Here is a 57,671-nt window from a genome sequence, read left to right on the forward strand (position 1 = left end):
CATTTCTGCAAAATACAAGTTGATTTGACTCATCTCTCTGTAGCCGTTTTTCATTACCTCTTTTAGCTGTATCTTTTTTCGTTCTCTTAGATAGAGCTTCATGGCCTCCCTAATAAATTCGCTTCTATTCTTGCTTTCCATAGATACAATATTATCTACCTCTTCTAGTAGACTATTAGGTAAACTAATCATGATTCTTTTTGTTTCGGCCATTATAGCACCCCCGGATTATCTGATGAAATAATTATAGCACATATTTCATAATTATTTAATAATAGTTTTTAAACATAATATGGTATATTTTGCTTTTCATATTATTATTATATTATATTCTATTATTTCACAGTATATACTCGAATATATACTAGATTAAAAAAGGTAGTCCTTTACACTGACAATCTCATTATTCTTTATATATACTCTAGGAACTCTTTTGCTTACCATACATACTACTTCATAGTTTATAGTTCCAATAATGCTTCCTATTTCATCTGCACTTGGTTCGCCCATACTTCCATCTCCAAATAATACAACTTCATCTCCTATTTTCACATCTTTAATATTTGAAACATTTGCCATACATTGGTCCATACATATATTACCTACTATAGGAACCCTTTCACCTTTTATACTCACTTCAACCTTATGGTTTAGTAGCCTAGTAAAACCATCAGCATATCCAATTGGTATAGTGGCTATTCTCGTAGTCATATTTGTTACAAATTTATGGCCATAGCTTATCCCTTCACCAGGTTTTACAGTTTTGACGTTTGAAATAGATGCCTTTAAGGTCATTACTGGTTTTAAGTTGACATTTTCTTTTTTTACTTGATCAGAAGGATATAGTCCATATAGCATTATCCCAGCCCTTACCATATCCAAATGATACTCTGGCAAATCTATTATAGCTGCACTATTTGCAATATGCTTGATAGGTATTTCTATGCCTCTTTTCTCAAGCTCCTTTACTACATAGTTAAATCTCTCAAACTGTGCCTTTGTAGGTTCTTTATCAGCTTCGTCAGCCCTTGCAAAGTGGGAGAATATTCCTTCAATATAAAGATTGGGTAATCTAAATATATTAACTATCTCTTCTATTGATTCCGATTCAGGTAAAAAGCCTAGTCTTCCCATACCAGTATCTATCTTAAGATGTATCTTAGCAATCTTACCAAAATTCTTCGCTGCTTCTGATATTGACCTTGCATCTTCAACATTATATATGGTTTGGGTAATATGGTTTTCTAAAATTAATTTGTCCTGACAACTGGGAGTATAGCCTAATATGAGTATATCCTCTTTTATACCTGATTTTCTTAAGGCAATAGCTTCAGATAATGTGGCAACCGCAAACCTATCTGTACCGTTTTCTAGAAGAGTCTGAGCAATTGTGGCAGCTCCATGTCCATATCCATCTGCCTTAATTACTGAAGTAATAATAACTTTATCACCTACAAGTCTTCTTACTTCTCTAAGATTATGGACCAAATTATCTAAATTTATTTCAGCCCATACCGGTCTAAAATTCTTTAAAGAAATCAATTCTACTCCCCCTTAAAAACCTAAGCTATGGAAATATTCTAAATTCATAATATTCCAATTAAGGGCTCAAGTCAATAAACAAAGATTCTATTTATGTGACATTTATAACCAGCTACATAAAATTACATAAAGATTAACTATAAGAGGAGAACACTAGTGTTTTTTCCGCAGCCTGCTAAATATTATAATTTACGAATATAGTGTAATCCTGTTTCTATATTAAAATCTTCATCATTTACTTTTACATTAGCTTTAAATTCTGAATAAATGACTTCAACAGATACTTCACCATCTTTATCTAATATATTCAATTTATAAGGGTGATAATTTTTTCTATCAATCCACAACCTTTCTTTATTTCTGTATTTATTATTACCTGGGATATCAGTTTCTAAAATTATATATCCTTTACCATCTATTTCATCAAAACTCAAGATGTTTTCTTCATTTGTTAAAATATTTTTCAAGAAATGCCCAACAAAAAGATTCTTATCTACTTCATACTCAAGATCCTTGATTACAAAGGATTCATCTATCTGTTTATTATATAACCAGGCTTGCTTGCCATCGTATAAAACAATATTTCCTTGATTTTCAGCAGGTTCTAAAAACTCTATAACATATTTGTCTGGCTTTTTATAAACATGCTTTGATTTGTAAATTTCAGTGTCTTTGTTTCCCTTCACCGTAACATCTGCAATACATCTATAGGTCTCTATTTCATTAAAATACTTCTGTACTTCATAGAAAACATCTTCTTCCTTTTCTAGAGGTTTTGAACAACCATAAGTAAAAATAATTATCAAAATCAGAAAAAATGATAAAGAGTACTTCATAAACTGCTGAAACCTCCCAAAAATTATTTAATTAGATTTTACATACTTTATAGTATAGGGTATATTTTCTACAATATCTCCTGCTGTAAGTCCATATTCACCCTTTTCCATAGCACCTATATCTCCTGCTAATCCATGTAAAAACACTGATGCAATTGTTGCCTTTAAAGGCTCTATTTTCTGACCGATTAGGCTAGCTATCATCCCACTTAATACATCTCCACTGCCAGCAGTAGCCATACCTGGGTTTCCTGTAGTATTTATATAAATATCACCTTCTGGACTTGCAATCACTGTATTAGAGCCTTTAAGTACAGTTATTGCATTGTATGTTTTTGCAGTATTTCTGCAATACTGGATTCTGTTTGATTGGATTTCATCCACAGTAACATCAAGCAGTCTTGACAGCTCCGCAGGGTGGGGAGTAAGCACTGTGGGATATTGCCTTGATAATAGACCTTTTTTATTTTTTGAAACGCAATTTATCCCATCTGCGTCTAGTACTATAGGTTTTGCTGTAGAAAGTAAAATATCATTAATTAGCCCTACCCTATCATTGTCTACGCCCATTCCTGGACCTAAAACTAAGCAATCCATCTTATTAATCCATTCTTTAATATTCTCTGTTGAACTTGAATCAAAACATCCGCTTCCAGTATCTTTTATAGGTATGGCTATGGATTCAGTTACTGAGAGTTCTATAATATGGATTATTGATTCAGGTGCCATAGAATAAACTAATCCACTTCCACTCCTAAGACAGGCTCTTAGTGCTAGAATCACAGCACCTGTCATTCCTTTGCTTCCTCCTATTACTCCTACTCTTCCATATGTTCCTTTATGAGTATTCTTCTCTCTTTTTGGAATAATATTATTTACCATTTCCTTATCTATAATAGTATAGTCTCCATTTATACATGGTATATTATAATTTTCCCTGTAAAAGTTTTTTTCATCTTCTTCAGCTACGGCAAAAGCTACAGCATTGTCTTTGCTATGACTAATTGAAATATGTATATGTCCTATGTTTCTTTTATTTGCTAGCTCTTTTGCTTTTCCTAACAATCTTACATTAGGCTTTCCTGATAATTCAGAAAAAATCTCAATATCAGTCCATTTAAAGCCACTGATTCCACTTCCAAGTGCTTTGCTTACAGCCTCCTTTGCTGCAAAAATTCCCGATATGGTATTCATATTGTTGTTCTTGGATTCTATATACTTGATTTCATTTTGTGTGAAAATCCTCTCAATAAATTTGCTATTATTACTTATAGCTTTACGTATTCTGTCTATTTCTATTATATCTATTCCAGTACCACTAATCATTATTACACCTCATTTTGAAATCTAATAAATACTAAGTCACAGCTATACAGAACTATCTAGCTCAATGAATAAATTGTATTCTCAATTAGTTTTACTTAAAAATGTCTAAAATACTATTATCAAGTGATATTCCAAATAGTGCTGCTAGAACCCTTACGAATTCTGTTAAAAAGAATATCACTGAGACCATAAAAATGATTACAAAGATAAGCTTTAATATCCCTGCTGTCTTCTCTTTGAATTGAAAGTTTTCATTGAATAATCCAATAATTTTTTGCAACAAGTTAGAGATTATATTAAAGAATATTTCCAAAACTCCTATAATTAGCAATATAAGCATGATTACTTTTGTAGACAATTAATCTCATTCCTTTCTAAACATATACTAAAATTATATCACAATAATTAACAAAATATAGGTAGTAAGCAGTTTCAAAACACAAATTTATTTGCTTGTTATCGCTCACATAAATTTGGTTCTTATTGCGTTTGATCTACCATCAATTTTCTGATAAAAACACTCAAAAAGTCGGGTTAGATCATAAAAAAAGGAATGCCCTAAAGCATTCCTAGTCTAGCATATCTTTATCAAGTTTTTCCATCTCTTTGCTTCCCAACATTCCATGTAAAAAACTATAAGTTGTATTTATCTTTTCTTCATAGTCATTCTTTCTATCTATTAATTCTCTTAGTTTGTTTCTTAACTCTTCTATTTCTGCGCTAAGTGGTTCGAGGCTTCCTTCCCATTCTGCTAATTTCTTATATGCAAGCTTAATAGTCGCTTTTATCAGATTAAGATTTGCTTCCCTTATTTCCTTAGGAAGCATTTCAAGTTCAAATGTTAAATTATCTATTTCATCATTTAGCGTATATATATCCTGCTGGTACTCTCCTAACAACTCTGTACCTTCTTTTAATTGATTATTGTTTAATTCATCAGAAAGCATTATTATTTTATTCATTACTCTCTTTTTATCTCTATTCTTTTCTTTAAGCTGTGCTTCTGCTAGTCTTTGCTTTTCAAGTAGAGCTTCTAGTTCTTTTCTGGCATTATTAATAAGCTTGTCTCCAGCATCTCCAAAAAGCTTTAACCAAGTAGCATCCTTTATTAAAATAGGAATTCTGTTTTTAGCAATTATATCCTTTTCAATATCTATCTGAAAGTTCTTTGAAAACATAAAATCCTCTCCCCAATATATATCTTACGCAAAATACAATATATTTTGTATAGGTTTTTATTACTAACTTAGTTAATAGTTCTATAATTTATTATATCATTTAAAATGCAAAAAAAATAGGCATCTAGTTACTAGACACCTATTCAAAAATTCTATTCTCTATGAAGAAGCTTTTCAATTACCTTTTGAGCTTCATATCCTTCTTTAAAAGTAACTAAATTAGCCTTCTCCCCATTCATTGCCTTGAAAAATTCATCAAGCAGCTCTACTAAATGATCATTGTCCACTAATTCTAGCTTTTCCTTTTTACTATCTTTGTTTGATATCCATAGTTCTCTCCAGTTAACAAGAGAAATAGTTCCCTCTGTTCCGTAAATAGTAAATGATAAGTCTTCCTTCATTCCGACACTGCTTAAGCCATTAAATAATACAGGAATATTGTTTTTTAGATTAGCTCTAGCTATAATTCCTATTTCGGACATAGTAGGATCTTCAGGGTACTCTATAAAGGAAGTTATATCAGACATTTCTCCAAATAATCTGTTTATCATTTGAACAAAATGTGTAAAGACCTCTCTAACAAAGCCGCCTTGCTCTCTAGATGCTATCCAATTATTTTGCTGCCATAACCTTGGCCAATATGTAAAATACCCATGGAGTTCAACTCTTAATAAATCTCCAATAGCCCCTTCTTCAAGTAGAGAATTCATTTTTTTGAATGCTGAAGTGTAGACAGTCGGAAAATTCATTGCATTAATTACCTTATTTTTTTCTACTCCCTCATACATTTCTCTAGCTTCTTCTGATGAGTTTGCTAAGGGCTTTTCACATAGAAAATGTTTATTGGATTTAATTATGTCCATAGCTATTGGATGGTGATACTTAGGCGGTACTGCTAAGTATATAATGTCAATATCCTTGTCCTCTAATAGTTCATTATAAGATTTTACAGTAATTAAATTATATTTACTAGACATTTCTTCAAGTCGCTCAGTGTTAACATCATAAATTCCTTTAATAACTCCTTGAGGATGTCTTTTTATTGCATTTATTAATCTTTCACCTACTACTCCTGCACCAATTATTCCAATATTCATTGTTTTGTTCATTTGCTCACGCTCCCTTTATTTCAATAGATGGCTCAACGCTATTTCAAATGTATCACTATGAAATTAGGGTGTCAAGAAAATCAATGGGTCATATCTAAGTTTTTTTATGAAAAAAATTAGATATACTCTTCCCAATAAGTCCAATTATAGAACTGATTCCAATTGAGATCAAAAAAATTAAAAAATATCTTTTGAACTCACCTGTGTATATTTTAGTGTGCACTTCACTTCTAAAATATTCAGCTACATGGATATTATGCCTTTTCTATTTATTTCTAAACTCATTATCGATCTGCTGCTTTAATATTTTGAAATCTAATTCTGGTAATTTTTTTTCAACTGATATTTCAAAATTACTTAAACCTGGATACGCATGATTTACTATTTTCCAACTTCCCTCATGTTTGTTTAGCTCAAAAGTATTTTCTCCATAGCTAACAAAAGGAGGATAGGCTTGATGTTCATCTATTTCTATTTTAACTATCACTTTAGCACTTTCACCATTAATATCAACCGTTTTATAGCTGAAAGTTAATGGAAAAGCCTTCTTTTCTACATAAGCATATCCTTTCTCATCAATGTATTTTCTTCGAATAGTTAGTGCTTTTAGTGCTACTACTTTGTTCTGATTTTGTATTTTTGTCATATCTAAATATGGTGTTATATCTTTATATTCCATTTCTAAATATGATTTATATTGAGTGTTATAAAATGATTCAATTGTATTTTTTATTAGAACAACATCTGATTTCATTTGATAATTGCACGAAGGTAAGAGTAGTAAAGCAACTAAAAGTGTTAGAAGTTTTTTCATAAACTTTTCCCCCACATCTTCTTACTACAGTATTTCCCTAAAATAACTTGGGTTAAAATACCTTTTAGAACCAATATAACCCGAAAAATAACGATATCCATTCGAACTATGCTGAGCAAACTTTAATGCACCCTTATCTACCAATATAACTGTATGATCATAATCTCCATCAGTATCAAAATCTATTTGCATAATCCCACCTCCATTTAAGGAGTTTACACTACTAACTATAAAAGATTTAGTTTTTTTATCCTCTTCTTTTTTTAGCAATTTATCTGCCTTTATTAAAACTTCCTCTGCTTCGCTATATTCTCCGTTTAATATAAGTGTTGATGCATATTTTAGCAGGCTTTAAGCATATCTTTTTGTTTCACTTAACTGCCTGTCTATTTCACAGACTGCTTCTGCATACTTTTTTGCATTTTCTTTATCTTTTAAAATGAAGATATTCTAAATCTACATCTAGTTTTTGAGATAGGTATTTTAATAAATCAATACTTGGACTTGCTTTGCCATTTTCAATATAACTTAACTGTGCCTTTGAAACATATTCTCCACCTAGCTCACTAAGAAACATGCTTCTCTCTTTTCTTAGTTTCTGTATTTTTCCCCTATTGTTAATACTTCCATGTCTTTTCTTCGTTCATTATTTGTTTTTTATATTTAACATTCTATTTAACTATATTGTAATGCTACTGCCGTTACTTGTCAATATTGTTTAAATAATACTATTATACCATTCTAGCCCAAATTCACACTTCTGCCATATCACTTAACTCTGATTATTAAAGGTTTTTACAAATAGCCTTTTTGGAATTAACTAGAGGAATAGTTCTGGTTAGAAATTCATTAATTAAGACTTTAGGTACAGAAAAGGCTACTCACTATAAAAATAAATCTACAGTAAGTAGCCTTTTTCTTTTTTATTTCTTCTGCCCGTAAGTCTTAAATTTCTCTAACATTAAAGTCATTTCTTCTTCGGGAAGTATAACAGGTTCTCCTATACATTTTGTTCTATAGTATAATTCTGCACAATACTCTATTTCTTCTGTTATATTAAATGCATTTAGTAAATCATTGGCGCCTGCTAAAAGTCCATGGTTTGCAAGTAATACAGCCTTTCTGTTCTTCATAGCTTCAAAAGCATTTTCAGCTAAATCTTTGGTTCCATAAGTAGCATATTTGGCACATCTGACATCTAATCCTGCCAAGGCTACCATATAGTGAACTGGTGGCAATGCCCAATTTAGACACGCAAGTGTAGTAGCGTACATAGTGTGAGTATGTATGATAGCATCTATATCAGTTCTTCTTTCATAAAAAACTCTGTGCATCTCAACTTCACTTGAAGGCTCTTTATCTCCGTCTACCCGTTCTCCCTTTATATTCAACACAACTACATCCTCAGGCTTTATCTGGAAATAGTCTATACCTGATGGGCTTATGGCAAATAGTCCTTCTTTTCTATTAAATATACTTAGATTGCCCCCAGTACCCTTTGTAAGTCCACTTGTAACAAGCTTTTTACCGTATTCAACTATTTGCTCTCTTTCTGTCTTCATTAACATGTAAACATCAGTCCTCTCCTTTGTAAAATCATATTCTAAAAACTCAATGCACTGTCCAAATCTTCAATTATATCTTGAACACCTTCTAGTCCTACAGATATTCTTATCATGCTTTCAGTTAGTCCAAACTTAGCTAATTCTTCCTTTGGATATCCTCTATGTGTCATTGCCGCAGGAAGTTCTATTAGAGTCTCACAGTCCCCAAGACTAACTGCAAGTTGTGCTAGTTTTACTGAGTTAACAACCTTTTTAGCATCTTCTAAGTTGCCTTTTACCTCAAAGCTTATCATAGCACCGAATCCACTCATTTGCTCTTTAGCTATTTCATGCCCCTTGAAATCCTCAAGACCAGGGTAGTAGACTTCTTTTACATTTGGATGACTTTTTAAAAATTTAGCTACTGCCATTGCATTTTTTTCGTGTTCTTTCATTCTTACTCCAAGTGTTTTAAGACCTCTAAGCAGAAGCCAAGCATTAAAAGGACTCATAACACCGCCAAATTCACACATATAATCAAATTTGAGGGATTGGATATAATCTTCATCCTTAGAAACTGCAACTCCCCCAACTACATCTCCATGACCACAAATGTATTTAGTAGCACTATGAACTACTACATCTGCTCCCAGTGTTAATGGTCTTTGGAAGTATGGTGTTGCAAAAGTGTTATCAATAACTACTTTTACTCCCTTTTCCTTTGCTATACTTGCAATTTTCTTGATATCTAAAATCATAAGGTTTGGATTAGAAGGAGTTTCGAAATAAATAACCTTTGTATTCTCATCAATTAACTCAGATAATTTATCAGTATCACTTAAATCAGCAATTTTATAGCTTACATTGTACTGCGGGAGAACATGGGTGACCACATTGTAACTAGAACCATAAAGTGTCTTATTTACTATAACATTGTCGCCTGGCTTAAGAAGTGAAAATAATACTGAACTTATAGCTGCCATACCAGAAGCAAAAGCAACTGCACCTTTTCCTTCTTCTAATGCTGTCATTCTATTCTCAAAAAGTCTTAGAGTAGGATTATTTCCTCTAGTATATACATAGTCATCACTTTCAAAGGACATAACCTTTTCAACATGTTCAATATTATCAAATACAAAGGTAGACGTCTGATAAATAGGTGGATTTAATGCGTTATTTGCATTTTTCCCTCCTCCTGCATGTATTGCCATAGTTTCAAAACTGTGTTTTTTATTTTTGTCCATTAACTGCACTCCTCTCTTTTTCTTATATTTTATGAAAACATGAACTTATGAATCTAAGCTCTATATCTTCTAGCGCCCTGATATTTTTTTCACTGCCAATAATAGTCACCAACAGTTTGATACTAAATACTAAACTTAAGACATTGGTATTATTTTATCTTATGTTTACTATTCAGTATCTCTTGTTTAATAAGCCGGGGGAAAATCCCCCGACTATGTTATTATTGCATAAAGCTACCAATGAATGTTGCTACTACGCCTATTCCTGCTACAAGAACCACACTCATTCCCTCTGCTACACTACTAGCAAAACTGAAAGCTTCTTGTCCAGCTCCTAGAGCTACTACAAATCCGCCTATCATCCCAAATCCTATTCCTAATACCATAATTATTGAACCGATTCTAGCTCTTCCACCAGTTTGTGGTAAATCTTCTTCTGGCATAATATCTGTCCATAGAAGATCCCATTTTTTAATTCTAGGATATAATACTAATAATAAAGGTATCCCAAGAATAATTGATGGCACTAAGTTATTCATAGATATTATTGCACCTAGTGCTGCAAATGGAACCATACCAAGTAGTTCAAGTCCCCAACCTATTACTAGTGCACATGATAATGCTCCTCCTAATGCTGCTACTATAAATGCTACAACTTTTCTACCTGATTTAAGATTTGGTTCTGCATCCTCTTTGTCAACTATCCCAAGATTCTGCCATATCTTATATGGCACATATGCAAACATAAAGTTACCAAAGAATCCAAAAATACTTCCTACTCCTAGTGAGCCAAAGAAATCTCCTATTAGATTTCCAATAGCTGAGCCCCATGCTCCTGCAGGTCCAAATAATAGACCAAATACTATAGGAAGCGCACTTGCAGGTCTAACCTCTGTAATCCCGGGAATTAAAACAATTGCTTTAAAAGGTATTAACAATGCTGCATAAAGTCCAGCACATAACGCTACTAAAACTACCATTTTAGTTGACTTCCACATTTTAAATACTTCTTTCACAACAAAATCCCCCTTTTTTTATTAAAGTTCAATAATTGCATTTTTGCAGTTACAGTGTTCCTGGTCAAGGTCTTTACTAAATACTTTCAAAAAAGCTTTACTAATTCTTTCTTTGTTTGCAGACAATGTACCTTGAATATCGTGTAAAGTTATATCACCCTTAACACCTGTACACCAGTTAGTAATTATACCAACAGCCGCGTAGCACATACCTAGCTCCTTTGCAAGTACTACTTCGGGTACATTGGTCATGCCAACTACATCACCTCCCATAGCTTTAAACATTTTTATTTCGTATTCTGTTTCAAATCTAGGTCCTTCAGTGCAAATATAAACTGCATCCCCTTTGACATCGATTGATTCGTCCTTTGCTACTTTACAAAATTTGTCCCTAAGATTTTTACAATAGGGGTCTCCCATGTCAGTATGTTTTACTGGCTCGTCCCCGCCTTCAAAAAAAGTAACAGGTCTTTGCTTAGTAAAATCAATAAAATTATTAACAATTACTACATCTCCTGGTGCATATTTCTCATTACATGAGCCAACTGCAACAGTTGCATAAATATATTTAACTCCCAATTGCTCTAATGCTTTCATATTTGCTCTATAATTTATTAAATGTGGTGGAGTTGAATGACTTTTCCCATGTCTAGCTAAAAAAACGATTTCTTCACCATTAATACTAACTATATCTACTTCTACTTTCCCATACTTTGTCTCTACAATTTTGCTATGGCTGCTTTCTCCAATATCATATACTCCTGTACCTCCAATAATTGCTTTCCTCACAGTATTAACCTCCTATAACTTAAATGCTATTTTCGCATATATGGAAAATATCACTGCTAACAGTGTAATCACCATCAATACATAGTCTCTTCCATCGAAGCTAATCTCCATCAAATTAGTTCTATCCTTATCATATCCAAAACCTTTTGATTCAAGTGCCATTGAAAACACATTTGTACCCCTAATTACAGATATAAAAGTAGGTATGATTAGTGGTACATATTTCTTTACTTTTTGAAATATTGAACCAGAATCTAAATCAAGACCTCTTGATTTTTGTGCCTGAGTAATGGTATAGCTTGTACCCACTATCATAGGAACAAGTCTTATGGCAGTGGAGAAGGCAAATGCTCCCCTGTAAGGTACTTTTAGCTTTACAAGTCCTAAAGCTATTTCTTCAATTTTTGTAGAACTTAAGAATATCATTCCAGCCACTATCATTACATTAAACTTAATTCCTACAGTTATGCCATATAATAAGCCTTCTAATGTTATAGGTCCTAATATTCTTGTCTCTCCTCCCTTAGTTAATGACCAAATGATAATTGACATTAGGGCAATCATAAATAATATTACTCTTATACGTTTAAGATTCGACAGTACTTTTCCTGACTGACCATATAGAATTATGATCACTCCTAAAGCAACTAGTATGGGAAGTGAATTAAACAACAACGCAATTGTAAAAGTTCCAAACATTATTAATAGCTTAGTTCTAGGGTCTAGTCTATGGAGAAAAGTATCTTTATCAATATATAAGAACATATCCATGTTATTTCGCCCCCTTAGTACAACTAATCATTTCATCTACTGATAACATTGTTTTACCCAGCTTGTTACTTAAACTTACTATATGAGGTGTCTTTAGATATGACTTTAAAAGTTCCTCTTCATTCTTAAATACATCTCTAGTGTTACCATACATCTTTATCTCACCATCATTTATAACTGCTACTTTATGTGCATATTCAGAAACTACCCACATTGTATGAGTAATCATGACTATAGTATGTCCACTTTCATTAAGCTTCTTAATCAGTTCCATCATCTGTCTCTGTTCTTTATAATCAAGTCCTGTAGTAGGCTCATCCAATATAATTACCTTAGGCCTTGCAGATAAGATAGAAGCCACTGCTATTCTCTGCCTTCCACCCTTTGTGAGTGAAAACGGGTCTTCCTCCTCGTATCCCTCCATATCAACTGCTCTCAATGCTTCCTTTACTCTTTCATCTATTTCCTCTTTTGAGCAGCCTCTAATTTTAGGGCTGAAGGCTACTTCCTCGTATACTGTGTCAGCAAATATCTGATGATCAGGATTCTGAAAGGCATATCCTACTTCCTTCCCAATTTCAAATATCGTTGTATTCTTTGTATCTTTACCATTAACTATTACACTTCCACTTGTTGGTTGTAATAAACCGTTAAAATGCTTTACTAGTGTAGTCTTCCCACTACCATTATGTCCTAGCACAGCTAAAAACTCGCCTTCTCTTACTTTCAGATTTGCCCCTTTCAAAGCAGTCTTTCCATTTGGATAAGTATGTTCTAAATCTCTTACTTCTATAATTACATCTCCATACTTACTTTCTCTCTCCTTCTCTTTTTTAAGTAGTTCTTCATACTTTTCTTCATCTATCTTTAGATTTAGACTATTAAATCTTTCTAATCCTTCTTCTGGAGTTAGTGGCAACTCATCTTTATCAAGCAAGGAAAGCTTTGAAAAAAACTTAGGAATTTGAAGAGACATTATTCCAATACCATCAGTTAACTCGATTTCTCTAAGGACATCTTTAGGAGATCCATCTCTTAAAATATGTCCATCCTCCATTATTATGATTCTATCAGCATTCAGAGCCTCTTCTGTCTCATGTTCTATTATAATCAGTGTAAGATCTTTATTCTCGTGTAATTCCTTTGCTATAGTAAATATCCCTAATTTCCCTACAGGATCAAGATCTGTAGTAGGCTCGTCCATACATATGACATTAGGCTGTGAAGCAAGTACAGAGCCTATAGCTAGTCTTTGCTTCTGCCCACCTGATAATGTTGAAGGTTGCCTGTCTTCAAAACCTTGTAAATTAACTGTCTTTAACACTTTATCGATTCTTCGCTTTATTTCTTCTCTTTCAACTCTAAAATTTTCAGGGCCAAATGCTATTTCAAGCAGTGTATTTGTGGAAAAAAGCTGGGATTCAAAATCCTGGAAAACCAATCCTATTTCTTTCGCCATTCTACTAACATTATTCTCCTTGGCATTGACTCCATTTACTGTGACTTCACCACTGTAATGTCCTCTAATAAAATGGGGTATTAATCCATTTAGACAATTTGCTAAAGTGGACTTGCCAGCACCACTAGGGCCCATTATTACTACAAATTGTCCCTTTTCAATATCTAAATTTATGTTTTCAATGGCATTTTTATCTTTTTGGTCCTTGTACTTAAATGTTAGGTTCTTAATGGATATAGCTTTTTGATTCACATTATTATCCAATTGTCTTACCCCCTACTTAAGTTTTAATATGTTTTCTTTATATGGTGCTCTAACTATCCCCTTTTCTGTTATAATACCAGTAATATTCTCACCTGGAGTCACATCAAATGCTGGATTATACACTTCAATTCCCTCTGGTGCTATTCTGATATTTTCAATATGAGTAACCTCTTCACCACTTCTTTCTTCAATTTCTATTCCTTCCCCAGTTTCTGTGTCAAAATCTATAGTAGTAGTAGGAGCAACTACATAAAATGGTACATTATAAGCTTTTGCAACTACTGATAACATAAATGTACCTATTTTATTTGCAGTATCTCCATTTAAAGCTATTCTATCTGCACCTACTAGTATTACATCAATCTTACTGTCCCTTATCAAAGTAGCTGCTACGTTGTCAGCAATAAGCTTGGCTGGTATTCCCTCCTGCTTTAGCTCCCATGCAGTAAGTCTTCCACCCTGAAGCCTAGGTCTTGTTTCGTCTGCGTATACAAATATATCCTTACCAGTATAAAATGCTTCTCTTATAACCCCTAAAGCTGTTCCGAAACCTGCTGTAGCTAAGGCTCCAGTATTGCAGTGTGTAAGAATAGTAGCTTTTTCAGGTATAATTTTATTCCCATGTTTGCCCATTTTTTTGTTGGTTTCTATATCCTCATTGAGAATCTTATCTGCTTCTGTTTCTATCTTTTTGCATATTTCATTTACTGATAACTCTTTGTTTTCTTCTATGAGATTCCTCATCCTTCGTATAGCCCACATTAGATTCACTGCTGTAGGTCTTGATTTATTTAGCACACCAAGGGCTTCCTCCATATTCTTTAGAAAATCACCTTTGCTATTATCTATGAACTCTTTTGCAGCGAGAACTACTCCATATGCTGCTGCAGCTCCAATGGCAGGAGCTCCCCTTACAACCATATCCCTAATAGCAAATTCCACATCTTTATATGTCTTACACTGAAATATTTCATATGTAATTGGTAGTTTCCTTTGGTCTATAAGGTATAAGGTGCCATCCCTATATTCAATTGCATTAATTTCTTTCATTAAATTATCCTCCTTTGTTATACCTGTCTAATATTTTTTTAAGTCAAACACAACCTTTAATGTATTTTTAGAATCAAATGCGTCTTCAAAGTCCTTAAGTGAATATATCCCACTTATTAATTCATTGACGGATATTAGCTTTCTTTCTAAAAGCCGCAACGCTGCATCCAAGGGTCCACATCTTGTACCTAATACAGTTATCTCATTAACAACCCAGCTTGTTGGGTTTAGAACGGCATCAGAATTATAGGTGCTCTTAAGTATTATTATTCCTCTAGCTTTTACTATTTCCACAGCATATTTTAATCCCTTATCATTTCCAGTACAGTCAACTACTAGGTCAAAATAATTTTGAAATTTAGCATCCTTTAGTAAAATTGTGTTAGCTTTATCTCTTAGAAGCGCCAGCTTCTCCAAATGCTTTCCTATTACCGTTAAATCACATGCTGTTAGACTTAGTGTTTGGGCTATAAGCTGCGCTAGCTTTCCATCACCTATTACCGCAACCTTGTGAGTAGGTTTAACATGGTACATTTCAGTTATCTGTAGCGCTGCAGCTAAAGGTTCAGTAAATACAGCTTCTATATCTGATACATTGTCAGGAACAAGGTGTAAATTTTTGTTTGGAAGGGTAATGTAATCTGCAAATGCTCCATTTTTGTCAGTCATTCCAAGTATCTTTCTGCTCCTACAATGATTTTCAAATCCTCCTTTACAAAAATCACAACTACCACAGCCTATATTTATCTCACCAACTACTCTTTTTCCAATTAGCCTTTTATTAGAAGAATCCTCTACTATCCCTACAAACTCATGTCCTAATATACCTGTAAAGCTTTTATATCCCTTTATTATCTCTTTGTCCGTATTACATATTGAAGCATAAATCACTTTTATTAAAGATTCATCGCCCTGAATCTTAGGTATTTCTATGTCTTCCCTATATCTCAGCTTTCCATCAAAATATAATCCCCTCACATACTCACCCTTTTCTCAAACAAGCTAAGTTTAGAATCGATTATTGGAATAGGCTCTTTGCGCATCTTTCTGCATTGAACATTACTTTTTCTAAATCTATTGTCTTTAATTCATAGTTTTCCATCAGTACTTTACCATTTACTATTACAGTTTCCACATCTGACGCCTGAGCTGAATAAGCTAACGATGCTACTAAGTTATATCTTGGATAGAAATGCGGTTTATTCAAATCTAGCATTATAATATCTGCTTTTTTACCAACTTCCAGTGTTCCTACTTCTTTTTCTATGCCTAATGCTCTTGCTCCATTTAAGGTAGCCATCTTAAGGGCAGTAGTAGCAGGTATTGAAGTTGTATCACCTGTATAGCCTTTATTTATTAGAGCAGCTAGGTTGATTTCCTCAAACATATTGAGATTGTTATTGCTTGCAGAGCCGTCAGTTCCAAGTGCTACATTTATTCCACTTCTTAACATGTCTTCAACTCTTGCAAATCCGTTTCCTAGTTTTAGATTGCTACCTGGGTTATTAGCTACGCTTACCTTTTTCTCTGCTAGTATAGCTATATCCTCATCTGATAAATGAACACAGTGTGCAGCTAATGTAGGCAGGTCAAAAAGTCCTAAATCATAAACATGTTTTATAGGAGATTTTCCACGTAGATTATAGCTATCTTCAATTTCCTTTTTGCTTTCTGATAAATGTATATGGATTCTCATTCCTTTTTCTGATGCCATGTCTATTATTTTCGTTAAAAACTCTGGACTACAAGAGTATGGAGCATGTGGTCCTGCCATTACAGTTATTCTCCCATCGGCTTTACCATGCCAATTATCAAAGAATTCTCCAGTGTTTTTTAACTTAGCTTGCTGGTCCCCACTATCAGACATACCTATACATAAACTTGCTCTTATGCCAGTTTCTTCTGTTGCTTTAGCTACTTCATCCATAAAGAAATACATATCAGCAAAGGATGTCACTCCAAATCTGATCATCTCCGCTATGCTTAACATAGAGCCCCAATATACGTGTTCTGGTATTAGCTTTTCTTCTTGAGGCATTATCCTTTCAAATAACCATGTCCAGAATGGTAAATCATCAGCATAATTTCTAAAGAGAGACATAGCAATATGTGCATGGGAATTTACTAACCCTGGCATTGCTAGTTTATTTGTTCCATCAATAATCTTTTCTGCTTTAAAATTCTCTGGTACTATACCTATATGTTTTATTGTCCCATTCTCAATAGCTATACTAGTCTTTTCTAAAATCTCAATATCTCCACTTACAGTAAAGACTGAAGCGTTCTTTATTAAAATATTCATGTAATATCCTCCTTGTTAGATTTATATTTTATATTTTATCTTAACCTATTAACCTTAAACTTAAATACATCAGTATTAAAATAATCCATAGAATAAATTTGAGGATTACCCTCTTTATCGTAATGAATTTGATGTAATAGTAAAAATAGCTGGTTCTTTTTTATCTTCATATGTTTTATCATTTCAGCAGTTGGCAAAGTAGGAATAATATCTGCTATAGCATATTCTGGTTCTATTCCATATTTTTTCTTAAAATAGTCAAACATAGATTCATCTTCAATTCTTTTTGGTACTTCCTCCATGTCGGCCATCTTTTTTATTGTATCTACACAATATACTGCAACCTTTTGATTTGCTGTCCTAACTCTAGTAAAAGTTATTACTTTTTCCCCTTCCTTTAATCCCATTTTATCCATCATATCCTTTGTAGGAAGTTCTTCCTTGATATCGATCCAGATAGTACCTGGTTCATATCCAAAGCTCTCAATTATTTCAGTTATACTCTCTAGTTTTTCAAGTCCACTTTCAATATGTGTAGGCACCTTGTTTATGAACGTACCTTTCCCTTGAATCTTATATAATATTTTATCCTGCTCCAATAACGCTAGCGCCTCTCTTACAGTATATCTACTTACTCCAAGCATTTCCATTAGCTGTACTTCTGAAGGTAGCAGACTATCGGGCTGGAGATTTCTCTCTTTTATGTACTCTATTATTTTCTCTTTCACTTTTTGGCTTAGAGAAACAGATTTTTCTTTGTTTTTCATATATAACAACTCCTTTTACTTGTCAGACGTCTGACGTCTGACACCTTAAATAAATAATAACACCATCTGAATTTTCTGTCAATATGCTTTCTTAGAAAAAAAGCAGCTCATTAGTCAATTAATGAACTGCTTATTTTGAAAATTATATTAATGGAGGTTTGAAGAAATGGTATCTCTTAACAAGTCTCTAATTCCATTGGCTGTGAAGTCCTTGACATCTATCCAGCCATTTCTATTTTTATTATAATCGTTGTAATTCTTGTTATATATATATCCTTCTCCACCTTCATTAAACCCTTTTGCTATGAGCTTATGTGTATTTTCATCAGATAAATAGTATGAAAATACATTATTATCATCTTTTACTTCTACAACATTGTTAAAGGAATTTAGTATAGCCCTTTTTTCTTTTAAGGTTACAAACATCTTTCTCAAAGTGCAAGCCTCCTTTCCCTATGGTCCCTTATAATATTTTGCCTAAGTTGAGGCTGCTTTATGCTTTTCTTATCCCTTGAGTATCTTTGCATTCTGCTCTTCTATAAATTGATTTGTGTACAGTCTATAGTAATATCCTTTTTTCTCTAATAGTTTATGGTGATTTCCTTCTTCTATTATCTTACCGTCTTTTATTACAAGGATTCTATCTGCTGTACGTATTGTAGAAAGTCTGTGTGCTATGATGAAACTAGTTCTTCCTTTTAATACCTTGTGTATAGCATCTTGGATTTTTTGTTCTGCTTCTGTATCAATTGAGGAAGTAGCCTCATCTAGTACAAATATTCTAGGATCAGCAAGTACTGCTCTAGCAAATGAAATAAGCTGTTTTTCACCTGTAGATAGCTTACCTCCTCCTTCTCCTACCTCTGTATCATAGCCCTTTTCTAGCTTTTTGATGAACTCGTGAGCATTTACTAGCTTTGCTGCTCTTATTATATCTAGCTCGCTAGCATCTAACTTTCCATATCTAATATTATCCTTAATGGTTCCGCTAAATAAGTGAGGTCCCTGAAGTACATATCCCAAATTAGAGTGTAACCAAAGTAATGGCATCTTTTTGTAATCAATACCATCTATTAGTATTTGACCACTTGTAGGCTCATAAAACCTGCAAGCAAGATTTACTATGGTACTTTTTCCTGAACCTGTTTCTCCAACTAAGGCGATTGTCTCTCCTGCTTTAATATGAAGATTAAAATTCTCAAGAACCTTTTCGCCTGTATTATAGGCAAATGTAACATCCTTAAAAGTTATATCTCCCTTAATCTCTGGCCAAGCTTCTTTATTTGAATTAAATGAGTCCCCATACTCTTTTATTACATCTTCACTATCTTCTATTTCAAGCTTAGTATCTATCATAGACATAACCCTTTCTGCAGAAGCCTGAGCTGATTGTAACTCTGCAAAGACACGAGCCACCTCTCTAACAGGTTCAAAGAAGTGAACTGTATATGATATGAATGCTACTAAGGTACCATAGCTAATAGCATCTGAAAACACACTCTCTCCTCCATACCAAATTGCTAAACCAGTTCCTATAGATGAGAGTACCAATACTACTGGCTGGAATAATGAAGAAAATACTGTTGCTCTTATGGAATTAGCCTTCATGCTTGTTGTTAATTCAACAAACTCATTTAGATTTTCTTCTTCTCTAACTAGTGTTTTTGTAGTTCTAGCACCCATTATTCCTTCGTTAAAAGCACCAGTAATACGTGAATTTATCTTTCTAGTTTGCCTATGTGCTTTCAATATTTTTTGTTGAAAATACATACTTACTACTGCTAATATAGGCATCACTAATAGCACTAGTAATGCTAGCTTCCAATTTAGAAATAACATTACAATAGTCGTTGTAATCATTAAAACAAATCCCCAAACCATATCAACAATGCCCCATGCAATAGTATCTCCTAGTCTCTGAATATCTGACGTCATACGGGCCATTATCCACCCTACAGGAGTAGTATCGAAATATGAGAATGATAACTCTTGTAAGTGTTTAAAACCCTTTCTTCTAATAATATAAACAAGCCCTGTCTCCACTTTTCCTGCTATAGCTATGAAGAAACCTATTGTAAATACTTGGATTACAATTAAAAGAAAATACACTATCCCAAAAACTACAATTCCATCAATATAGATACTATTAAAGATTGTAATTCCCTTTAAATTTTTTTCTACTACATAGTTATCAACTATAAATCTTGTCATCAGTGGAAAAATTGCATCTATAACTGCTAGACTTACCATTAAAAAACATAGTATTATTAATTGCTTTTTTAGTGGCTTTGCATAAGAAAAAATCTTTTTCCACAATTTTAAGTCAAATTTACTATTATAATCTTGTTCTTGAAAAGAACTCATTTATTACACCACCTTTTTCGTCGAAAACCTATAGGTCTAAACTGTTTTAGTCTCTATTAATAGCTCTTCCTCTAAGGCATTTTGAATTTCCCAAATACGCCTATATAGCCCCTGCTGTCCTATTAGTTCTTCATGAGTACCAGACTGTACTAGTTCTCCACCATCTAATACAAGTATAATATCTGCCTCTGATAATGTTGAAATCCTGTGAGATATTATAAATGTTGTAGTCTTTTCCTTCCTCGTCTTTAGAGCCTTTCTTATATTTGCATCAGTTTCAGTATCTACTGCACTAAGAGAATCATCAAACACTAAAACTGGATAGTCATTTATTATAGTTCTAGCTATGGCAACTCTTTGTTTTTGTCCTCCTGAAAGAGTAACTCCACGCTCCCCTACTAATGTGTCGTAGCCTTTTTCAAAGTCTAATATTACATCATGGATAGAAGCTATTTTTGCTGCTTCATAAACCTCAGAATCAGATGCCTCTTTCCTTGCAATTTTTATATTATCCTTAATATTCTTTGAATATAGAAAAGGCTCTTGTAGGATTATACCTACATTTTTTCTAATCCACTTCTTATCTATCTCCTTAAGCTCTATGCCATCAATCTTAATAGAACCACTCTGATAATCATAGAGTCTACCTAAAAGATGAATTAAAGTAGATTTACCAGAGCCTGTAGGACCTAGTATAGCTACTGTTTGCCCTTGTTTAACTTTAAATGATACATTCTTTAAAATAGGTCTTTCCTTTTCATATTCAAAACAAACATCCTTAAACTCTATATTTCCCTTTACTTCAGGCTTTAGCTGATTTTTATCTGTTACCTCTAAAGGTTCATCTAATATTTCCCCTACTCTCTTCAAGGAAACTATCATCTTCCCGAAATCTGCTAGAATTCTACCCATTTGCCTTATTGGCCACAGTAGCATTCCCTCATAGGTTGTAAATACTACTAATGTACCTAGAGATATTTCTCCCATAGCTGCCCAATATGCTCCAAATACCAATACTGCTCCAATCTGTAATAGACATGCTAAATCTGATAAAGCCCAGTACCATGCAAGTAGTTTAATCAGTCTGTAAGTCAAACCTCTAAATTCAACATTCTTTTCATCAAACTTATCTATTTCATATTGCTGACGAGCAAAAGCTCTAACTACTCTTATTCCAGTAAGATTTTCTTGAAGTACATTTGAGAGTCTACCTTCAGCCTCATCTGACTTTTGAAATGCATCTCTCATTTTTATAAAGAAAACTATAGCAGCTACAAAAATTACTGGAACTACTAACATTGCGATTAAAGTAAGCTTAACGCTTAAAGAAAGTAATATACTTAATACAAATGTAATCATGAATACTGCATATCCTATTTCAACAAATTGAACTGCAAGAAATCTTCTTATAGTTTCAATATCTGAAGTACATCTTTGTATTAAATCTCCCGTTTCAGCCTTTACATGGTATTCATAAGATAAATGCTGTAAGTGGTCATATACTTTCTCTCTAAGATTTTTAGCTATAGACTCAGATGCCACTGCTGACCATTTACCTCTTAAGTAAGTAAATAATCCTCTTCCTATAGTTAGAATTATAAGTGCTAAGCTGCATATCCAAAGATTTTGAGCTAATGTGTTTTTACCACCTAATGAATCGATTATACTTAGTACCCAATTAGGTACATCCATTGGTTTATCTCCTATTACTGAGTCAATAGTAAAACTAATAACTAAAGGCCCTGCCAATGTAAATGCTGTAGCCAGTGCTACACTCAGTATTGCACCAACATATAACAATCTGTTCCCCTTCATTGATTTCATTAATAATTTAATACTGTCCATTAATTATTCACCGTCCTTTGATGTTTTTGTAATTCCATTTGTCAACCTGATTCGATAATAAAACTCTGTTCCATTCTTCTTTTTAATAGCTTTTTCATAATAATTCCTCCCTATGATCTGTAATTTGCAGTTTTGAAACACAAATTTCTTCACTCCCATTCAGTCGTGTAAATTTGGTTCTCATTGCCTTTGCCCTATGCTACAATTACTCAAATCTTTGATTTGGGATAATTGTAGTACTCAAAAACTTGATTTCTGAGCTTCCTATATTTTCTGATAAAAACATTCAGAAAATTAGATTAGAGCATAAAAATAGCCACAGGATTATTATTTCCCATGGCTTCTAAAGAATACAAAGGTATTATGCTTCAAAAAGGCATAATAACCCTATATAAATACAAAAAGCCATAGGATAATATACACAACCCTATGGCTACTTTTACATAGTACAATGTTAAAAAATACTAAAAAAGCACCTCAAAAAATACCGGTCGTGTATATAAATTATTTAGTTTTATTCTGTTTTTAATGATTAGAATATTTACTTTGATATTCATGACACGACCTCCTTTTTGAAATATTTTCTAACATAAAATAGTATATTATAAGAATATGGAAAATACAACTACTTTTTTGCTTTGTAATATAAATGTAATATTTTCAAAAAACAATATTAGAAAATTAAAAAATTACTAGTATTATCGAGATATTATGAGAATTTTTATAATATTTTTATATATTCCTTGTTTTTCATCTCAAATCATACTTGAATATCAATATAAATATAATATAATAAAAGTGTAAGGTCAAAGAAAGTCAAAGTCAAATAAAATTAAGGAGGTTTTAAATATGTTTGGTTTAAGTCCATATAACAGAAGAAATAGAGGGATGATGAGTAGACCAAGTGACTTCTTTAATTTCGATAGCTTCAACAACTTCATAGAAAGCTTCTTTAACACCGATTTCTTCCCTCAAGTTCAAAGTGTTGGTCAAATGAAGGTTGACATAAAAGAACAAGACAACAAATACGTCCTAGAAGCCGAACTACCAGGAGTAAACAAAGATGAAATAACAGTTGAACTAAGAGATGATATGCTTACTATCTCTGTTCAAAGAGATGAGAGAATTGAAGAAACTAAAGAAAACTACATCAGAAAAGAACGCAGATATGGCTCTCAATCTAGAAGTTTCTATTTAGAAAATGTAAAAGCTGAAGATATCAAAGCTAAATTTGAAAATGGAATTTTATCAATCTCTCTACCAAAAAAAGAAGTAAAAGCTAAGAATAGCAGAAAAATTGATATCAACTAGATTACCCTCTTATATCTATGTAACAAAAAGCCCAAAAAGTCCAGCTGATTTAGCTGGACTTTTGCAGTTCTATGGAATTTTTTATTTTACAACTATATTAAATATTCTACCTGGTACATATATTTCTTTTACTATAGTCTTGCCTTCTATTAGTCCATGTAACTTTTCATCTTCTACTAGTTTAGCTTTAGCTATTTCTTGAGTTGCATCTGCTGGAATTGATATAGTGCCTTTTACCTTACCATTAATTTGAACTGCTATTTCTATTACATCTTCTACAGTTTTAGCTTCATCCCAAGTAGGCCAAGATTGCTCGTTTAGCATTCCACCAAATCCATTTATATCCCATATTTCTTCTGTTATATGTGGAGCTACTGGATTTAATAGTACAAGGAACGTTTTAAACTCGGCTCTATTTACTTTTCCTGCATCGTTAAATTCGTTTAGTAAACTCATAAGTGCTGCTACAGCAGTATTAAATTTCAATGTTTCGTAATCTTCACTTACCTTCTTAATTGTCTTATGCATACTTGTTTCTAGCTCTTTTGAATACTCATCACCATCAACTAGAATATCTTGAAGTCTCCATACCCTATCTAGGAACCTTCTACAGCCCTTCACTCCATTTTGAGACCAAGGAACGCTTTTTTCGAAGTCACCTATGAACATTTCATATAATCTTAGAGTATCTGCACCAAATTCATCAACTATTTCATCAGGATTTACTACATTGCCCCTTGATTTTGACATCTTCTCATTGTTCTCTCCAAGTACCATTCCATGTGATGTTCTTTTTTGATATGGCTCTGGAGTAGGTACTATTCCGTAATCATATAAGAATTTATGCCAAAATCTTGAATACAATAAGTGAAGTGTAGTATGTTCCATTCCACCATTGTACCAGTCTATAGGAAGCCAATAATCAAGGTTTTCCTTACTTGCTAACTCCTTATCATTATGTGGATCTGTATATCTTAAGAAATACCATGATGAGCCAGCCCATTGAGGCATAGTATCAGTTTCTCTTTCTGCATGGCCTCCACATTTTGGACAAGTTGTTTCTACCCATTCTCTAATATTAGCAAGTGGTGATTCTCCATTATCTGTAGGTTCATAGGTCTCTACCTCTGGAAGTAGTACTGGAAGCTGATCTTCAGGTACTGGAACCCAGCCACATTTCTCACAGTAAACTAAAGGTATAGGCTCTCCCCAATATCTTTGTCTTGAGAATACCCAGTCTCTTAGTTTATAGTTTACTTTTCTTTCTCCAAGTCTCTTTTCTTCTAGCCAGTCACTAATCTTTTCCTTTGCTTCTTTTACTGGAAGTCCATTTATGAAGTCAGAGTTTACTATGGTCCCATCCTCTGTATCAGTAAAGGCAGCTTCTTCAACATTACCTCCAGATACAACCTCTATTATAGGAAGACCAAACTTCTTAGCAAATTCCCAGTCTCTGCTGTCATGTCCAGGAACAGCCATTATAGCTCCTGTACCGTAGGACATCAACACATAATCAGATATCCATACTGGAATTTCCTTTCCAGTCACTGGATTAATAGCCTTTATTCCCTCAATTTCTACTCCTGTCTTCTCTTTTACCAGCTCAGTTCTTTCAAAATCTGATTTCTTACTAGCATATTCTCTGTATTCTTCTATTTTATCAAAATTACTGATTTTGTCTTTAAGCTCATCTATAAGTGGATGCTCAGGCGATAGCACCATGTAGGTTACACCAAATAGTGTGTCTGGTCTTGTAGTAAACACTCTTATTTTTCTATCTCCTGTTATTGCAAAGTCTACCTCCATACCTTCAGAGCGACCTATCCAGTTTTTCTGCTGTATTTTAACTCTGTCTATATAATCAACTAGGTCAAGATCCTTGATTAATCTCTCTGCATACTCGGTTATCTTTAACATCCATTGGTTTTTAGTTTTTCTTACTACTTCTCCACCACAGCGCTCACATACACCATTTACTACTTCTTCATTAGCTAATCCAACTTTACAGCTAGTACACCAGTTAATAGATGCTTCTTTCTTATAAGCTAAACCCTTTTCAAATAACTTTAAGAATATCCATTGAGTCCATTTGAAGTATTCTGGGTCAGTTGTATTGATTTCTCTTGACCAGTCAAAGGATAGACCTAATGACTTAAGCTGCTGTTTAAATCTTGCAACGTTTCTTTCTGTTACAATGGCAGGATGTATCTTGTTTTGTATTGCATAGTTTTCAGTTGGAAGTCCAAAAGCATCCCATCCCATTGGATATAAAACATTATATCCTTCCATTCTTCTTTTTCTAGATACTACATCAAGGGCTGTATATGGTCTAGGATGACCAACGTGCAATCCTTGACCTGATGGATAAGGAAATTCTATTAATGCATAGTATTTTGGCTTTGATTTATCATCGGAAGCATAAAATGTTCCTTTCTCATCCCAAATATCTTGCCATTTCTTTTCAATTGACTTTGGATTATACTCTCTCATACTCTCACTCCTAAACTTTCAATGTTATATATTTTCAAGTTTTTAAATAGAATACTAAACGAACATTTGCAGGACATGACTATAATTCTTAGCGAATGTAAGTGAAAAATCCGTTAAGCACTTTTATTAAGGTAAGGCCAGCAAACGCTGGCATAAGGAGTTACGACGAAATCAAAGATTTCTGTAACTCCATTAACCGAAGCGAGTTTGCAAGCTGTAGGATTTTTTGCTGGAATGAGCTATAGAATTATTCATGGCCGATTATGACCTAACCCGATTCATGAAATGAATCGATGGTAGGTCAAATGCAACTCTTACCAAATTTATGTGAGCGTAGCGAGCAAATAAATTTGTGTAAAGAGACTGCTACCCGTGAGTGTGTATTCTATTAAAAACTATAAAAAATAAAAAAACCTTTCAACTCATATAGAGACGAAAGGTTCGCGGTACCACTCTAATTGATAGTAAAATGCTTACTATCCACTCAATAATTTTAACGGATTTATCCGACTAGAGCTAATATACTTCACTCTAATAGCTCGGAGACGAGTTCGGTTACTATTGCTATCGTTTTTCACCAGCCAACGACTCTCTAAAAGCAACTTCATAGCCTACTACTTCTCTTCAACGCAAATATTCTAATTATATGGTATTGTACCAAATTTTTATCTATAAAGCAAATACTATTTATATTAATTTTATATTGTGCGTTCAACATATTATATTAGGTGTATTATTTGCAGGTTATAGTGAAAAAATACTTATATAAATACTTTATTAATTAAGCCATATTTATTACTTATTGAACCTTATAACAAGGTTTATTTTGAATAATCGCAATACTATTTTCTATAACGAGCTTTCAGTCAAAGTATGTAATAAATAGAACTATAAAATATCAAAGCTTTTTAAGTGATTTTATATCATAGTTATATTATCAACCAATACATAAGAAAGTAGGAGAATTTACATGGAAAAAAGATATCTAGCACCTTCAGAGGTTGCACAAGCAATTATCCATTCTGCAGAAACAAAGGCAAGCCTATCTGTAACTAGAATGCTGATTCTTGGAATAATGGCTGGAATGTTAATTGGGTTTGGAGCTTTTGCCAATATTTTAATAACACAAACCATAAGTAATATAGATGTTGGATTATCAAAGTTCTTAGGTGCATTAGTTTTTCCCGCAGGCTTAATGCTAGTAATCTTTTCAGGAAGTGAGCTTTTTACTGGGAACAATCTAATGACAATGGCACTACTAGATGAGAAAATAACATTCATTAAAATGATAAAAAACTGGTTTTTTGTTTACTTAGGTAACTTTATAGGTTCGGTAATATTAGCGTATATAGTATATAATTCAGGACTAGTTAGTGAAAATGTCCTATCTACTACACAAAATATTGGTTTAGCTAAAATTTCTTTATCCTTTCAAACTGCTTTTCTTAGAGGATTTCTTTGCAATATATTGGTTGTGCTTGCAGTATGGTCAGCTTCCTCTGCAATTGATATAGGTTCAAGGGTACTGTCTATATGGTTTCCAGTAATGTTATTTGTTCTAAGTGGATTCGAGCATAGTGTCGCTAACATGTTTTATCTTCCTCTTGCTATATTCTCTGGATTACCTACTAGTTGGAAGGATATCTGGATATCAAATCTTATTCCAGTCACTTTAGGAAATGTAGCAAGCGGAGGAGTATTTATTCCATTAGTATATTATATTACATATATTTTACCTGCAAAGAAAAATTAATTAAAGAATGCGGAAATTCTGCTATATATAACAGACTTCCGCATTCTTTATTCTTCAAATGTACCTTTAATCTTTACTTCTCCATTCTCATACATTACTTTACCCTTTGCTATTACAGTATTTATGTTTAAATCATCTTTTTTTAATAACACTATGTCTGCATCCTTGCCAACTTCAATATTGCCTTTGCTCTTAAGTGCATAGATATTTGCAGGGTTGGAAGTAATGACTTTTAATACAACTTCCATTGGGACTTCATCATTTAAGATTGCTTCCCTCACAGCAGTATATAGAGAAGTTACCCTCCCAATTCCCAGATCTACAAACCTATTTTGCTTGTCAAATATAGGTAGACTTCCCTGTCCATCAGATGTAAATGTTATATTATCAATGCTAACTCCTTCTTCAAGCATGATTTTTAGAGCTTTTCCAGGTGTAAGCTTTTTTTCCTCAGGGGAATTTGTTGTACTTGTAGTGAAATCTACAATTCCCCCATTTTTAGCATAATCTATGGCTTCCTTAAATAACTCTGGATTACGTAGAACATGAGTTAAAACGAATTGACTCGGTGGTATTTCTGTTTTCTCTGTTATTTTCTTTATAAAACTGAGATTTCTATGTCCATCTCCCATATGTATAGTTACAGTCCCTGCTTTACCAGATAATATACCTCCTACCCTTGCTTCAGCAGCCACTTTAGCTATCTCCTCTATTGTAGGTTGAGAAGATCTATGGTCAGATAAAGCTATCTCTCCAACACCGATTATCTTTTCTATGAGTATAATATCATCCTGAATACTACCTGTAATAGTTCTAACTGGGACCTGATAAGAGCCTGTCAAAGCGTAGCAACTTATACCTTCTTCTTCTAAGGCATAAGCCTTTGCCAGTAAGTTTGACATAGTCCTAGTAGTTCCATCAGTTCCTAGAACGCCTATAACTGTGGTGACTCCTCCTCTTGTTATATCAGAAAGTTGTATTTCTGGGGTTCTAGTTTTGAACCCTCCTTCTCCTCCACCACCAGTTATATGAACATGCCCATCTATAAAGCCCGGAGTCACTATACATCCTGTTGCATCTATGACTTCAATATCTACAAAATTATCTGGCAAATTGATATTATCATCTACATATCCAACCTTGGTTCCAGTTAAGAGAATATCTTTTTTACCTATGTATTTTGGTGAATACACTTCTCCGTTTTTAATAAGTTTAAGCATTTGAACTCCCTCCTATATATTTATCTGATGAAAAACAAATTATGAAGCAGTTACTCCGTCCCTTTGATTCATGCGTCCCTTTGATTCATGAAGCAGTTACTCCGTCCCTTTGATTCACCCCGTCCCTTTGATTCACCCGTCCCTTTGATTCACCTTAGATTTTAATCATAAAGGACACTAGAATAGGTACAGAAGTAGATACTATTACCCCACTTATAAAGGCTATTATAGCAGTTTGTGGATTTGTAGATTTTGCTATCAAAGGCAATGATGTATCCATTGAAGTAGCTCCTGCTGGTGCAATACTTTCGATATCTCCTATATATTTTGATATAAGTGGAATTGTAAGTAGTGCAATAATCTCCCTAGTTACATTAGAAATAAACGCTAATGCACTAAGTTTTGACGAATATGTGGCTAGCATCATTGAAGATAGTGAGTACCATCCTAGTCCAGCCCCTACTGCTCCTGCCTCATTTACTGGTATACCTAATATAAGCCCTGCCACAATACTTCCTAGTATGCTTCCAATTATAATCATAATAGGAACTAGAAGCACTCTAAATCCAATTTTCTTTATTTTTTCAAGAACATCTTTATTTTTTCCTATATCAATACCTACAAAAAACAAAAGCAAGCACAATCCTATATCTAGTATATAATCAGTATATTTTAGTATTTCACTGGGCAGTACAAAGTATCCTACTCCAATACCCGCCGCTACTGCTAATATAATCTTAATGCTCATTTTTCTGTTCTCCTTGTTGTATATTTTTTATAACGAAGCCTTTAATTAGCTTTACTAGTATAACACTAAAAGTAATTGTAAAAATTGATATCACTAAAGCCTGAAAACCTAATTCTAAAAATGACGAAATCACTTTCTCATCTAGTCCCATTTTTAGTCCCATAATAAAAAGCAAAAATAAAAGACATATTGTTTGGATAACTCCAAGCTTGGAATCAAGGTTTTTCCCACCATACCCCTTGTAGCCAAAATATCCTCCAAAGATTAGTATTCCTAAATATAATAATAGTCTAATGCTCATATGCTTTCTCCTTTCTATTTAGTCCTAGAATTAGATTATCATTACTATCTATATATGGTCAATAAGTCGCCTATCAAAAATAACTTCTAAAAACATATTATACTGCTCTAATATTTCTTTTTTGATAACTATACTTTTCAATCTTACGTTTTTGGGGTATATTATCTCTATATGATAAAGCAAACAAAAGGACGGTGGAAAAATGTTATATATAAAAAATGAATCTAATAATCCATACTTTAATCTTGCATTAGAAGAATATGCTCTCAAAAATATTGACTTAGGAGAAGATATTCTAATTTTATGGATTAATGAGCCTACTGTAGTTATTGGAAGAAACCAAAACACCATAGAAGAAATCAACAGCAAATTTATTAAAGAAAATAACATCAATGTAGTCAGAAGAATGTCTGGCGGTGGTGCTGTATACCATGACCTTGAAAATGTAAACTATACCTTTATCACCACTACTGAAGGTGATAGTGCTAACAACTTTAGAAAATTCACTAAGCCTGTTATTGATTATTTAGCTGAGCTAGGAATAAAAGCAGAGTTTACTGGAAGGAATGACATCACCATAGATGGTAAAAAGGTTTCTGGTACTGCCCAATACTACTTTAAGAACAGAATGCTTCACCATGGAGCCATTTTATTCAATACTGATTTGGATGTACTTAAGGATGCACTAAATGTGAAGCTTGATAAGATAGAGTCAAAAGGAATAAAATCTGTCAGAAGCAGGGTTACAAATGTCTATGACCATCTACCAGTAAAAATGAATGCAAAGGAATTTAAAGAGGGTCTTTCCCAATTTATACTTAATTCAAGTGAAGAAAATAAAGAGTATGTACTTACAGATGAAGATATAGCAGCTATAAATAAAATGAAGGATGAAAAATACAGTACTTGGGAATGGAATTATGGGGAGTCACCTAACTTCGACCTGCAAAAATCTAAGAGATACGCAGGTGGTAGTATAGATATAAGGCTTAATGTTCAAAATGGAGTTATTAAAGAATGTAAGATATTTGGTGACTTCTTTGGTAAAAAAGAAGTCTCTGGTCTAGAAAAACTCCTCATTAATACTAATTTTAATGAAAGCTCAGTAAGAAATGTATTAGCTTCTGCTAGTTTTGAAGAGTATTTTTACGGAATAACAATTGATGATTTTATTGATTGTATGTTCTTCGAATAAAACTTGAAAAGAAATCAAGGAGTACTGTGCACTAACCCTCGTGAATAGAAAGCAAAAATTCACGTTATGACATCAATCATATAATTATGGTTGATGTCATTTTTATAATACCTAAAATTCCATAAAATATATGAAATACAATCTAAAATATTGAGTATAATAATTATAAAATCCTAAAAGGAGGAGATTGATATACCTGTAAAAACTGTAGATTTAAGTAACTTTAATCATAATGACAAGCATAAAGCTGTATTTGATGCTTTTGATACTTTAAATTTAGGTGAGCAAATGCTCTTAATTGACAACAGTGATCCAAGTACATTATTCAATCATCTTGATGATGAAAGAGGAACTAAGCTTGATTGGAGATACTTAGAAGAAGGCCCTGAACAATGGAAAGTAGCTGTTGAAAAAAGATACTTAAGCTTTATTTAGTCATTTAAAGCTGATATATAGAAAGGAGACAAGAGTATTACATTTAAGTGAACATCTTGTCTCCTTATTTAGATATATTCTTTATAATGCCTTTACTTCTGTTAAAACCTTATAGAAAATAATTAATGCTATGAGATAAATCATTCCAACAAAACCATAAGCCTTAAGCCCTATAAATATAGCTGCTAGTATCATTATTGGGTGTATATCTAGTGTCGTAGATACAAGCTTTGGTTCTACTGTTTGACGAACTATAGTAACTACCCCTAATAAGACTAATAAACCAATAGTTATAAAAGTTTTACCTGTAAGAAAATAAAATATGGCTAATGGAATATAAACTATGCTTACTCCTACAATCGGTAACACATCCATGAATGAAGCTAACAAGCTTAGGAGAAAGGCATAATCAACTCCTAGTACAGTAAAGCCTATTAAGGTCTCAATAAATGTGATTAGAATTACAGTGCAAAAGGCTTTAGCATATCCCGTAACCATTCCAACAGCATGCTTCACAATATACTCCATTCTTTCCTTTCCATCATTTGAAAAGATAGAGTAGAAATTTCTATTGAACAGGCTCATATCTTTTGAAAATAGAAAAGTAGCTAAAAGAGTAATAAAACCGAGCATTAGAACCGATGGTAGCTTTAGTACAAAAGATAATACTGAGTTCAGTAGCTTTATTGTTAGATTTAATGCACTAGTGGCCATGGAGCTTAAATACTGATAAACTTTTTCCACTATAGATGCATCAAGCTGTACGAAAATAATTTCAGCTTCATATAAAAAGTGCTTAATATAATCTAGAATAACATCCATGCTAGGAATTTTTCCGACAAGTAAGATGGCCTCATTTGTAATTTTATAAATTAAAGCTGTTACAACAACTATCAAAAGCGCAAAAATTAATATAGTTGTAATTAATGAAGAAATTACATTAGGAAGCTTAAGCTTTTTCTGAATGAATAAATTTATTGGTCTGATTAAGAGAGCTAATATAAAAGCCAGCACAAATGGTATTGTATAAGGTAATGTAAGGAAAAACAATATGTATATCGCTGTAAATATAGCAAAGAATATAGCAGATTTCTTAAGCCTAGTCAAAAATGCCTGATCAAACATTCTCTTTCCCCCATCTTACTGGATAATTTTTGAACCTATTAAGATAATTATACAGTTGGCTACATGAAAATACTAGAAAAATCTTATTTAACTGCCTTTTCTGTTTCTTTATCAAAAAAGTGTATCCTTGTCATATCAAAAAACAAATCAACCTCGTCAGTATAGTCGCCTCTTCTCTTAGAATCAGTTTTAGCAATTATTAAATTATTATGAGCCTGTAAATATAAAAATGTATCTGCTCCTACCATTTCAATCAAATCGACACTTGCCCTAAACTTGCTAAATCTATAATCACCTTCAAAATGTTCTCCTACATAGACATCTTCAGGTCTTATGCCTAAAGTAACTGTTTTACCAGTGTATCCACTATCCCTGAGAAGTTTTGATTTTTCCTCTGAGAGTTTAAGTCTAATGCCTCCAAACTCAGCATAAGAGCCATTTTCTTCTATCCTTACATCTATAAAATTCATCTGGGGACTACCTATAAAGCCTGCTACAAAAAGGTTTGAAGGAGCTTCATAAATCTCCTGGGGTCTAGCCACCTGCTGTATTATACCATCCTTCATAACAACTATTCTATCACCCATAGTCATAGCTTCTGTCTGATCATGAGTTACATATATAAATGTAGTTTGTAGTCTTTTATGAAGCTTTACTATTTCACTCCTGGTCTGCACCCTTAGTTTAGCATCAAGATTAGATAAAGGCTCGTCCATAAGGAACACCTTTGGCTCTCTAACTATAGCTCTCCCTAAAGCCACTCTTTGTCTTTGTCCACCTGATAATGCCTTTGGTTTTCTATCTAACAACTCTTGTATCCCAAGTATATCTGCAGCCTCTTTTACTCTTTTATCTATCTCACACTTTGGAATTTTCCTAAGCTTTAACCCAAAAGCCATATTATCATAAACAGTCATATGGGGATATAGTGCATAGTTTTGAAAAACCATTGCAATATCTCTGTCCTTAGGAGGGATGTCATTAACTAGTATATCATCAATATATAGCTCCCCCTTTGTAATTTCCTCTAGCCCCGCCACCATTCTAATAGTAGTAGACTTACCACAGCCTGAAGGACCTACTAATACTACAAATTCCTTATCCTCTATTTCTAAGTTAAAGTCATTAACAGCCATAATATTATCAGGCTTGTATATCTTAAATACATTTTTAAATGTTAATTTAGCCATGATTTACAGCCCCCCTGTTTACTGTTCTACCGATTCTATATCCTGCTTTAGCATTAATGAATATTTTCCCTTCCCCTTCAACTTACTACTTAAAAGCATAGCAATAATAATGGTCATCAATGAACCTAAAATATTTATTAGAATAATATCTATTGAAATATCAGTAAATCCATTCTGCAAATGTAGCATTAGCTGATTGTACTTAGCTTTTAATACAGTTAAGTAGCTGCTAGGTGAAAACAAGTTATCTGGTATTATGGTATCTGCCAGGAATAAATAGGATTTGGCTACCCATATTCCTAGTATTAATATAAGCATACCCATTATTTTACCGACTGCCTTACTAGTATCTTTTATATTGGCTTTTATAAATCTAAACCACTCAGTATTTCTTCTCACTTCCTTGTATTTATTGAACAAGTGCAATGTTTCTTTTTTTAGATATATATAAGTTCTGAATGTGTAAAAGGCAAAGAAATATATAATTACTAGAATGACAAGATTCATATAAGCATAAATCTTTTCCTTATAAATAACAGTATCATACACTTCTATTCCTCTCAGATTCCTAAGCTTTCCTTCTACTTTTTCTATTGCTGCATATAATGGCTCTTTATCTTTTACAGAGTATTTTATGTTTTTTGCTTTCCAATCTAGTGAGGTTAGATCCTGAGAAAATGGAATATAGATATCTTTACTTCTCTTTAATACTCCAATTACTTCATACTCTTCCCCATAGATAAGTATATTCTTACCAACTACTTCTTCACTTCTAAAATAGTAGTCTGCAACCTTATCTCCTATAACTGCAACTTTTCTATCTAGGCTTGATATAAACTGTCCATAAATAAGATCAATGCTCTTTAATTGTCTATCCATGCCAGTTGTCATCACTAATTTATGTTTGTCATATGGCATCCAATAGCTTATATTAACGCTGTCTACTTGGCTAATTTCCTTAATCTTATTAGAAGCCTCTTCTGTAACACTCCCTCTGACACTAAGCTCAACTCCCATAGGATTATACTTGTTCTCTAGAAAAATAAATGATACTAATGCAAATATCACAATCAGGCATAAAACAACAACTATTCTTATTTCCATAGGAATACCTTCACTCCATCCTTAATCTTATAGGAGAGATTTGTTATAACCTTAGGTTTGGTAAATCCCTCAAGACCTGTAATACTAACATTGTTATCTCCAACCCCAGTTAAGGTGACATTTACCTGCTTAGCAAAATACTCTGTTCCTAGTATTCCTTCCTTCTCTTCTAAGATATAAACTATTCCTTGATTTCCTATATCAAAACTGCCAACAGGAATTATAGCATCTTTGGGAATAGTTCCTTCTAAGTTGAAGTTTCTAACAGCTTTTCCTCTTATTCTTTGACCGATTATAGGCTCTTTAGTACTTCTGCCAAATTCGCCTTCTACTCTTATCATATTATTCTCTGAAATCCTGCTTATGCTAGTTACCACAACTTCCTTAGGCATTGCCTTATCTTCAAAATTTAGCTCAATTCTCTTAGTGCTATTAATAAAATCATAATATTCATCAGTAACTAATGCTTCAAATAGAACTGAATCAAATCCATCTACTAATGCAATTTCTACAATGCTAACATCCTGGCTTAGAATATTACCAGCAGTATTTATATCTAAAATAATACCGTCGACTTCAGAAAAGTATATCCCATCTTCTCCTAGGCGAGAGTAAAACTTCTTCTGATTTTCAATGCTTGCAATTTCATCTTGAATCTTCTTAATATCTCTTTGAATTTCTGCAACTAACATATCCTTCTTTGATTTTTTAAGCTCCATCTCATGCTTCATTATCTCAAGAGTTAACTCACTTGCTGTTAATTCCATCTTTTTTTGCTCAAGAATTGAGTAAGCTACTGCACCATTTTCATATAACTCCTCAAGCTTTTCTAGCTCCTCTTTTTGAAGCTTTAACTTTTCTTCAAATAACTCAATGTTCTTCTCGTCTGATTCATATGATTCAGAAATGAGCTTTTCTAACTCTTGCTTATTCTTGTCTAGACTTAGCTTTAAATCATCAAGTCTTTGTCCTGATGTCCTTATTCCAAAGGAATTGTCTATCTTAAATACGGGCTGATCCCTCTTAATCTCCTGCCCTGCCTTAACATAAAACTCATCTACAATTATGTCCCCATTGATTCTCACCTTAAAGACTTCTTTGGGCACTACAGAACCTTCTATATCTAAGGTTTTACTATATGCGCTTTTCGTAACTGGAGCAACTTGAACCTTTGGCAAAAATAAGGCTATGGTAGATTTAGAAAAGAATCCTAAGATGAAAATAATTACAAAAAAGCTTATCACCACATTTTTGATCCTTTTTAAAAGTTTATTATCCATTACTTATTCCTCCCTATAACGAGACCTTCCTGAAGGTATTTTTCTCCCTTTATAAATATAATCAAAGCAGGAATAATATAAAGTACTGCTCCTGCAAAGAAAACCTTGTAGTCATTATAGTAAATGTTCTCTAAAAATACTGATAGTGGCATCTTTGCTGGTGTATCAATAAATATAACTGCCTGTTCAATAAGGTTCCAATTGTCTATGAATGTAAGTATTACTAGGGAAAATATCGCGGGCTTTATCATAGGTAGTACAACTCTAAACAATATTTTTATATATCCTGCCCCATCAATTCGTGCTGCTTCAATTATTTCGCTTGGAATCCCCCTTATAAACTGTCTTAGGAGAAAGACCCCAAAGGATGTAAATATACCAGGCAAGATTATAGACAAATGAGTATCTAGTATTTGAAAATTCAATACTCTATGAATTTTATCTAGTACTAAATAGTTTGGCACTAATGTTACCTGAAATGGCAGCAAGACTGCCAAAATGTATATCATGAATATAAAGTTTCTTCCTGAGAAGTCTATCTTAGCAAATGCAAAGGCTGCAAAAATGCCTAGCACTATTTGTCCTATTATTATAAAGGCTGTCAACTTAACTGAGTTCAAAAAAAATCTAAAATACTCAGCCTTATCTGTAACTAATGAATAATACTGCTGAATATTAAATTCATCTGGGATTATGTGTACACCTTCTGTATTAATCTGAGCTTCTGTCATAAAGGAATTGGTAAATGTGTAGACTATGGGATATATGTAAATAAGTGATATGACTAGAATTAATACAAATAATATTTTCTTCATTTAGCTATCCCCCACTTTCCTGGAATAGTTTTTATCCATCATAAATACCAAAAAGGCAAATGTAAATATGATTAGTGCAAATACATATGCTGCTGAAGTGAGTTTTTCATACTGTAGATCTCTAAATTTATTGTTCATGTAATGCTGAAGCATATATATCTTTGGGTTGGGATAACTTCCCTGTAGTATGTATATATCCTTAAACACCTTAAAAGAGTTAATAATAGTGACTATTGATGCAAATACTGTAGTAGGAATGCAAAGTGGAATAATGACATGCCATAGCTTTTGAAGATAACTTGCTCCATCTATTTCAGCAGCTTCAATTACTTCTTTATTTATCTGTGATAGCCCTGCCAGGTAAATAATTAGATTATATCCCGTATTTCTCCATATGAAAATAAGTATAACAACTAACATTGCATAATCTGAGTCTATGATATCAAAGCCTGATGCACCAAATATTTTTCTAAAGAAGCCTGCGACTGTAGCAGATGGAATTATCATTGGGAGTATTATGAATAGTTTAATTAGCTTTGGGGCTTTTATTTCATGTATAATGAGAGATATGATAAATGAAAACATGATAATAAGCGGTACAGCTATTCCCATAAAAACACCTGTATTTTTCAGTGCAAGTCTAAATGCTTCACTTTCAAAAATTTCTTTGTAATTCTTTAAGCCTACAAATGTATTGTTAAATCCACTCATGCTAAATGAGTATTTTATCCCGCCTATAAATGGCAATACAAAGAAAAATGCAAAGCCTAAAAGGCTCGGCAGTATAAAATAATAGCCTTTAAGTTTTTTTAAATATTTTCTCATGTCTAAGTCCCCCTTTTGTCTGACTTAGCTACAGATTTGATTTATTCATTAAGCCACATATTGTATTTATCCTCAAGTCTTTGAAGTTCCTTACTTAACTCTTCATCTGAGTACTCTTCCTTTGAAAAAATTAATTTCATAAGATCCTTATGTAGCATCTGACGAAATTCATATAGGGTTGAATCTATTTGCTTATAAGGCTTTAATTCTCCAGCTTTTATCTTTTCTAGTATGTACTTTCTTAATATAATTGCATCTTTATTAACATCATTATCCAACTCAATTTTACTGATTTTTTCTTCTATATCTTTATTAACTGGATAACCGCCATAGGTTAGGTTGTTAAACATTGAAAGCTGAACTTCGTCATCTAATAATCCGTTTAAAAAATCTATTGCAAGGTCAGTATTTTTACCATTTCTATTAATAATAAATCCTGATGTTGATAATGCAGTATCTACATCTAGTCTAGGTAGTATCAATACATTTTCCTTTTCTATATATGAGCTTGTAACAAATGACTTTAAGGCACGTACTCCAAATCTCCGCTCTAGCATATTATTGTCGTTCCAGAAATCAAACTCTTTGGTTTTAAGGTGTTCATTAGTATTATAATCAAAAAATGCATTATAATAATCCATATAGGAATATTGCTGATTGATTATGTAACTTCCTGAAAATAACTTTTCTCTTGCGATATTTATTAAATCCTTAATTTCGCTAGTATTTAGATAAATTACCTTCTTTTCTTTATCTATTATTTCTAAATCATTTAATGGTCTCTCTACAATATCTCTATATACGATGTAACTAAAGTTCACTTGTTCTTTATGCTTTATCCATTGTTCTTTAATCCTTGAGTACTCTTCATGTGTCCAATCAATATTAGGCTCTTCCATATCCAATTCATCAAGTGCACTTTTATTTAATACAGTTGAAATATAACTCATCCCAACTGGAACAAAGGAGTCCTTATATTTTAATGAATCATATACTTTATCATAGTTTGGAATTTTACCTTTGATATTTAATGCAATACCAGCATCTATATATTTGCCATAGTTTTCAGCAGTTGAAAAAAATACTAAAGTAGGCCCTTCTTTCATATATAGCTTGGTGTTGAGCTTCTGGATATAGTCATCATAATTGCTAAAGTTTATTTTTTCAAAATTTACTTTTATACCTTTCTCCGCTTCAAATTTCATTATATATCTAGCTAGTTCAGGAAAAGATTTATAAAGTTCGTCCTCATTAGTAAAATGTGCGATAATAGATATTTCTCTCTGTCCGTCACCTTTGTCCGTATTATTTTTAGAACTATTTAAAGAACACCCAATAGTTAAAAATGCTAGGAAAATACTCAAAACAAGCATAACAGATTTTTTCATAACTCAACACCTCTTTACTCATTAAGCCATATTCTATATTTTGTCTCAAGCTTTTGCAGCTCTTCGCTCAATTCTTCATCAGTGTAAAGCTCATCTGCAAAGATGTATTCTACAAAATCCAAATAGAGCTTGCTTTGTAACTCTTGTTTCTTTATGCTGCTATGATAGCGCTCGTAATTACCAAGTTCAATTTGATTTATTAAATATTTTCTCAGTCCTATAGATTCTTCATTAATCCCTTTTTCTGTTTCAATTTTGCTGATTTCATTCTCTATTTCTTTATTAACCGGATATGGACTATACTCCTTTGTAAACATTTCTAGTTGATTGTCATCTTCTAATAATTCATTTATAAATTCCATTCCTAGCTCTATGTTCTTTCCATTTGCGTTAACTATAAATCCCCATGTATCAAATATATTGTCTTCTCCATAAACGACATTTGGCAAGATAACTTTATTATCATCGCTTGCAATTTAATAGAAACGCAGCACGTTCTTTAACCCAGTCATAATCATTATCTGTGAGCATTATAGTGATTTCTTTTGGATTATCTATTTTCTTACCTACGTCTTTTGTACCATTAGTACTGCTTACAGTAAATAGTAAAAATACAATAATTAATATAAAGAGATTAGCTTTTTTCATTATGATTCCTCCAACTTTTTATAGCTGACTCTAGTTCTTTTGATGAACGAGAGAAAATTTAAAAGATAATGGTTTTTTTTGGTATTTTTGTACTCCATTTAGTTTATTATACCACTTAATGTAATCAAATCCAACCTTTGTATATTGTTTTTATATGATTCATAAAAATAAATAAAGCTAAGGTTATCCTCAGCTTTACTTTTATATATATAATATTTTTTACTTCAATGTATGAATTGAACTCCCTAATGGTAAATGTGATGTTTTCATAACTGTTTTAGAAAGAGTTGGATGAGGATGGATTACTTTTGCTAGGTCTGCCAGAGTTCCTTCTAGTTCCTTTGTCATGACTCCTTCTGCTAAAGCCTTTCCGTTTGTACTTAGTGAGGATGTGCCTACTATGATATCAAACATTTCATGAAAGCAAAGTTATTGCTTCATCCAATAACAATAACTCAACTTCCTAACTTTTTTCATTTCCATTTCGGTAAGACATCTAAAATTCAACTATTTCGTCATATAGATCAAGATTTTCGTGTGATATAATAATGATTAGTTTTGATCTTCTATTCTTTTCAATTAATTGATAAAAACTCTTTTTACTTTCTTTATCTAATGCAGAGGTAGGCTCATCAAATATCCATACATCTGCTGATGATAAAAAAGTACGAGCTAAAGCTATTTTTTGACGTTCTCCACCAGATACTTCATCATTCAGTGAATCCAGTTCACTATCAAATCCATCTTTTTTTGAGTTAGCAATATTTGCAATATTAAAATTATCAAGAATAAACTCTGTTTCAAAATCTCGTTCTTCTAAAGGATTTTCAATCTCACTCTTACAAAATAGATTATCAGTCAATGATTCACTTAAAATAAATGGTCTTTGTTCTACAATAGATATTTTTGAAGTTATTACCTTTGAGAAGTTTATATCTTTTAGTGGATAATCATTGATAAAAATGTTACCATGAAAATCTAAACCATACAACCCAGCCAATAAATTAATAAATGTAGTTTTTCCACTTCCATTGCTGCCTTTAATCCAGTAAATTTTACCTTTCTCGAATTGTTTACTTAACTCAAACACAGTATCTTTATCATACTTAAAGCTTACATTATCGAAATAGATTCTTTCTACAGAATTAATATTGATATTCCCATATTTATGCTCTTCATGGCTTGTATATTGCATTAGTCTATCATAACTAGATTTTACATTCTGCAATTGAGTACCTAATTGTAAAAAATAGTCTGTTGAATTTAGCAGTTTTGAAAAATAACTAGTCAAAACCACAAAAATTCCTATGCTCATATTTCCGTGTAGTACCATATTACCGCCATATAGATACAAAGAAACCTGAGCGGCTATAGTAATTGCTGATGTAAAGAAGTTAAAGATATTTGATAGTTTTACTTGTTCAATTAGTTCATGCTTATAAGTATCAAAAACTAAATTTTGCTTTTCAACAGTTCTAGAAAAAAAACCATTTATTTTAATAGACCTTAAATTGCCTAATAAATTATATAATTTTCCAAAAAAATCAGATTGTTTATTTTTAACTTTTAGCGACTGATCATATAACTTATTCTTAAAGCCATAATAAATTATGCTATAACATCCTACAAGAATCATGAACAGAATAGACAGAGCTCTAGATTGCCTAAAAACAATAACGAAGACAGTAAAAATAATAGCTATGTTTACTAAAAGATCTCTAAATAATGTTATACAAAAAATCACTATTATATTACAATCATTATTTATCATTTGATTGAGTGATGATGGATTCACATTGCAAACTTCCCTATATGAAGCATTATATATTTTTTCAATACTTGAAATATTCGCTATGTAACCCGATTCACTTTGTATTCTAATATATTGTAAATTAGTAATATAAGATAATATAAATTGAATAAGTATTAAAATTACAAAACTCCCAACTAACTGTTGCAAGCTAACCATTGTATTCTTTCCAGTAATCATGTCAACAATCTGACCAGTTATCAAAGGTACAAAAACACCTATTAAACTAATCAATAAGGACAAAATTATATAAAATATATAGCTATATCTATGTTTATTTATATATTTGAAACCAAATTTAAGAATATCACTTATATTTTTCATCTCTACTCCTTATAATTAACCCATAATAAATTTACAGAGTACAAAATAAAGTTGCTTAAAATAAAAATACTCAATGCCCAAATCCATGAAAAACTCAAAGCCCCTGATAATAATTTGTTTATATCTATAAATTGTAAGAGATTAATAGCCGATTTTTTAGGCTCTGTGGGTGTTAAAAGAGATACTGATAGCATGACTATTCCAACCATGGATATTAGTATAGATATTTGCTGATTCTTTGATGCATAAGATACAAAGGTCGCTAATGAAAATGTTAAAAACATAAACAAAATGAATATAAGACTACTATACAAAGCTAGCTTTCCTATACTTATTACTATATCATAAGCTTGTAAAAATTCATTAGCATTTTCAAAGCTACCAAAGGCATATAATGCTTGACTATTTATTGTGGCAAAACTATCTATTCCCGACCCATATTTACAAAAGCCAATTATACACAAAATTATTATTGGGATTAATACTGAAAATAACGATAGAACAAATCTAGTAATAAATCTTATATTGAAGATTTTTGTTTTACTGTAGGGAAGTGTGAAAATTAACCTTACAGTTTCATTATCAAAGTCTTTTGACCATATATCAAAGTTAAAGAGTATAATTAGTACTATAGCAAGTAAACTCATGTAGCTACTGCCATTGAGTGAATCAATTAATAAGTACATTGCTGTTGGCTTTAAAGGATTAATCTCCGCCTCTATACCCACCTCATTATATTTCTCTGACAACATCCTTCTTTTATTCCATTCTCTTTCTACATCTCTATATAAACGAGTAATACCTGTTTCAATATTCATCTCATTTACTTCAATTAAACTTTCGTCTATTCTCTGTTCAACTTTAATAATTTTTTCTTTGTTTTCTTCAGGATCTTTCCATAAAAGACTAAGCGTTGTTAGGTTTTTTAAGTGGCTTTTCCATGTTTGATCCATGAGCTCTGCTTCTGGAGTACTAGGATGTCCGGGAAGTTCATCTATTAATCGCTCAAGTCGCCTTGTATAACGAGCTGACCATACTTTTGCATTATTAACTTCTTCATATAGCTTCTGTAGACGCTGTTGTGAATACCTCTCGTATTGCCTTTCATAATTTACTTGAAATATTAAAACTGTTATAACACAAGATATAATTAAAATTAAAATGTTTTTTTTAGAATAAAACATTTTAATTTCATTCTTAAATAGCCCCTTCATATTTATCACCGTACACTTTTTTATAATAACTTTCTAGGTCATTATGTTCTTTTCTTATATCAAGAACATATATATTCTCTTTGGATAAAGCCATCAATAACTTTCCTAGAGCCTTTTCTTCCTTACACGTGAAATAAATCCAAGTATCATCATCCTGCTCTGGCAGCAAATTGACTTCAGAAATATTTTGAATATGCTTTCTAGCTTCTTCACGCTCATGAACTAATATGCCATATGCAGCTTCTGATAGCAAATCTTCTGGCAATGGTCCATCATAAAGCTTATTCCCTTTATTAATGAAAATCACTCTGTCAACTATCTTCTCAACTTCACCTAGTTGATGTGAAGAAAATAAAATAGAAGAACCTTCTTGACGTATAAATTCCATTTGCTGACGCAGTTTGAAAACAGCCTGTGGATCTAAACCGTTTGTTGGCTCATCTAGTATTACTAATTTAGGCCTGTGCATAATTGTTAAAGCTAACATAAGTCTCATCTTCATTCCCATGGAATATTTGCCAGTAGCTTTTTTGATTTCTATTCCTAAACCGCTGAATTCTACCATCTCTTTCACTCTATTTTTATCTATTCCACGCCAATTAGCCATCATCTTCAAATGGTCTAAACCTGAAAGCTCTGGATATAGTGTAGGATGTTCTATACTGACACCCATATGAGCCAAAGCCTTTTGTCTCTCTTTTACAATAGAATGACCGTTAACTTCTATATTTCCATTATTTGTATGATATAAGCCACAAATGCATTTTAGTGTAGTGGATTTACCACTACCATTAGGACCTAAAAAACCTACTATCTCTTGCTCCTTAACTACAAAGCTCAAATCTGGAATAATGCAAGCCTTCCCAATATTTTTCCTTAAGTGCTCGACCTTCAATATATCTTTCATTGTTTCCTCCTAGCCTACATAATCTCTTTTTTCATTTATGACATAAAATACAATATGCATAATAATAATTGATATTATAAGTACAGCTGCTGATTTAAACCATGTATATGTAGCTGATCCTGTTGCAACATCCCAAGATGAATTAATGGAAAGTGGGTTGAAATACATCTTATTTGCTAACCTCTGTGAGACTAAATAGAAAACCGAAACTATAGTCAGTACAAAAGATGAACGCATGACACTAGTAAAGCTAAGTCCTATACCTACTCCTAATATGGTGAAGAAAATGACCTTTAATAAACTAATAATTAAAGAAATTAGCATGACCTTCCATAAAGGATAGATTGTAAGTATAGTTGCCGGATAATACCCTCCTTCAAACCATGGTCTCGTTCCATAAAATTTACCTAATCCATAATAGGAATATTCCTGAACATGTGTATATCCTGTAAATGAAGTAAATCCCTGTTCATAGACAAATATAGGATTTTGTAGCCCATTGAATCCATACTTAAAGCCAAAATAAAGTATAGGCAATATAAGTGTAATAACCAGAATACTCATTACAGATATAAGACCTAATTTGTAATAATAGCTTATTATATAGCTTCTTTTTTCAGGCAACATCTCAATAAGCTTGTTACTTCTATTTTTACGTTCTTCTAAAATAACAGCACCTGTAAAAATGATTACAAGTACAGCAAGTAATTGGTATGAATACTCTTCCAAGCCTACTTTATTGATATAAAATGTCCAAGGGGAAGCTGTTCCTGAATACAGTTGTTTTTCCCCTGATTTTGCTAATTCAAATCTTGCCTTTAGCGTTTGTTTAAGTCCATTATATACATACTCACAGGTTTCTTCACTCCAAGCATTATCTATACCTTTCATTCTAGCAATATCCCTTATAAGATGAAGCTGACTTGAATCAAAAGGACAATTAATGTCTAAGTTTAGAAGTTCTATTTCTTCCTTAAATACATCATGTGATAATGCCCTTCCATTATCAGGATTAGCTACAGTGTCCATATATGTCATAGTCATCTCAATATCACAGTACAGTTCATCCTTCCATGTGTCAGACGAAGTACTATTTTCTAATTTTTCAGCCATAACCTTATATTTTTCTAGCTTCCATTCTAAGTGTAAGATATAGTTATCCCATATCGGTTTCTCAGTCTCAGTTAGTTGTAAAAGCTCCATACCTGCTTTTTCCATTCTTATAAGCTCTTCTTGTTCGAGGGCAAGTAATTCATAGCGAATAGCAAGGTTATGCTTTGAGTTATGGGCAATTTTTTCTAAGCGAATAATAGTGTAGATATTTAGTATGATAAGTATAATAGCAAATGCTAAAGTAATTTTACTTTTCATAATAGATTTTATTGAGTATCTTATGGCAATTCCTCCCTTTCGCTTTTTTGTAGTGATGATGCTATCTCATATTTATTCTAGATCTTAGTCAAATACTATTCTTGTTTTGCTTTATGCTTTTGGATTTATTCCTTCTGGAGAATACTTAACTCCAGTAGGTGTAACACATACTTCAAAAGTGCCACAGTAACCCCCACAATCACGTGTACAATTATTATTACATGGGCTGCTATATGTAACAGTCCCAGAATTGTTTCCACATGAACAGGTATCTAATGGAGAAATCAATTCCAACGGATTTACTATAAAATTCATAACAAAACCTCACTTTCTATCAATTATAACACAAGCTAATATCATCATCTAAGTTTAAGTTTGTTACTACTTACCATTTTGTAATCTTGAAACAATTATTTGTTTTTATTACTCTGGTCAATTGAGAATAGCATCATCATAACTACCATAATAGCACTTATCTTAATTACTTGACGTAATAAGCTGATAGCTTTTTAGTATTGAACTAGTAATATTCTTCATTTGTAGCTCACAGTTCTTTACTTTATCACGACTTCTTCTTAATGGACAGCCTCCACCCATACAAATAGGTAAAATATTGCAGTTAGAACATTGCTCTGATAATGTAGGATCAAATAACATATAATCATAATATCTTTCTGGTAGATTAAGTACGGTGTTATTACCCACTTGACCAATACAAGCATTAATGTCTCCAATTTCTTCCCAGCATTTATATACGCTTCCATCGGGACCTATTACCCCAGTATTTACCCTATCGCATACACATATTGCATTAACTCTTTTCGGATAGAATAGAGTATTGCTAATCTGAAACCCCTCATCTCTACATAGGTCTACAAAATCATTTTTAACCTTACTATATTCCTCAAGTGTCAATGTATATAAATGCTCCACATCTGCTGGATCATAAACAGCTGCGATATCAAGTGCAATAAACTTAGATAAGGGGCTATTGGATATATATTTTAACAGTCCAAATGCTTCATCTTTATTATTTCTATCAGTATTGATCCTTACATTTATACGAGGTAATTCTTCCTTTTTTTCTTTGTATATATCAACTAGTGCATATAAATTATCTATAATTTTACTAAATGTTTTTCCACCATCTTTTAGATACCTCCGCTTATCGTGAGTTTCTTCTGTTCCATCTAATGTTATCTGTATGGTTTTTACCTTGTTTTTAACAAGCATCAAAAAATTCTTACGCGTTAATAAATACCCATTTGTTATAATACCTGCATCATAATTTACTCCATGTTCATTACATATCTCAATTATTTGCTCACTCATTCGGTCTATTCGCTTACTTTCTAGAAGCGGCTCACCACCATACCATGTAATACTTAATGTATGAATGCTATTTATCTTTGATTTAATAAAGCTAATAATTTTATTTTCTACATCATCTGTCATAACTTTATTTTCTAATACATCTTTTTCATAGCAATAAGGACATCTAAAGTTACAATCTGCCGTTGGAGCAATAGTCAATTGTAATATTTCTGTTGAAAACCTAGCTCTATACATATCATGCCTAATTGATGCCAACTCATCAAAATCATCTTGAATCAAAAATCCTCCATAAAACAAATCTTGCTTAAGTTTTTCATCACATTCGTTATTTGGATTCTCAAGGATTTTTAGGATAGTATCATATTTGGGATATGATACCTCTGCTAGAGCAGATGTTCGAGAATTATATGCCAATACGTTATTTCCGTTTTCAATGAATATATTATATTTTGAACTTTTCACTAAATCACCTCCGGATAATAAAGCACTCTTCATAACCACGTTAAACACTATTACTCACTTTAATAGTAAATAGAATACTTTTATTACTTAGTTAAGAAAATAAATTGCTAATTCTCAATACAAATAATCATTATATGCATTCCATAGCTTCATAAATAGTTATTTATTCTTTAAGCACCAACACTCGACTTTGTTCTTTCCACCAAGAATTGGTGGTTTTTCATTATCACTTGCTGATGCAACAGCAGATACTATACAAAGCTTAAAAATCATTATCATAAGTACCAAAACAATTTAAAATGTCTTAGTGGTTTCTTCATGATATCCCCTCCTTATTAAACATAATTCACCTTTGTCTTTGTGTTTTTTGTAACACTACAACAAAACACAGTCACGCCTGTTCAATATTATTTACTGTCAGTATATATGTTTTTTTTATCAATGTCAATTATAAAAGCTCGACAATATCTTACATCAGTAGTTTTATGATGTTGTTAAAAATATGTTGTTGCTTATATAAAAATAATCTGATATAGTGAGGTAAATTATATTTACTTATGGCGGTGATTAAAAATGACTAAACTAACCTTAGGACAAAAAATAAGAAAGGCACGGTTAGAAAAAAATCTTTCACAAAGTGAACTGGTAGGAAATTTTATTACAAGAAATATGTTAAGCAAGATAGAAAATGATTCTGCTAATCCTTCACTAAAAACTATTGAATACCTTGCAGAGAAGCTTGAGAAGCCAATATCATATTTTCTTGATAATTCAATTGTAATTGAAAACGGAAAAAAGAGTAGTATTGAACTGGCATTTGAACATTCAACATATTTGTTTAAGAATAAGGAATATGATGACTGCATTACTTATATAAAAAAAATATTAGAAGAGTATGATTGCTCAACTGACATAATAAATTATCCTAGAATCCTAAGCATTCTAGGAAGATGTTATGTTTACACTAACAAATCAGAGGATGCACAAAAAGCTTTTGAAGAATGCATTAAACTTCTAGATTTGAATAAAGATTATTATTATCTAATAGTTTCATATCTTAATCTAGGCTATATTTATTTTAATAATAATGAGTTCAAAGATGCAGAAAAATCTTCTAGAAAAGCTATTGAACTACTAAGCAATTCTCATATAGATAATGAGTTAATAGAAATTAAATTGTATTATGTCTTAGGATATTCTCTATTCGAGCAGCAAAAGTACATTGAAGCAATACCTCCTCTTTTATACTCTTTAGATATTTCTAAGGAATACAATTGCTTCTATAATGCAGGCAATATTCATATGCTTTTAGGCTTAGTATATGAACAAAATGGTGATATTAAAAAAGCAATATACCACACACAAAAGTCCATCGTTTTCTATGATTTCACAGAAAAATACGACCTCAAGGCTGCAAGCCAAAAAAACTTAGGTAATTATTATATTACAGAAGGTAATTATTCTGATGCCAAATTATATTTAATCGAAAGCATGAAATATTACGAGAAAACTAACAATCAATTAAAGGTTAATACAATAAAATCTGATATTATAGAAGTCTTAACTAAAGAGGAAAAATATATAGATACAATTAATCTCTCAAAAGAAGTAGATATTAACATTATCAAGGATACTGATAGAGCTTCTATATACAAAAACTTAGGTAAATGCTACATTTTTTTAAATGAATATAGTAAGGCAGAAAACTATCTTAATAAAGCTATAGAAATACTAGAAAAAAGCGAAAAGCTGAATACTCTTTACGATGCATATACTTTTTTAGCTGAGTTACATTCTTTGACTGATGATTATAAAAAAGCCTATGAATTTTCTAATAAATCAAAAGAAATACTAATAAAAATATAAGGCATAGTTAAACATTGCAAAATCATTTCTTAGAACCTTAGTTTTACTCAGTTTAATGAAATGAGAAACGAGGTTACTTGCTTTATCCTAAAGCAATAACCCCGTTTCTTCGCTTTCCCCTTAAAGCAAAAAAATAAGCTGGCATACTATTTTATCCTTGCCAGCTTTGTTTTTTATATAGAGAGTTACAGATTTTTTATTGTTTCAATGTATGAATCGGATTACCTAATGCCAAATGAGCTGCTTCCATAACAGTTTCAGAAAGAGTTGGATGAGGATGAATGCCTCTTGCTAGGTCTTCAAGTGTTCCCTCTAGTTCCATAGTCATGACTCCTTCTGCTATCATGTCTGTAGCAGTAGATGCCATCATATGAACTCCTAGGATTTCTCCAAATTCTTTATTAGCAACTATCTTAACAAAACCATCTCTATCTCCTTCAGCTAAGGCCTTTCCATTTGCACTTAGCGGGAATGTACCTACTATGATATCATATCCCTTTTCCCTTGCCTCGTCTTCTGTAAGACCTACAGTTGCTATTTCTGGGAAGCTATAGATACATGAAGGTATTCTGTCATAGCTCATTTTACTATCCACACCCATTATATTTTCAACTGCTATAATTCCCTCAGCTGAAGCAACATGAGCTAATAGATGTTTACCATTTACGTCTCCTATCGCATATACTCCTTCTATATTAGTTCTCATTCTTTCATCAGTGATTATACCTTTTCTATCAGTTTCTAAGTTTAGGTTCTCAAGACCTTTCAAGTTTGGGGTTCTTCCTAGGCTAACGAGTATCTTATCTCCTTCAAAGGTTTTTTCTTCCCCATTAACTTCTACTGTTACCTTGTTGCCTTCGAACTTCTTATGTTTTACTCCATAAATTATCTTTACACCTTTTTTAGTTAGAATCTTAGCCATAGCTTCACTTAAATCCTTGTCTATTCCTGATAATATTCTAGGGGATCTTTGAAGTATGGTAACTTTGCTGCCAAGTGCATTATAAAGTGTTGCGAACTCAATACTAATAGTTCCTGCTCCTAATACTATCAAGTGTTCAGGAAGCTCCTTTGGATCAAGAACCTCTGTGCTAGTAACTGCATAGCCTTGTTCAAAGGACTCTTTAATTCCTTCAATATCTGGAATCATAGGAGATGAGCCTGTTGCAATAATTAAGTTCTTAGTATTTAATATCTCGTCATTTACTTTTACAGTATTCTTGTCTACTACCTCTCCAAAGCCCTTATAGATATCTACACCATTTTTCTCTAGCAGAAGTTTAACTCCTCCTGTAAGTCTTTTAACCGCTTGATTTTTTCTCTTAACCATTGCATCTAGGTTAATAGATACTCCGTCTTTGTCTTTAATGTCAACGCCATATTTATTTGCATTCATTACATATTCGTATACCTTGGCACTTTTCAGAAGTGTTTTAGTTGGTATACATCCTACATTTAGACAAACTCCTCCTAATTCTCCAGCTTCGACTACCGCTGTCTTTGCTCCCATTTGTGCTGCTTTTATGGCAGCTACATAACCTCCTGGACCTGCTCCAATAACTAAAATGTCGTACTGTTTCATCCTTTTTCCTCCCTTAGCTTAGTAACAGCAACATGGGGTTACTCAAAAGCTCCTTAAGTCTTAGTAAAAATCTTCCTGCATCTCCTCCGTCAATAATCCTATGGTCAATACTTAGCGATATAGGCATCATGTGCCTAATGACTATTTCATCATTTATCACTACAGGCTTTTTGTCTATTTTACCTATGCCTAGTATCGCTACCTCAGGATGTCTGATTACAGGAACTCCATAGGATGAGCCTAATGCACCATAGTTAGTTATTGTAAATGTTCCTCCGTATAGGTCATCTATGCCTATAGTCTTGTTTCTAGCCCTTTCCACAATACCTTCAAGTTCCTTAGCAATCTCTAAAATTCCCTTATTATTTGCTTCCTTCAAAACTGGAACCATTAACCCCTCTGGTGTATCTGTTGCTATACCAATATTATAGTATTTTTTATAAATAATTTCATCCTTTATATCATCAAAACTTGAATTAAATACAGGGAATTCCTTTAATGCAATAGTTAAAGCTTTTATAATAAATGGCATATAGGTTAGGCTAATGCCTCTATCTCTAGCCATTTCTTTCTGTTCTTTTCTAAGCTTCACTAATTCAGTTACATCAAAATCATCCATAACTGAAGTATGAGGAATTACAGATTTAGACAGTACCATATTATCTGATATGGTCTTCCTTATCCTAGAAATAGCCACTCTTTCAACTTCACCGTAAACCTTTATTTCTTCTCGTTTAATCTCAGGTCTTAGGAAAGTACCTCCTACAGGCTGGACAAATACGCTCGTTTCTTCAACTTCCTTCGCTTCTTCTACTTTCTTATTCATTTCTTTATATGCATATATGTCTTCTTTCATTACTCTACCAGCTGGTCCTGTGCCTTTTACTAAGTTTATATCTATCCCTAAATCCTTAGCTAGCTTTCTAGCTACAGGAGTTGCCAGTGATTTAGTTCTGGTTTTCTTCTCATCCTGTTTTCCTTCGTCACTGCTATCTATAACTTCTGAGGATACTTCTATATGTCCAACTACTCCAGCACCCTTTTCATCCTCACTTAAAGGCTCCTGCTTTAATTCGACTTTATTGTCTCCACTTCCATCATCTATTATAACTACTGTATTTCCTACATGGATTGTATCGCCAACTTCTCCAAATAGCTTGTATATCTTTCCACTTACAGGTGAGGGTATCTCTGCATTTACTTTGTCTGTTTCTACAAGGAAGAGAGACTCCCCTTCTTTAATTCTATCTCCTTCTTTAACAAACCATTTTAATAGTACACCTTCGTGTATTCCTTCTCCTATATCTGCAAATTTAAATTCAAACATTCTATCACCTCCGTTAAAACTCTACTAGTTCTTTTATCTTCTTAGCAATCTGTCTAGGTTTTATTATAAAGTGGTGTTCTCCTCTTGGTAGTGGAACAGTTATATCAAATCCAGTGAGCCTTGTTGGAGGTGCTTCAAGATATAAAAATGCCTTCTCATTTACTATTGATATAAGCTCCGCTCCCGCACCAAAGGATTTTACTGCCTCGTGTATAACTAGAAATCTTCCTGTTTTCTTCACAGATTCTATTATTGTATCTTTATCTATTGGAGATATAGTTCTTAAGTCTATTAACTCAACGCTTATTCCCTCTTTCTCTACTTTCTCTATTGCTTTTTGTGTCTCTCTAACTAATGCTCCCCATGCTACTACAGTTATGTCTTCACCACTTTTCACTACCTTAGCCTTGCCTATGGGTACTGTATAGTCTTCTTCTGGCACCTCCTGCTTGAATGCTCTATATATTCTCTTTGGCTCTAAGAATATTACTGGGTCTGGGTCTCTAATTGCTGATAAAAGTAAGCCCTTTGTATCATATGGTGTAGAAGGTATCACTACCTTAAGTCCTGGTATATGAGCAAATATAGCTTCAGGGCTTTCAGAGTGATGTTCTAGGGCCCTTATTCCACCGCCATAAGGCATTCTTATTACCATAGGAAGACTATACTTACCTCTACTTCTATTTCTCATTCTTGCAGCATGTGCAATTATTTGATTCAGTGCTGGTAACACAAAGCCATCAAACTGTATTTCAACTACTGGTTTCATACCATTTATAGCCATGCCTATTGCAGTCCCTACTATAGCCGCTTCCGATAAAGGTGTATCAAAACATCTATCTACTCCATATTTTTGTTGTAATCCTACTGTGGCTCTAAAAACTCCACCTTCATAGCCTACGTCTTCACCATAAACTATAACAGAGCTGTCTCTTTCCATTTCACTATCTAAAGCGTGTGTCAATGCGCCTATATTATTTAATAAAGCCATTACATTCCCTCCTCTTGAAGAAATTTCTTATATTCCTCGTATTGCTCTACTAGATTTGGAGTCATTTCAGCATAAGTGTACTTAAATATATCTTCTAGTGGAACAAGTCCTGATTCTTCAACTTTCTTGAAGGTTTCCCCAACATAGTTTTCGTATTCCTCATATTGCTTTTTATCTTCTTCTTCACTCCAAATACCTTTATCTATTAAATACTTCTTAAATCTCTCAATTGGATCTCTCTTTTCCCATTCTTTAACCTCACTATCATCACGATATATTGTAGGATCATCTGATGTAGTATGAGGCCCTAGTCTATAGGTTACTGCCTCTATAAGTGTAGGTCCTTCTCCATTTCTTGCTCTCTCTACAGCTTCCTTAGTTGCAGCATACATTGCTAATACATCGTTACCATCTACTTGAATTCCAGGTATTCCATAAGCAATGGCTTTTTGTGCCAAGGTTTTAGATTTTGTCTGTATGCCTCTAGGTACAGATATAGCCCATTGGTTATTTTGGATTAAGAATATAACTGGTGCATTAAATACTGCTGCAAAGTTAACTGCTTCATGGAATTCTCCTTGAGAAGTTCCTCCATCTCCAACATATACAATTGCTACATCTTTTTCTCCCTTTATCTTAGAAGCCATTGCAATACCAGTGGCATGATTAAGCTGTGATGCTATAGGAACTGATACAGGAAGCATCTTTATATCATCAGGAAACTTACTTCCCATTTCATTTCCATACCAATATAAGAATATTTGCTCAAGTGGTACACCCTTATATAACCATGCTCCTAATTCCCTAAAGGCTGGAACTAGCCAATCGTTTTCCTTAGTGGCTGCTATTGAACCCACTTGTGCTGCTTCTTGACCTCTATTAGGTGCATAGGTTAACATTCTGCCTTGACGCTGATATTGAAGTGCTTTTATATCTGCTACCTTTGTAAGAAGCATTGTTTTATACATCCTCAACAGATTATCATTCTCAATTAAGGGGTGTAAATTATCATTTATTATTTTCCCATCCTTATCTAGTATGCTAAGCATTTCTTCTTTTAATGGATTAAATCTATCTGTAAGCATTTAACCAGTCCTCCTCACTTTTAAGATATATAGTCTAATTTCTATATTATGAAAACAAAATAGTTTTATTGTCTATTTTTATAATACCCCCTTTTTTAAAAGTAAAACTATGTTTTATGACCTAACCCGATTTTCTGAATGCCTTTTTCAGAAAATTGCTGGTAGGTCAAGCGCAATGAGCACCAAATTCATGCGAGCGACAGCAAGCAGATAAATTTGTGTTGCGAAACTGCGATGTATAGATTCTTCACTAGCGTTAAAAATGACAAAAAAAGAACAGATCAGTTAATCTGCTCCCTATAGGATTTACCATTTTTATTCTTCTTTTAATCTATATTTATTCTGAGGTCTTCCCACTTTTCCGTATTCAAGTTCAAGGACAATCTTCTGCTCTTTTTCAAGCAAGTCTAAGTATCTTCTTGCTGTTATCCTAGAGACTCCAATACTCTTTGACACCTGCTGTGCTGTAAATGTTTGTCCTTTCATATTCTCAATGTAATTTATGACTTTCTCATAGGTATATTGACTAAAACCCTTTACATCTCCAATTTCTTCTAGAAGGTTGGTATTTGCTTTCTTTTCATTTAATACATACTTATCAATTATTTCTTGATCTATAGCTTCATTGGATGATAGGTTCTTTTTTCTATTTCTGTACTGAAGCATTGCTTCTTTGAACCTTTCAAAGACAAATGGCTTCACTATATAATCAACAGCACCATATCTAAAGGCTTCCTCGACAGATTCCATATTTCTGTCTGCTGTTATTAGAATCACATCAATTTTTAAATCCTTTTTCCTTGTCCACTTTAAAAGTTCTAGCCCTCTTCCCTGTGGAAAAAATATATCTAATAATATTAGATCAGGCTTATCTTGTAAAATAACTTCCTTTGCCTTATCTATTGACCCAACACTAGCACATAGTTTGTAGCCTTCTATTTTTTTTAAAAACTTCTCATTGATTTCTCTAACCATTGGGTCATCTTCAACTATAAGAACCTTTATCATATTAATTCCCCCTTCCCATGGGAATAGTTATTTCCCAACAAGTACCACTATCTGATTTGAGTTCTATTGCTCCTTCTGCAGCATCTACTATTTTTTTCACAATATTTAAGCCAAATCCTCTATATCCAGATTTAGTAGTATATCCTCTTAAAAATATTTTATCTCTAATATCTTCACTTATACCCATTCCATTATCCTTTACTATGATTTTAAGTTCATTCGCATCTGAATTAATCTTAATATATAGTTTCCCATCTTTTACCTTAACCAATTCATCTATAGCATTATCGATTAAATTTCCTAATATTGAACAGACATCGTCTGCACTAATTTCTTTAGGTAATGCTGTTACATTTGAATTAGGATCTATTTTCATTTCGATTTTAGCCTCAGCAGCCTTATTATACTTCGATAAAAGTATACCTGCCATATGAACATCTTTTATCTTATAGGTTAATGTTCCTAATATTTCATGTCTCCGTTCAGATAAGTCAGATATATATTTCACTGCCTTATCATACTCTTCAAGCTGAATAAGCCCAGATATGGTTTGGAGTTTGTTTGAAAATTCGTGGCTTTGGGCTCTTAGGTCATTTGTCAGCTTTCTTATACCTGTAAGCTCTTCAGCCATTCTCTTAACCTCTGACAAGTCCTGAAAACTAGATACGACTCCTATAATTTCATTTTTATGATTTTTCATTATTGTATGGCTACAGAGAAGTATTTTTTGAGGTGCAAGTCTAACTTCTTCATTGTAGATAGACTCTTTGCTTTCAAGTACATCCATTATTTCTTTAGTATAGGCTAAATTAAAGTTAGAAATGTTCTTACCTACATCACTATCCTTAAAACCTAAAACATCTTTTGCATTCTTATTTAAAAGTATAATATTACCTTTTTCATCTACTGCCATTATTCCGTTTTTCAAGCTTTGGAGTATGTTATCTCTCTGTCCTAGTAGGAGAGCGATTTCCTTTGGTTCAAGTCCAAATATGGATTTTTTGATATTATAAGACAATGCTGCAGCACCAATAATACCTACTATTATGCCTATTGCAATTGTCAACTGGAAGTTAAATATATACGGCCTTACTTCTTCATAAACAGTATTGTTTAATAAACCTACTAGTACTGCCCCTACCTGCTCTCCTTCATAATAAACTGGAACAAAGGCTCTTATGGCTGATATTAATACATTTTTGTCGGCAGATACGTATGATTCCCCATACTTCAGTACCCTTTCCTCTCCACCACTAATGTATTTCTTCCCTAAATCATACTCTATTGGATAGGAATATTTAATACCATCCATATCCATGACTATTATATAATTAAACCTTGTATCATGCTTGAAGCTTTCAATTTTGTCTTGAATAACTCTATAATCCTTAGTTGTAGCTAGTGTTTCTTTTATGACATCCATAGAAGCTATAGTCACTGCTAAATCCATTGCATTGTTTCCCATCTGATGCTCTATTGTATTTTCAACTTGTCTAAAAGTAAGTATTCCAATTCCACCTATTACAGTGACAAGCATAAGAGTCATAAATATAGTTATTTTATACTGGAGCTTCACATAAATACACTCCCTTTGTCCTAGTTATTGATTAATTAATGCCTTACTCAGTCCGTCTTTAATAGCATCAATAAGCCCAATACTTGTATATGATGCTCCTGCAACCACTTCTACATCAGGTTTATTAGATTTAATTACCCTATTAGGAATATCTTTGTAAACAATCTCTGCAAACTCCGGCATTTCATATTCTTCAATAACCTGGATACTCAATATATTATATTCATCAGTTATTATTTTAACCTTTATTGGACCATGATGTCCTTCTCCAACTCCTATATATTCTCCTGGAACATATAGGTTTTGTTTTGATGTACATGCTTCTAGCCCAAAAGCTAACACAACAATTAATAAAATCAATAAAGTTCTTTTCATAGAATCTTCCCCTTTATAATTAGAGGTTAAAAATATTAAAAAAATTTTGGTCTTATTGTAAATTTCATTATAATAATTATAACATCTATGGGCTTTTTTGTCACATAAAAAAGACCTATAATATGTATGGACACATATTATGGTCTTTAAAGTTTCTTAATATTCCCTATTTAACAACTTTGACACAGAAGCTTTAATTATTCTTTTGGCCTCACAATCTGGCAGCTTTTCAATTCTATTAATTGCTTTTTCAGTATATCTATCTGCAACTGCTTTCGCTTTATTTATACCATCGTATTTATTTACTAGTAATAATATTTCATCTATTTCAAGTTCTGTTAGGCATTGGCTATCCAGCAGCTTTTTAAGCTTACCATCCTTGTCATTTTG

Annotated in this window: 58 protein-coding genes and 1 other annotated feature (2 of these 59 running past the window's edge); of the genes, 5 read left to right on the forward strand and 53 right to left on the reverse strand. The window is 32.6% G+C overall.

The genetic code is table 11. The annotated features are described in order from the left end of the window. The 24 genes from DW1_RS11690 to DW1_RS15575 form a co-directional block, all read right to left on the reverse strand. Positions 1 to 213, reverse strand: the 5' portion of a protein-coding gene (locus tag DW1_RS11690; RefSeq protein WP_074350798.1) for a CopG family ribbon-helix-helix protein. 69 nt of this gene lie to the left of the window's left edge; only the first 213 of its 282 coding nucleotides appear in the window; its start codon is at positions 211 to 213; the stop codon falls past the left edge of the window. 156 nt (positions 214 to 369) lie between these two features. Further along, positions 370 to 1,539 (reverse strand): alanine racemase, encoded by a 1,170-nt coding sequence (alr, locus tag DW1_RS11695; RefSeq protein ID WP_347499748.1) that lies wholly within the window; start codon positions 1,537 to 1,539, stop codon positions 370 to 372. Positions 1,540 to 1,724: 185 nt separating this feature from the next. Next, on the reverse strand, positions 1,725 to 2,378 hold the full coding sequence (locus tag DW1_RS11700; RefSeq protein WP_074350800.1) for a LolA family protein: 654 nt from the start codon (positions 2,376 to 2,378) through the stop codon (positions 1,725 to 1,727). A 27-nt stretch (positions 2,379 to 2,405) separates the two neighbouring features. Then, positions 2,406 to 3,704, reverse strand: coding sequence for an NAD(P)H-hydrate dehydratase (locus DW1_RS11705; protein WP_074350801.1), 1,299 nt, complete (start codon positions 3,702 to 3,704; stop codon positions 2,406 to 2,408). A gap of 91 nt (positions 3,705 to 3,795) precedes the next feature. Continuing rightward, a complete protein-coding gene (locus DW1_RS11710) occupies positions 3,796 to 4,062 on the reverse strand; it encodes a hypothetical protein (RefSeq protein WP_074350802.1) in 267 nt (88 codons plus the stop codon). 211 nt (positions 4,063 to 4,273) lie between these two features. Then, positions 4,274 to 4,882, reverse strand: coding sequence for a hypothetical protein (locus DW1_RS11715; RefSeq protein WP_074350803.1), 609 nt, complete (start codon positions 4,880 to 4,882; stop codon positions 4,274 to 4,276). Positions 4,883 to 5,034: 152 nt separating this feature from the next. Then, positions 5,035 to 5,991: a Gfo/Idh/MocA family protein gene (locus DW1_RS11720; RefSeq protein ID WP_074350804.1), complete on the reverse strand. Its 957-nt coding sequence runs from the start codon at positions 5,989 to 5,991 to the stop codon at positions 5,035 to 5,037. A gap of 265 nt (positions 5,992 to 6,256) precedes the next feature. Continuing rightward, positions 6,257 to 6,805, reverse strand: a complete 549-nt coding sequence (locus DW1_RS11725; RefSeq protein WP_074350805.1) for a hypothetical protein — start codon at positions 6,803 to 6,805, stop codon at positions 6,257 to 6,259. Between the two features lie 24 nt (positions 6,806 to 6,829). Next, a complete protein-coding gene (locus DW1_RS15325) occupies positions 6,830 to 6,997 on the reverse strand; it encodes a hypothetical protein (protein WP_200800521.1) in 168 nt (55 codons plus the stop codon). 235 nt (positions 6,998 to 7,232) lie between these two features. Then, a complete protein-coding gene (locus DW1_RS11730; protein WP_347499750.1) occupies positions 7,233 to 7,427 on the reverse strand; it encodes a helix-turn-helix domain-containing protein in 195 nt (64 codons plus the stop codon). Between the two features lie 301 nt (positions 7,428 to 7,728). Then, complete coding sequence (locus DW1_RS11735; RefSeq protein WP_347499732.1) at positions 7,729 to 8,367, reverse strand: L-fuculose-phosphate aldolase; 639 nt, start codon at positions 8,365 to 8,367, stop codon at positions 7,729 to 7,731. A 41-nt stretch (positions 8,368 to 8,408) separates the two neighbouring features. Beyond that, positions 8,409 to 9,593 carry a trans-sulfuration enzyme family protein gene (locus tag DW1_RS11740; protein ID WP_074350807.1) on the reverse strand — a complete coding sequence of 395 codons (1,185 nt, stop codon included), beginning with the start codon at positions 9,591 to 9,593 and terminating at the stop codon, positions 8,409 to 8,411. A 221-nt stretch (positions 9,594 to 9,814) separates the two neighbouring features. After that, a complete protein-coding gene (locus tag DW1_RS11745; RefSeq protein ID WP_074350808.1) occupies positions 9,815 to 10,609 on the reverse strand; it encodes a QueT transporter family protein in 795 nt (264 codons plus the stop codon). A gap of 21 nt (positions 10,610 to 10,630) precedes the next feature. Next, a complete protein-coding gene (locus DW1_RS11750) occupies positions 10,631 to 11,398 on the reverse strand; it encodes an S-methyl-5'-thioinosine phosphorylase (RefSeq protein WP_074350809.1) in 768 nt (255 codons plus the stop codon). Positions 11,399 to 11,410: 12 nt separating this feature from the next. Next, positions 11,411 to 12,169 carry an energy-coupling factor transporter transmembrane component T family protein gene (locus DW1_RS11755; protein ID WP_074350810.1) on the reverse strand — a complete coding sequence of 253 codons (759 nt, stop codon included), beginning with the start codon at positions 12,167 to 12,169 and terminating at the stop codon, positions 11,411 to 11,413. A gap of 1 nt (position 12,170) precedes the next feature. Then, positions 12,171 to 13,892, reverse strand: a complete 1,722-nt coding sequence (locus DW1_RS11760) for an ABC transporter ATP-binding protein (protein WP_074350811.1) — start codon at positions 13,890 to 13,892, stop codon at positions 12,171 to 12,173. Between the two features lie 12 nt (positions 13,893 to 13,904). Next, the gene (gene mtnA / locus DW1_RS11765) at positions 13,905 to 14,942 is read right to left on the reverse strand and encodes an S-methyl-5-thioribose-1-phosphate isomerase (protein WP_074350812.1); all 1,038 of its coding nucleotides are present in this window, start codon (positions 14,940 to 14,942) and stop codon (positions 13,905 to 13,907) included. A gap of 27 nt (positions 14,943 to 14,969) precedes the next feature. After that, positions 14,970 to 15,920 carry an MDR/zinc-dependent alcohol dehydrogenase-like family protein gene (locus DW1_RS11770; protein ID WP_074350813.1) on the reverse strand — a complete coding sequence of 317 codons (951 nt, stop codon included), beginning with the start codon at positions 15,918 to 15,920 and terminating at the stop codon, positions 14,970 to 14,972. 40 nt (positions 15,921 to 15,960) lie between these two features. Then, complete coding sequence (locus DW1_RS11775) at positions 15,961 to 17,244, reverse strand: amidohydrolase family protein (protein ID WP_074350814.1); 1,284 nt, start codon at positions 17,242 to 17,244, stop codon at positions 15,961 to 15,963. Between the two features lie 35 nt (positions 17,245 to 17,279). Next, positions 17,280 to 18,011, reverse strand: coding sequence for a GntR family transcriptional regulator (locus DW1_RS11780; RefSeq protein ID WP_074350815.1), 732 nt, complete (start codon positions 18,009 to 18,011; stop codon positions 17,280 to 17,282). A 147-nt stretch (positions 18,012 to 18,158) separates the two neighbouring features. Next, on the reverse strand, positions 18,159 to 18,446 hold the full coding sequence (locus DW1_RS11785) for a hypothetical protein (RefSeq protein ID WP_074350816.1): 288 nt from the start codon (positions 18,444 to 18,446) through the stop codon (positions 18,159 to 18,161). Positions 18,447 to 18,515: 69 nt separating this feature from the next. Further along, a complete protein-coding gene (locus DW1_RS11790; protein WP_074350817.1) occupies positions 18,516 to 20,375 on the reverse strand; it encodes an ABC transporter ATP-binding protein in 1,860 nt (619 codons plus the stop codon). 36 nt (positions 20,376 to 20,411) lie between these two features. Beyond that, complete coding sequence (locus DW1_RS11795; RefSeq protein ID WP_242942492.1) at positions 20,412 to 22,199, reverse strand: ABC transporter ATP-binding protein; 1,788 nt, start codon at positions 22,197 to 22,199, stop codon at positions 20,412 to 20,414. Positions 22,200 to 22,223: 24 nt separating this feature from the next. Further along, positions 22,224 to 22,379 carry a hypothetical protein gene (locus DW1_RS15575; RefSeq protein ID WP_159433588.1) on the reverse strand — a complete coding sequence of 52 codons (156 nt, stop codon included), beginning with the start codon at positions 22,377 to 22,379 and terminating at the stop codon, positions 22,224 to 22,226. 690 nt (positions 22,380 to 23,069) lie between these two features. On the opposite strand from DW1_RS15575, the gene DW1_RS11800 reads away from it, so the two are divergent. Continuing rightward, positions 23,070 to 23,531 carry an Hsp20/alpha crystallin family protein gene (locus DW1_RS11800; protein WP_074350819.1) on the forward strand — a complete coding sequence of 154 codons (462 nt, stop codon included), beginning with the start codon at positions 23,070 to 23,072 and terminating at the stop codon, positions 23,529 to 23,531. 81 nt (positions 23,532 to 23,612) lie between these two features. Here the strand turns inward: DW1_RS11800 and leuS are convergent, their stop codons facing one another. Further along, positions 23,613 to 26,021, reverse strand: coding sequence for a leucine--tRNA ligase (leuS, locus tag DW1_RS11805; RefSeq protein WP_074350820.1), 2,409 nt, complete (start codon positions 26,019 to 26,021; stop codon positions 23,613 to 23,615). Between the two features lie 425 nt (positions 26,022 to 26,446). Further along, positions 26,447 to 26,658 (reverse strand) — a binding site (T-box leader). A 333-nt stretch (positions 26,659 to 26,991) separates the two neighbouring features. Between leuS and DW1_RS11810 the strand changes: the two genes are divergently transcribed. Continuing rightward, positions 26,992 to 27,774 (forward strand): formate/nitrite transporter family protein, encoded by a 783-nt coding sequence (locus DW1_RS11810; RefSeq protein ID WP_074350821.1) that lies wholly within the window; start codon positions 26,992 to 26,994, stop codon positions 27,772 to 27,774. Between the two features lie 47 nt (positions 27,775 to 27,821). On the opposite strand, the gene iadA is transcribed toward DW1_RS11810, so the two are convergent. The 3 genes from iadA to DW1_RS11825 all read right to left on the reverse strand — a co-directional run bounded on the left by iadA (position 27,822) and on the right by DW1_RS11825 (position 30,043). Next, positions 27,822 to 28,994, reverse strand: a complete 1,173-nt coding sequence (iadA, locus tag DW1_RS11815) for a beta-aspartyl-peptidase (RefSeq protein ID WP_074350822.1) — start codon at positions 28,992 to 28,994, stop codon at positions 27,822 to 27,824. Between the two features lie 154 nt (positions 28,995 to 29,148). Continuing rightward, positions 29,149 to 29,742: a LysO family transporter gene (locus DW1_RS11820; RefSeq protein WP_074350823.1), complete on the reverse strand. Its 594-nt coding sequence runs from the start codon at positions 29,740 to 29,742 to the stop codon at positions 29,149 to 29,151. Beyond that, positions 29,732 to 30,043, reverse strand: coding sequence for a LysO family transporter (locus tag DW1_RS11825; RefSeq protein WP_074350824.1), 312 nt, complete (start codon positions 30,041 to 30,043; stop codon positions 29,732 to 29,734). The genes DW1_RS11820 and DW1_RS11825 overlap by 11 nt, the downstream gene beginning before the upstream one ends. Positions 30,044 to 30,245: 202 nt before the next feature. Here DW1_RS11825 and DW1_RS11830 point away from each other — a divergent pair, with 202 nt between their 5' ends. Together DW1_RS11830 and DW1_RS11835 are read left to right on the forward strand one after the other, a co-directional pair. Then, the gene (locus DW1_RS11830) at positions 30,246 to 31,238 is read left to right on the forward strand and encodes a lipoate--protein ligase (RefSeq protein WP_074350825.1); all 993 of its coding nucleotides are present in this window, start codon (positions 30,246 to 30,248) and stop codon (positions 31,236 to 31,238) included. Between the two features lie 192 nt (positions 31,239 to 31,430). Further along, entirely contained in the window at positions 31,431 to 31,673 is a 243-nt protein-coding gene (locus DW1_RS11835) for a DUF2249 domain-containing protein (protein ID WP_242942496.1), read from the forward strand. An 81-nt stretch (positions 31,674 to 31,754) separates the two neighbouring features. Here DW1_RS11835 and ytvI read toward each other — a convergent pair whose 3' ends face one another. The 17 genes from ytvI to DW1_RS15945 form a co-directional block, all read right to left on the reverse strand. Continuing rightward, on the reverse strand, positions 31,755 to 32,798 hold the full coding sequence (gene ytvI, locus DW1_RS11840; protein WP_074350827.1) for a sporulation integral membrane protein YtvI: 1,044 nt from the start codon (positions 32,796 to 32,798) through the stop codon (positions 31,755 to 31,757). Between the two features lie 83 nt (positions 32,799 to 32,881). Then, the gene (gene ugpC, locus DW1_RS11845) at positions 32,882 to 33,988 is read right to left on the reverse strand and encodes an ABC transporter ATP-binding protein (protein WP_074350828.1); all 1,107 of its coding nucleotides are present in this window, start codon (positions 33,986 to 33,988) and stop codon (positions 32,882 to 32,884) included. Positions 33,989 to 34,006: 18 nt separating this feature from the next. Next, positions 34,007 to 35,092, reverse strand: coding sequence for an ABC transporter permease (locus DW1_RS11850; protein WP_074350829.1), 1,086 nt, complete (start codon positions 35,090 to 35,092; stop codon positions 34,007 to 34,009). Continuing rightward, positions 35,083 to 36,372 (reverse strand): efflux RND transporter periplasmic adaptor subunit, encoded by a 1,290-nt coding sequence (locus DW1_RS11855; RefSeq protein WP_074350830.1) that lies wholly within the window; start codon positions 36,370 to 36,372, stop codon positions 35,083 to 35,085. The genes DW1_RS11850 and DW1_RS11855 overlap by 10 nt, the downstream gene beginning before the upstream one ends. Further along, positions 36,372 to 37,187 (reverse strand): carbohydrate ABC transporter permease, encoded by an 816-nt coding sequence (locus DW1_RS15195; RefSeq protein WP_083605662.1) that lies wholly within the window; start codon positions 37,185 to 37,187, stop codon positions 36,372 to 36,374. The genes DW1_RS11855 and DW1_RS15195 overlap by 1 nt, the downstream gene beginning before the upstream one ends. After that, complete coding sequence (locus DW1_RS15200) at positions 37,188 to 38,012, reverse strand: carbohydrate ABC transporter permease (RefSeq protein ID WP_083605663.1); 825 nt, start codon at positions 38,010 to 38,012, stop codon at positions 37,188 to 37,190. It abuts the gene before it with no gap. A gap of 41 nt (positions 38,013 to 38,053) precedes the next feature. Next, on the reverse strand, positions 38,054 to 39,400 hold the full coding sequence (locus DW1_RS11865) for an ABC transporter substrate-binding protein (RefSeq protein WP_074350831.1): 1,347 nt from the start codon (positions 39,398 to 39,400) through the stop codon (positions 38,054 to 38,056). 14 nt (positions 39,401 to 39,414) lie between these two features. Next, positions 39,415 to 39,849 (reverse strand): hypothetical protein, encoded by a 435-nt coding sequence (locus DW1_RS11870; RefSeq protein ID WP_074350832.1) that lies wholly within the window; start codon positions 39,847 to 39,849, stop codon positions 39,415 to 39,417. A 13-nt stretch (positions 39,850 to 39,862) separates the two neighbouring features. Continuing rightward, the gene (locus DW1_RS11875) at positions 39,863 to 40,048 is read right to left on the reverse strand and encodes a hypothetical protein (protein WP_074350833.1); all 186 of its coding nucleotides are present in this window, start codon (positions 40,046 to 40,048) and stop codon (positions 39,863 to 39,865) included. Positions 40,049 to 40,267: 219 nt separating this feature from the next. Next, on the reverse strand, positions 40,268 to 40,462 hold the full coding sequence (locus tag DW1_RS11880) for a hypothetical protein (protein WP_074350834.1): 195 nt from the start codon (positions 40,460 to 40,462) through the stop codon (positions 40,268 to 40,270). An 82-nt stretch (positions 40,463 to 40,544) separates the two neighbouring features. Continuing rightward, positions 40,545 to 42,182 carry an ATP-binding cassette domain-containing protein gene (locus DW1_RS11885; protein ID WP_074350835.1) on the reverse strand — a complete coding sequence of 546 codons (1,638 nt, stop codon included), beginning with the start codon at positions 42,180 to 42,182 and terminating at the stop codon, positions 40,545 to 40,547. Positions 42,183 to 42,184: 2 nt separating this feature from the next. Beyond that, on the reverse strand, positions 42,185 to 43,396 hold the full coding sequence (locus DW1_RS11890; RefSeq protein WP_074350836.1) for an ABC transporter permease: 1,212 nt from the start codon (positions 43,394 to 43,396) through the stop codon (positions 42,185 to 42,187). After that, entirely contained in the window at positions 43,380 to 44,303 is a 924-nt protein-coding gene (locus DW1_RS11895; protein WP_074350837.1) for an ABC transporter ATP-binding protein, read from the reverse strand. Before DW1_RS11895 ends, DW1_RS11890 begins: the two co-directional genes overlap by 17 nt. Before the next feature lie 9 nt (positions 44,304 to 44,312). After that, positions 44,313 to 45,674, reverse strand: coding sequence for a hypothetical protein (locus tag DW1_RS11900; RefSeq protein WP_074350838.1), 1,362 nt, complete (start codon positions 45,672 to 45,674; stop codon positions 44,313 to 44,315). Between the two features lie 111 nt (positions 45,675 to 45,785). Continuing rightward, a complete protein-coding gene (locus tag DW1_RS11905) occupies positions 45,786 to 45,989 on the reverse strand; it encodes a hypothetical protein (protein WP_074350839.1) in 204 nt (67 codons plus the stop codon). Positions 45,990 to 46,151: 162 nt separating this feature from the next. Continuing rightward, positions 46,152 to 47,471, reverse strand: coding sequence for a radical SAM/SPASM domain-containing protein (locus tag DW1_RS11910; protein ID WP_074350840.1), 1,320 nt, complete (start codon positions 47,469 to 47,471; stop codon positions 46,152 to 46,154). 159 nt (positions 47,472 to 47,630) lie between these two features. Further along, complete coding sequence (locus DW1_RS15945; RefSeq protein WP_278335757.1) at positions 47,631 to 47,759, reverse strand: hypothetical protein; 129 nt, start codon at positions 47,757 to 47,759, stop codon at positions 47,631 to 47,633. Between the two features lie 285 nt (positions 47,760 to 48,044). Between DW1_RS15945 and DW1_RS11915 the strand changes: the two genes are divergently transcribed. Further along, the gene (locus DW1_RS11915; RefSeq protein WP_074350841.1) at positions 48,045 to 49,337 is read left to right on the forward strand and encodes a helix-turn-helix domain-containing protein; all 1,293 of its coding nucleotides are present in this window, start codon (positions 48,045 to 48,047) and stop codon (positions 49,335 to 49,337) included. Between the two features lie 196 nt (positions 49,338 to 49,533). Here DW1_RS11915 and lpdA read toward each other — a convergent pair whose 3' ends face one another. The 8 genes from lpdA to DW1_RS11955 form a co-directional block, all read right to left on the reverse strand. Further along, positions 49,534 to 50,919, reverse strand: a complete 1,386-nt coding sequence (gene lpdA / locus DW1_RS11920) for a dihydrolipoyl dehydrogenase (RefSeq protein ID WP_074350842.1) — start codon at positions 50,917 to 50,919, stop codon at positions 49,534 to 49,536. Positions 50,920 to 50,932: 13 nt separating this feature from the next. After that, complete coding sequence (locus DW1_RS11925) at positions 50,933 to 52,246, reverse strand: dihydrolipoamide acetyltransferase family protein (RefSeq protein ID WP_074350843.1); 1,314 nt, start codon at positions 52,244 to 52,246, stop codon at positions 50,933 to 50,935. A 13-nt stretch (positions 52,247 to 52,259) separates the two neighbouring features. Then, positions 52,260 to 53,237 carry an alpha-ketoacid dehydrogenase subunit beta gene (locus DW1_RS11930; protein WP_074350844.1) on the reverse strand — a complete coding sequence of 326 codons (978 nt, stop codon included), beginning with the start codon at positions 53,235 to 53,237 and terminating at the stop codon, positions 52,260 to 52,262. Then, entirely contained in the window at positions 53,237 to 54,322 is a 1,086-nt protein-coding gene (gene pdhA / locus DW1_RS11935; protein ID WP_074350845.1) for a pyruvate dehydrogenase (acetyl-transferring) E1 component subunit alpha, read from the reverse strand. The genes DW1_RS11930 and pdhA overlap by 1 nt, the downstream gene beginning before the upstream one ends. A 315-nt stretch (positions 54,323 to 54,637) precedes the next feature. Then, positions 54,638 to 55,330, reverse strand: coding sequence for a response regulator (locus tag DW1_RS11940; RefSeq protein ID WP_074350846.1), 693 nt, complete (start codon positions 55,328 to 55,330; stop codon positions 54,638 to 54,640). 1 nt (position 55,331) lies between these two features. Continuing rightward, the gene (locus tag DW1_RS11945) at positions 55,332 to 56,906 is read right to left on the reverse strand and encodes an ATP-binding protein (protein WP_074350847.1); all 1,575 of its coding nucleotides are present in this window, start codon (positions 56,904 to 56,906) and stop codon (positions 55,332 to 55,334) included. Positions 56,907 to 56,930: 24 nt separating this feature from the next. Continuing rightward, the gene (locus DW1_RS11950) at positions 56,931 to 57,281 is read right to left on the reverse strand and encodes an FMN-binding protein (RefSeq protein WP_074350848.1); all 351 of its coding nucleotides are present in this window, start codon (positions 57,279 to 57,281) and stop codon (positions 56,931 to 56,933) included. Between the two features lie 156 nt (positions 57,282 to 57,437). Beyond that, positions 57,438 to 57,671 carry the end of a polyprenyl synthetase family protein gene (locus DW1_RS11955; protein ID WP_074350849.1) on the reverse strand. It continues 738 nt past the right edge of the window, so 234 of the gene's 972 nt are visible here — the last part of the coding sequence; its start codon lies off the right edge, out of view; its stop codon occupies positions 57,438 to 57,440.

The organism is Proteiniborus sp. DW1 (assembly GCF_900095305.1).
GTDB lineage: Bacteria > Bacillota > Clostridia > Tissierellales > Proteiniboraceae > Proteiniborus.

What these genes read in the sequence shown, in the direction of transcription:
- DW1_RS11700 (WP_074350800.1), bottom strand. Translation starts at nt 2,378, where the DNA reads ATGAAGTACTCTTTATCATTTTTTCTGATTTTGATAATTATTTTTACT.
- DW1_RS11705 (WP_074350801.1), bottom strand. Translation starts at nt 3,704, where the DNA reads ATGATTAGTGGTACTGGAATAGATATAATAGAAATAGACAGAATACGT.
- DW1_RS11715 (WP_074350803.1), bottom strand. Translation starts at nt 4,882, where the DNA reads ATGTTTTCAAAGAACTTTCAGATAGATATTGAAAAGGATATAATTGCT.
- DW1_RS11720 (WP_074350804.1), bottom strand. Translation starts at nt 5,991, where the DNA reads ATGAACAAAACAATGAATATTGGAATAATTGGTGCAGGAGTAGTAGGT.
- DW1_RS11725 (WP_074350805.1), bottom strand. Translation starts at nt 6,805, where the DNA reads ATGAAAAAACTTCTAACACTTTTAGTTGCTTTACTACTCTTACCTTCG.
- DW1_RS15325 (WP_200800521.1), bottom strand. Translation starts at nt 6,997, where the DNA reads ATGCAAATAGATTTTGATACTGATGGAGATTATGATCATACAGTTATA.
- DW1_RS11735 (WP_347499732.1), bottom strand. Translation starts at nt 8,367, where the DNA reads ATGAAGACAGAAAGAGAGCAAATAGTTGAATACGGTAAAAAGCTTGTT.
- DW1_RS11740 (WP_074350807.1), bottom strand. Translation starts at nt 9,593, where the DNA reads ATGGACAAAAATAAAAAACACAGTTTTGAAACTATGGCAATACATGCA.
- DW1_RS11755 (WP_074350810.1), bottom strand. Translation starts at nt 12,169, where the DNA reads ATGGATATGTTCTTATATATTGATAAAGATACTTTTCTCCATAGACTA.
- mtnA (WP_074350812.1), bottom strand. Translation starts at nt 14,942, where the DNA reads ATGAAAGAAATTAATGCAATTGAATATAGGGATGGCACCTTATACCTT.
- DW1_RS11775 (WP_074350814.1), bottom strand. Translation starts at nt 17,244, where the DNA reads ATGAATATTTTAATAAAGAACGCTTCAGTCTTTACTGTAAGTGGAGAT.
- DW1_RS11780 (WP_074350815.1), bottom strand. Translation starts at nt 18,011, where the DNA reads ATGAAAAACAAAGAAAAATCTGTTTCTCTAAGCCAAAAAGTGAAAGAG.
- DW1_RS11790 (WP_074350817.1), bottom strand. Translation starts at nt 20,375, where the DNA reads ATGAGTTCTTTTCAAGAACAAGATTATAATAGTAAATTTGACTTAAAA.
- DW1_RS11795 (WP_242942492.1), bottom strand. Translation starts at nt 22,199, where the DNA reads ATGAAATCAATGAAGGGGAACAGATTGTTATATGTTGGTGCAATACTG.
- DW1_RS15575 (WP_159433588.1), bottom strand. Translation starts at nt 22,379, where the DNA reads ATGGGAGTGAAGAAATTTGTGTTTCAAAACTGCAAATTACAGATCATA.
- DW1_RS11800 (WP_074350819.1), top strand. Translation starts at nt 23,070, where the DNA reads ATGTTTGGTTTAAGTCCATATAACAGAAGAAATAGAGGGATGATGAGT.
- leuS (WP_074350820.1), bottom strand. Translation starts at nt 26,021, where the DNA reads ATGAGAGAGTATAATCCAAAGTCAATTGAAAAGAAATGGCAAGATATT.
- DW1_RS11810 (WP_074350821.1), top strand. Translation starts at nt 26,992, where the DNA reads ATGGAAAAAAGATATCTAGCACCTTCAGAGGTTGCACAAGCAATTATC.
- iadA (WP_074350822.1), bottom strand. Translation starts at nt 28,994, where the DNA reads ATGCTTAAACTTATTAAAAACGGAGAAGTGTATTCACCAAAATACATA.
- DW1_RS11820 (WP_074350823.1), bottom strand. Translation starts at nt 29,742, where the DNA reads ATGAGCATTAAGATTATATTAGCAGTAGCGGCGGGTATTGGAGTAGGA.
- DW1_RS11825 (WP_074350824.1), bottom strand. Translation starts at nt 30,043, where the DNA reads ATGAGCATTAGACTATTATTATATTTAGGAATACTAATCTTTGGAGGA.
- DW1_RS11830 (WP_074350825.1), top strand. Translation starts at nt 30,246, where the DNA reads ATGTTATATATAAAAAATGAATCTAATAATCCATACTTTAATCTTGCA.
- ytvI (WP_074350827.1), bottom strand. Translation starts at nt 32,798, where the DNA reads ATGTTTGATCAGGCATTTTTGACTAGGCTTAAGAAATCTGCTATATTC.
- ugpC (WP_074350828.1), bottom strand. Translation starts at nt 33,988, where the DNA reads ATGGCTAAATTAACATTTAAAAATGTATTTAAGATATACAAGCCTGAT.
- DW1_RS11850 (WP_074350829.1), bottom strand. Translation starts at nt 35,092, where the DNA reads ATGGAAATAAGAATAGTTGTTGTTTTATGCCTGATTGTGATATTTGCA.
- DW1_RS11855 (WP_074350830.1), bottom strand. Translation starts at nt 36,372, where the DNA reads ATGGATAATAAACTTTTAAAAAGGATCAAAAATGTGGTGATAAGCTTT.
- DW1_RS15195 (WP_083605662.1), bottom strand. Translation starts at nt 37,187, where the DNA reads ATGAAGAAAATATTATTTGTATTAATTCTAGTCATATCACTTATTTAC.
- DW1_RS15200 (WP_083605663.1), bottom strand. Translation starts at nt 38,012, where the DNA reads ATGAGAAAATATTTAAAAAAACTTAAAGGCTATTATTTTATACTGCCG.
- DW1_RS11865 (WP_074350831.1), bottom strand. Translation starts at nt 39,400, where the DNA reads ATGAAAAAATCTGTTATGCTTGTTTTGAGTATTTTCCTAGCATTTTTA.
- DW1_RS11875 (WP_074350833.1), bottom strand. Translation starts at nt 40,048, where the DNA reads ATGAAAAAAGCTAATCTCTTTATATTAATTATTGTATTTTTACTATTT.
- DW1_RS11880 (WP_074350834.1), bottom strand. Translation starts at nt 40,462, where the DNA reads ATGTTTGATATCATAGTAGGCACATCCTCACTAAGTACAAACGGAAAG.
- DW1_RS11885 (WP_074350835.1), bottom strand. Translation starts at nt 42,182, where the DNA reads ATGAAAAATATAAGTGATATTCTTAAATTTGGTTTCAAATATATAAAT.
- DW1_RS11890 (WP_074350836.1), bottom strand. Translation starts at nt 43,396, where the DNA reads ATGAAGGGGCTATTTAAGAATGAAATTAAAATGTTTTATTCTAAAAAA.
- DW1_RS11895 (WP_074350837.1), bottom strand. Translation starts at nt 44,303, where the DNA reads ATGAAAGATATATTGAAGGTCGAGCACTTAAGGAAAAATATTGGGAAG.
- DW1_RS11900 (WP_074350838.1), bottom strand. Translation starts at nt 45,674, where the DNA reads ATGAAAAGTAAAATTACTTTAGCATTTGCTATTATACTTATCATACTA.
- DW1_RS11905 (WP_074350839.1), bottom strand. Translation starts at nt 45,989, where the DNA reads ATGAATTTTATAGTAAATCCGTTGGAATTGATTTCTCCATTAGATACC.
- DW1_RS11915 (WP_074350841.1), top strand. Translation starts at nt 48,045, where the DNA reads ATGACTAAACTAACCTTAGGACAAAAAATAAGAAAGGCACGGTTAGAA.
- lpdA (WP_074350842.1), bottom strand. Translation starts at nt 50,919, where the DNA reads ATGAAACAGTACGACATTTTAGTTATTGGAGCAGGTCCAGGAGGTTAT.
- DW1_RS11925 (WP_074350843.1), bottom strand. Translation starts at nt 52,246, where the DNA reads ATGTTTGAATTTAAATTTGCAGATATAGGAGAAGGAATACACGAAGGT.
- DW1_RS11930 (WP_074350844.1), bottom strand. Translation starts at nt 53,237, where the DNA reads ATGGCTTTATTAAATAATATAGGCGCATTGACACACGCTTTAGATAGT.
- pdhA (WP_074350845.1), bottom strand. Translation starts at nt 54,322, where the DNA reads ATGCTTACAGATAGATTTAATCCATTAAAAGAAGAAATGCTTAGCATA.
- DW1_RS11940 (WP_074350846.1), bottom strand. Translation starts at nt 55,330, where the DNA reads ATGATAAAGGTTCTTATAGTTGAAGATGACCCAATGGTTAGAGAAATC.
- DW1_RS11950 (WP_074350848.1), bottom strand. Translation starts at nt 57,281, where the DNA reads ATGAAAAGAACTTTATTGATTTTATTAATTGTTGTGTTAGCTTTTGGG.